Source organism: Candidatus Dormiibacterota bacterium (assembly GCA_035532035.1).
Classification (GTDB): Bacteria; Vulcanimicrobiota; Vulcanimicrobiia; order Vulcanimicrobiales; family Vulcanimicrobiaceae; genus Tyrphobacter.
The window spans coordinates 170,307-226,471 of record DATKRS010000019.1 but is presented as its reverse complement, the minus strand read 5'-3'; the positions used below and the strand labels follow the sequence as shown (position 1 = coordinate 226,471).

Here is a 56,165-nt window from a genome sequence, read left to right as displayed (position 1 = left end):
CCGCGCTCGCAGGAGCGCCGCCGCCGTACCGTGAGGTCGACGCCGAGCTTGCATCCGCGCTCGAAGCTCCGGCGGGATGGACGTGGTACGTGCCGGTCGCGCGCGACGGCGACGTGGTGCGACCGCTTGCACTGCGCTCGTTCGCCGTGAGCCTCGCGGCGCGTGCGAGCGGATACGTCGTCGCCGGCGAGAAGCAAAGCGCTTTTCGTGCGGGCGAGCGCGTGCGGATGCGGCACTTTCTCTGCGGTGGTGCGTGATGCGCGCAACGCGCGTCGTGGAGGCTCTTCCGGCGAATACGCCGTTTATCGGGCCCGAACGGTTGATGCGCGAGAACGGCCTGCGCGAGCTCGTGCGCCTCGGCGCGAACGAAAGCGCGTTTGGACCGTCGCCCCGCGCCGTCGCGGCGATGGCGGAGCAGCTCGATCGGCTCTCGTGGTACGGCGATCCGGACTCGTACGCGCTGCGTGAGGCGCTCGCCGCGCGTCACGGCTGCGCGCTTGAGCAGACGACGGTCGCCTGCGGGATCGACGACCTGATGGGCTTGGCGGTGCGCGCCTTCGTTGAGATCGGCGGTGTCGCGGTCGCGGCGCGCGGGACGTATCCCACCTTCGCGTACCACATCGCAGGATACGGTGCGCGCTTGGAAACGACGCCCTATACGAAGGAAGGCGGCCCCGACCTCAGCGGGCTTGCGGCGCTCGCGCAACGCGTGCGCCCGTCGATCGTCTACCTGGCGAATCCGGACAATCCGAGCGGAGCATTTCTGGAGCGCCGCCTCATCGCGGAGTTCTACGAGGCGCTCCCGGACGAGACGCTGCTGCTGCTGGACGAAGCGTACGCCGACTTCGTGCCGCCCGATCGACTGCTCGAGCCGCGCTTCGAAGACCGTCTCGTACGGCTGCGCACGTTTTCGAAGGCGTACGGCCTCGCCGGCGCGCGCATCGGATACGCGCTTACGACGAGGGCCAACGCAGAGCGATTCGAGCGGATCCGCCTGCAATACGGCGTCAATCGCAACGCGCAGATCGGTGCCCTCGCGGCGCTCGAGGACGAGGCGCACCTGGCGTGGGTGGTGCGCGAGACCGCAGCCGCGCGCCGGGCGTACGAGGCGCTCGCGCACGAGCTCGGCACGACGACGATTCCCTCGCTCGCCAACTTCGTGTGCATCGACATGGGCGACGCGCAGCGAGCGATGCACGTTACGGCGGAGCTCTTACGGCGCGGGGTTTGGATCCGCAAACCAGGCGCATCGCCGCTCGACCGATACGTTCGCGTCAGCGCCGGGACGCCTCCGATGCGTCACGCGTTCGCGCAGGCGCTGCGCGGCGTGCTCGCCGAACGTGGCATGGCCGCACCGTGAGATATGCGTTCTTCTCGGACATTCACTCGAACCTCGAATCGCTCGAGCGAGCCCTCGCGCATCTCGCGCCGGACGACGTCCTCGTCTCGCTTGGCGATGTCGTTGGGTATGGCCCGAATCCGAACGAGTGCGTGGCGATCTTGCGCGCGCGTGCGCGCCATGCCGTCATGGGCAACCACGATCTCGCGGCGATAGAGAACTTCGGCATCGAGTATTTCAACGAAGCCGCGAAAGAGGCGATGATTTGGACGCAGGGCGTGCTCGACGAGCCGAGCCGCGCGTGGCTGAACGGGCTCGGATACGAGCTGCGCTTCCCGGAGTTCCTCCTCGTGCACGGCGCGCCCGTGCGCTATTTCGATTACATCCTGGAGAAGCGCAACGCAGTCGCCGCCTTCGCCGCCACCGACGCGCCGCTCATCTTCGTCGGCCACACGCACGTCGCACAGCACTGGAGCGCGGAGCGCAACGGTTCCGTCGGCCATCGGCATATGCAGCGCGGCGGCGAGCTGCAGCTCGATCCGGCGAAGCGTTACATCATCGACGTAGGGAGCGTGGGCCAACCGCGCGACTTGAATCCTAACCCATGCTTCGTTCTCTACGAACCCGAGAACGGTCGCGTCGAGTGGGTGCGTTACGGCTACCCCATCAGCACCGTGCAGAGAAAGATTCGCGCGGCCAAACTGCCCGCATATCTCGCGGATCGCCTGGACTCCGGACGGTGAGCGTCTCCGGCGTGCCGATCGACGATGGACGCTGTTTTGCCTGCGGTCCGGAGAACCCGTCGGGCTTGCACCTGCAGTTCGAGAATCTCGGCGAGGACGGCGTGCGCGCGCGGACCGCTCTTGCGCCGCAATTTCAAGGCTGGCGCGGCATCGCGCACGGCGGCATCGCGATCTCGCTGCTCGACGAAGCGATGGCCCATGCGGCGGGCTATGCGGGCTACCGCGGCGTCACGGCATCGATGAGCGTGCGCTTTCGCAAGCCGGTTCCGCTGGGCGCGCCGCTCGTCGTCCGCGGGCGCGTGACGTGGAAGCGCGGCAACGTGCTCGGCATCGAAGCCGACGTGCGCGACGCATCGGGTGCGCTGCTCCTGCGCGGCGAAGGGCACTTCGTCTCGCGCGGCTCGGTCGGCGATGCAGTCGATCGCCGAAACCCGGGAGCATAGCGATGGCGAAGATGCGGCAGCAGCGCGAAAAGGCGGCGGAGGCGCAGCGCCCTCATCGCTCTCCGACGCTCGAGAACCGGCGCGCGCGCTTCGAGTACGAGATCCTGGAGTCGCTCGAAGCCGGCATCGCGCTCTCCGGCACGGAGGTGAAAGCGATCCGCGCGGGCGGCGCGTCGATCGGCGAAGCGTACGCGCGCTTTCGCAACGGCGAAGCGTGGCTCGTCGGCATGCACGTCCCGCCGTACAAGCAGGGAAGCTTTTCGAATCTCGATCCGGGTCGCGCGCGCAAGTTGCTCCTGCATCGCGAGCAGATCGCGCTCCTACGCTCGCGCGTGCAAGAGAAGGGCCTCACCGTCGTTCCGCTGCGTCTGTACTTCACGCGCGGCATGGCGAAGGTGCAGCTCGGTCTCGCGCGCGGAAAGAAGCTCTGGGACAAGCGTGCGAGCATCGCAAAACGCGACGTCGAGCGCGAGATCGCCCGGCACGGCAGATAAGCCGTGGTGCTCTCGCTAGTCTTGCGGCACGCGCTATGAGGGGAGCTCATCCGGAACGGGCGATGGAGCAGCACGTGCTGCGCGGCGACGTTCTGCGCACGGGGGAGCGCCTCGTCGTCGCGTGCAGCGGCGGCCCGGATTCCGTCGCGCTCGCCGCCGTGCTCGCGGCGATCGCGCCGCATCTCGAGCTGCAGCTTTCGATCGCACACGTCAACCATGGAGTTCGCACGTCGGCGTGGCAGGACGAGTGCGTCGCGATGCGGGTCGCGGCGAGCCTCGGGCTTGCTTTGGACGTTGCCGCGCCGAAGCCGGAGGGTCACGACGAGGCGATGCTGCGAACGGTGCGGTACGAATCGCTCGTCGAGATCGCACGCCGGCGCGGCGCGAGTGCCGTTGCGACGGCGCACCACGCGGAAGATCAGACCGAGACCGTGCTGCTCGCGCTCTTTCGCGGGAGCGGACCGGACGGGCTCGGCGGCATGACGGCGCGGCGCGAGCTGGTACCGGGCGTCGCGCTGGTTCGCCCGCTGCTGCGAATCGCGGCCGAGGATTTGCGGTACTACTGCCATGTGAGCGGCTTGCCGTACGCGATCGATCCGACGAACGAAGACGCGGCCATGCGCCGCAACGCGGTACGAGAGGCGCTCGCTTCGCTGCGCCCGGCCTTTCCGGGACTCGACGAAGCGGTCGCGCGAGCGGCCGAGCTGGTCGCAAGCGAGCGAGCTGGGACGGATCGGGCAGTGCTGCGCCGGCGCGTCCGCGACCTCTTGCGAGATGAGGCGAGCCTCTCCGACGTGGACTTCGCCCACGTGGAGGCGGCCGCGCGGACGATGGAATTGGGCGGGAGCGGCCGATTCCATATGAAGAAGGGCGTCACCCTACGAATCGAGACGGGGCGGCGGAACGAACCATAAATGAAGATTGGGCAAAGCTATGACGGCACGATCGAGCAGCAGATATACTCGGCAGAGGAGATCGCTGCGGCAATCGGGCGGCTCGCCGTCCGGATTGCCGGCGATTTTACCGGGCAACCACTGCTCTTGCTCGGGGTGTTGAAGGGGGCGCTCTACGTCGTCACCGACCTGGCCCGAGCGATCGCGCTGGTCCCGGACGGCCCGAGCGAGATCATCGTGGATTACATCTGTGTCTCCAGCTACGGCAACGCCACCCGCACGAGCGGCGAGGTGCGACTTCTCAAGGACACCACGGAAACGGTAACCGGTAGGAACGTCGTCATCGTTGAAGACATCGTGGACAACGGTCTTACCTTGGAGTATCTGAGCGCGCTCTTGGCGGAGCGCAAGCCGGCGCGGCTCTCCTCCTGCGTGCTCTTCGACAAGCCGTATCATCGCAGGGTCGACGTCGCGCTCGATTACGTGGGCCTGCGCTGTCCGGACGAGTTCGTCGTAGGTTACGGCTTGGACTATCAGGAACTCTTCCGGAACCTTCCATATCTCGCGCAGCTAAAGCCCTGGGTTTTTCGTTCTGAGTAATTGTAAGTGAGCAAGCATCTTCGTTCGGTCCTCCTCATCATCGCGGTCTTCGTCCTCGTCTTCGTCGTGGTCTCGCACCTCGTCGCGACCCAGGACGATAGCGCGCACCTGGACTACGGTGCCTTCTACCAGCGATTGGAGGGTGGGCAGGTACGGTCGTTCCACGCGGTAGGAACGCAGGCGAGCGGCACGCTCGCAAACGGCACGAAGTACGTCGTTTCGATTCCGAACACGGACAGCGCGTTCGTGCAAGACGTCATGCGCCACGTGAAAAGCGGCGTCGTCAGCTTTGAGCAACCGTCGAATACGGGCATCTTTACGTTGCTCGAGGGTCTTGCACCGATCTTGTTGATGGCCTTGCTCTTCCTCTTCCTGTTCCGCCAAGCGCAAAGCGGCGGGAGCCAAGCGCTGTCGTTTGGACGGTCGCGCGCAAAGATGCTCTCGGAGAACCGGCCCAAGGTTACCTTTGCCGACGTCGCAGGCGTCGACGAGGCGAAGGAAGAGCTGGCGGAGATCGTCGACTTCCTCAAATATCCGAAGAAGTATCAGGCCCTCGGCGCGCGGATTCCGAAGGGCGTGCTCCTCCTCGGGCCGCCCGGATCGGGTAAGACGTTGCTCGCGCGCGCGATCGCCGGCGAGGCGGGCGTGCCGTTTCTTTCGATCTCCGGCTCCGACTTCGTCGAGATGTTCGTCGGCGTCGGCGCCTCGCGCGTTCGCGACCTTTTCGATCAGGCGAAGAAGTCGGCTCCTTGCATCATCTTCATCGACGAGATCGACGCGGTCGGGCGCCAGCGCGGCGCCGGGCTCGGCGGCGGTCACGACGAGCGCGAGCAGACGCTCAACCAGCTGCTCGTCGAGATGGACGGCTTCGACCAGAATACCGGCGTCATCCTGATTGCCGCGACGAACCGCCCGGACGTGCTCGACCCCGCGCTGCTTCGCCCCGGCCGCTTCGACCGCCAAATCGTCGTCGATCGCGCCGACATCAGAGGCCGTCAGAAAATCCTCGAAGTGCATGCGCGCAACAAGCCGCTCGCGAAAGCCGTCGAGCTCGAGACGCTCGCGCGCCGCACGCCCGGTTTCTCCGGCGCCGATCTCGAGAACCTCTTGAACGAAGCGGCGCTGCTCGCGGCGCGCCGCAACAAGAACGTCATCGAGATGAACGATTGCGACGAAGCGATCGATCGCGTCATGATCGGTCCGGAGCGCAGGTCTGTCGTGATGTCGCAGAAAGAGAAGGAGATCACCGCGTACCACGAATCCGGACATGCGCTGATCGGCGGGCTCATCGACAAGTCCGACCCCGTGCACAAGGTGACGATCATTCCTCGTGGTATGGCGCTCGGCATCACGTGGTCGCTCCCCGAAGACGACCGGCACAGCCGCACGAGAGACGAGCTGCTCGCGCAGATCACGATGTCGCTGGGCGGCCGTTTGGCGGAAGAGATTAAGTTCGGCGACGTCACGACGGGCGCGTCGAATGACTTCGAAAAGGCGACGGAACTCGCGCGAGCGATGGTCACGCAGTACGGCATGAGCGAGCTCGGCCCGATTCAGTACGGTCGTGGAAACCGGCAGGTCTTTCTCGGACGCGATTTCGGTGAAGAGCGCAACTACTCGGAGGAGGTCGCCTCGAAGATCGACGGCGAGGTGCGCCGCATCATCGAGAGCTGCTTCGCGCACGGCCGCCAGATCCTCACGGACAATTGGACGAAGGTGGAGCGCATGGTAGAATCGCTGCTCGAATACGAGACGGTCGACGCCGAAGAAGTGCGCGCGATCCTCACCGATGCTCCCTACGATCGGAGCGCGGCGGAGAGCCGCCCGCCGGCGCCGCCCGCTCCGGAGAAGGCGGCCGATGAACCGAAGCGACCCGATCAGCAGCGTCTCAAGCCGAAGATCAGGCCGGAGCCGGCATGAAGGTCGCACGCGCATCCACCTTGGCGCTCCTTGTGAGCGCCCTTCTTGTTGCGCCCGGCATCGCCGAGCCGTCCGTTCAGAGCGGAACGCTGCCGCACGGCGCGACGTACCTGATCGCTCCCGACGCCGCATCCCCGACCGCAGCAATCGACCTTTGGTTCCGCGCGCCGGACGACGGGTACGCTTCGTCCGTTCCGGGGCTGGCGCGCGTCGCCACGACCGCCGCAGCTGCCGCAAAACTCGTGAGCGGCAGATCGCTCGCGGAGAGCGTCGCCCATGAGGGCGGACGCCTCACGATCGAGGTCTTTCCGGACATCATCGGGGTCGGCGTCGTCGTGCCGGCTGAGGCCGCGCGCCGGATGCTTGCCTCTTTGTCTGCAGCGTACTTCGCGCCGTCTATCGACGAAACGGCGTTGCACGCCGCGCAGAGCGACACGACGATCCTCGCGGTGCAGCAGCAGTACGAGCCGGACCTGCTCGCTCACGACCTGCTCTTTGCGCGGCTCTTCACGTCGGGTCCGGCGCACGAGCCGCCGATTCCATTCTCCGCCGTCGACGTGTCGCACGTCACGTTAGACGACGTCACCTCTTTTGTGCATCGTGCGTTTCGCGCGGGCAATGCGTTCGTGAGCCTCGCCGGCGCCGTGGATCCCGCGATGTTGAGTGCCGTGACCGAGGGCAACGGCACGTCTCCGGCAGACGCGCCTATCTATAGCGCACCGGCGCGACCGGTGCCGCAACCCCTTGCGCAGCGGGGGGCGCTACCGGCGATCGGCCTTGCATGGACCGGGCCGCCGATCTCGGACGAGCGCGCCGCGACGGCGCTAGATTTCGTGGCGGATTACCTGTTTCGCCCGGGAACCGGAACGTTCGCGCGTCAGCTCGAGGACGGCAGCGCGCGCGTAGCGCTGAGCGGACAGTTCATCACGCTGCACGATCCCGGCGTCATGCTCGTCACCGTGGACGGCAGCGACGATGCAGGGCTGCAAAGCCGGATCGCAGACGCCGTGAACGCGATGCAGAGGCCGCTGTCCGCGGCGGCATTTGCGGCAGCACGCGAAGCATTTCTCTACCACCTCGGCAGCGATACGCAGACCGCCTCCGCGCAGGCCGACAACCTGGGTTGGTATGCAGCCGAAGGCGCTGCGTCGTATGCGCCCGGAGGCGCAGGGTACACGGGTTTCGCACGTTCGCTCGATCCGGACTACGTCGCAGCAATGGTACGCCGGTATTTGAAGAACCCGGCGATCGTACGCATTACTCCATCCGCTCCGCCGAAAGGCAGCTCGTCGTGAGACGTCTCCTCGTGCTGTTCGCCACGCTTGCCGCCACGTCGCTGCCCGCGCTCGCGACGACTCCGATCTCCGTCACGCACGAGAGCGGCGTCACCGTGGTGACGCAGGCCGACCCAAGTGCCTCGCTCGTCGGCGTCGAGCTCGCGATACCGGCTGGGCTCAATCGCCAGCAGCTGTCGCAGAGCGGGCTCGCGGCACTTACCGCCGAGTCGATCCTGCGTACGCAGGTAAGCGGCGTTCCGCTCGACGAGGCGATCGAGGCGCGCGGAGGATCCGCGCGCTACACCGTCGAGCCAACCGGCGTACGTTTCTACGTCGAAGCGCTTGCGGTCGACGCACCGGCCGTCTTCGACGCGTTCGCGACCGCGCTCTCCGCACCCGATTTCTCCGGGGCAACGGTGACGGCGGCACGCGACGCCTTGATTCGCCGCGTCGAGAGCGAACAGCAGGAGCCTCTCGCCGTTGGGGTCGAGATGCTCGATCTCGCGCAAGCTGGCGGCAACAATACCGGAATGCCGATGTTCGGTACGCCGGGATCGCTCGTGCAGCTCGCTCCTGCGAACGTGAGCGCATTCTATCGCGCGTTCTACCGGCGCGGCGGCGCCTCGATCAGCGCGGCCGGTCGCGTCGACGCTCTAGGCGCGCGGACCATCGCGCGGCTCGTCGCGGTTCTGCCGCAGGGCGCGACGCCGGTTGTGAAGACGCGCGTCCAGGGGCTGACCAGCTCTCATCGCGAGCTCGTCGCGCGCCGCGACGTGAACGCCCCTTGGCTCGTCGTGCAGTATGCGGCCCCGTCGGTAACGAGCACCGATTACGGACCGATGCTCGTGCTCGCGGCGTTCCTCCGCCGCACGCTCGGCGACATCGCCGAGGTCCCAGGGACGATTTCGCCGACGGCGGCATCCGGCGCGGTGGGTGCCCTCTACAACTACGATTCCTCTCAATCCTCGCTCGTGCTCTACGTCGACGGGAGCATCGGCGAGCCGAATCACACCTTCAGCACCGCGCTTTCGGTCGTGAACATCCTGAGTGCGACGAGGCTCGAAGGATCGATCGAGCAGTTCAAGCGCATCGCGGCGGGCGACTTCACCATCGGCGCGTCGACGCTCGAAGCGCGCGCGCGGCTCGGCGGAATCTTTGCGCGCCGGACGGGCTCGGCCGATTATCTCGACGCGACCCTACGTGCGATCTCGGCAACGACGCCTGCGGATCTGCAGCGTGTCGCGCGGCGTTATCTCGGGCGGCCCACGATCGCGCTGGTCCTGCCGCGCTCCGGTTAGACTGCGCCTCGCACTCGTCCACGATTACCTGAACCAGCGCGGCGGCGCTGAGCGCGTCTTCGCGCACATCGCGCGCGCGTGGCCCGATGCGCCGGTGTACACGGCGCTGTACGACGAGCGTGCGTGCGGCGATCTCGTGCCGCGAGCGCGCGTCCGTGTCTCGGCGCTCTCGCGCGTTCCCGGAGCGAATCGGTTCTTTCGCTACATGGCGCCGCTCTATCCGCGCGTTTTCGAGCGATTCGATCTGGGCGCGTTTGACACGATCGTCAGCTCGACCACGGCGTGGGCAAAAGGCGTGATCGTTCCGCCGGGGGCCGTGCACGTCTGCTACGTCAATGCCGTCAGCAGGTTCGCGTTCGCCTACGATGCGTATGTAGGCGCGTTCGGCATGCGGCGGATTGCGCGTCCCGCGATCCAGCGACTCGTTGCATGGGACGAGCGCGCCGCGCTCCGGCCCACGGTGCTAGTTGCAAACTCCCGCAACGTCGCCGGTCGCATACGCGAACACTACGGCCGCGAGGCGCTGGTTCTGCACTGTCCGGTCGATGTCGAGCGCTTCACCCCGGGCCGCGGAAGCGGCGAGTACTTCATGATTGCCTCGCGCCTGCTGCCCTACAAGCGTATCGATCGGGCGATCCGCGCCGCGCAGCTCGCACGCGTGCCACTGCTCGTCGCCGGTTCCGGCCCGGCCGAACGTGCGCTCCGGCAGCTCGCGCGCGGGACGACGACGACGATGCTCGGCTACGTCGACGACGTTGCGCTCAATGCGCTGCTCGGCGAAGCGCGTGCTGCGGTTCTCCCCGGCGACGAAGACTTCGGCTTGGTGCCGCTCGAGGCAGCGGCTGCCGGGCGTCCGACGATTGCATTGCGAGCCGGGGGTGCGCTCGAGACCGTCGTCGAGGGCGAGACCGGCGTGTTTTTCGATGAGCCATCCGCCGAGTCTCTCGCCGCCGTCCTGCGCGAATTCGATGCGTCGCGCTTCGACGCGCAACGTTTGCGCGCGCATGCGGAGCGATTCTCGCCTGAAGGGTTCGTCGCTCGGCTGCGCGAGATTGTGGGGAATGCACGCGCGCGAGCTTAGTCGAGCCTCGACCGGGCCCACACGGGATTGGTGGCTGATCGGAGCGGCCGCAACCTTCGCGATCGTTTACCTTGCGTTGGATCTCAACAGGCTCTATGCGCTGCGGTATGGTGCGGATCTCGGCACGTATCTGCAGACGCTCGTGAACCTACAGCATGGCTCGTCGTGGAACTACGGAGAGTGGCGTCCACACCTGCAGGTGCACGACGCATGGAGCCTCTGGATGCTGGTGCCGTTCGTGTGGCTCTTTCCCTCGGCAGAGATGCTGCTCATGATCCAAGTCGTCGCGATTGCGGCGGCGGCGATCGTGCTCGCTGCGTTCGCGCGCGAGATCGGCGTGAGCCGGCACGTCGCGACGTTGCTCGGCATCGCCTTTCTCTTGACTCCGTCGGCGCAAGGGCTCGTCTACGATAACTTCTCCGAAAACGTCTTCGTCCCGCTGCTTGCGTTTGCGGGTGCGCTCTTCGCCATACGCAGGGCGCTGCTGCCGACGCTCGCCGTCGCGCAGCTTCTGCTCGGCTTGAAGGAGGACGAGATTCTTTTCGTCGCATGGTTCGGTGCTGCGTGCGCGCTCTTTTGGGACCGGCGCATGGGGATCGCGCTCGTCGCGCTTGCAGCGCTGAATGCGGCAGGATTCGCTCTCTATGAAACGCTGCACCACGTGCGCCCACACGATCCGGGGTATGTCCTCGTTCCGCACGATTCGCTCGGCGTCGCGTGGCTGCTGCTCTTCCTCGCCATTCCGTTTGCGTTTGCGCCGCTCGTGGTCGGATGGAAGCGTCTGCTCCTGGGGGCACCGCTCGTCGCGGAGATCCTCTTCATGGCGCCGTGGACGTATGAACCGAGTCGCATCGGATCGCACTATACGGGGCCGCTCCTCGCCGCGAGCGCCCTTGCCGCGGCTTTCGGCGTGGCGCGGCGGCCGCAACTCGGTCGGTGGATGGTGCCGCTCGGGATCGTCGCGACGCTCTTCTTCAACGACACGGTGCTGCACGCGGGACGCTGGCCGTATCTCGTCGACTGGAACGCGTACGCGCGCGCGGTCGCGGTGCGGCAAGACGGCAGCGTCCACGTGATCCCGCGCGACCAGGAGGGCGTCTGGGCGGTTGCCGCCTCCAATCGGAAGGTTCGGCTCGAGCAGCTGCCGCGGCCCGGCGCAGTCTTCTGCCCAGCATACAATACCGACGCGCGTCTGTTTTTTGCCGGGCTCGCGCACCCGCCACCGCGCTTGTGCGGAGGCGTCGTCGTTCCTTTGAACGCGCCGACGCCGAAACCGTACTCTTGAAACGCTTTCGCGTTCGGGGCATGCGGGAGGATCGCGGACGTTTTGCCGCGCTTCACGGCGAGCGCGTCTTCGTCTACTGGCCGCACGGTTTGGGCGACTGGGCGCACGTCGCAGCGATCCTTCCGTTGCTCGAGCCCTCGAACGCATACGCGATCGCACGCTTCGGCGACGACTACGCGTGCCTTCTCGACGGCGATGCGTACGTTCGCGTTCTGCACAGCGGCTCGCGCGCGCTCGGCGACGGCTCCGCGTTAGGAGCCCGTCATCTCGGCCTTCAGCAGCGTCGCCTCAACGGCGCGATGCGGGAGCTCGTCGTTCCGGAGCCGCTCGCGGAGCAGCTTGCAGCCTTCGACCCCACGGTCGTGCTCTGGACCGACTATCCCGAAACCGAAGGGCGAACCGCATTTCCCTTTCACACGAAAGCGCGCAACGCGGCGCGTCTGCTGGTAGCGCGCGAGCGGCTTACCGCGTTCGACTTGACGAAGCCGCTGCCGACGACGGTGGATGCCGGCGTCGATCGAGCCCTGCAGCGCGCCGTGGACGAACGATTGAATGCGTTCGCGCCGCCCGGTACGCGGCGATACGTGCTCTCGATTGCCGGATTCAGCGCGGAGCGCAAGAACTGGGATGCAGCTCAGGCGCGCCGGTTCGTGCATCTGCTGCAACGTGACGATGCGCGGGCCCGAGCGGTCGTCATGGGCGACGCTGCTCTCGGTGACAAACGGCGCTGGCCCGGGCGGGAGATCGTCGCGGGCTACCACGAGCTCTTCGGCGATCTCGATGCGCCCTTCGCGCGTGCGTATCTCGCGCTGCTCGCACGGGCCGATGGCGTCGTGGCCGTTCCAGCAGGTCCGTTTCACGTGGCGATGATTTGCCGCGGCATTCCGATCGTCGGATTGTGGGCGGCGCACCTCCCGGAATGGTACGACGAGCCGAATCCCGATGCGATGCATCTCGTCGGCAGCTACGTCGGCGATCGCCACTTCGACAGGCGCCCAGCAACGACGACGTTACCGCCGGCATGGCACCGGAAGACGATGCTGGATTCGCGCGTGATTCCCGCAGAGGCGGTCGTCGCCGCGCTCAAGCTCTCTTAGCCGCCGGCAAGCTTCGGATAGAAGTAGAGCACTGCGGTGCTCACGGCGTTGAAGAGTCCGTGTGAGATCATTGAAGCGTACGCATTGCGCGAGCGATAGTAGACCCAGCAGAGCACCATGCCGCCGAGCGCGAGCAAGACTCCGCTGACGGGATCGGCGCCGCCGCCGGCGACGTGTGCCGCGCCGAAAAGCGCTCCGCTGACGATCGCGCCGAGCCAGAAGCCGCCGTAACGCATTCCGAGATTGAAGAGGAAGATGCGGAAGATCGTCTCCTCGGCGATCGGCTGCAGCACGACGGCGAATGCAACGAAGAAGGCGACGCTTCCGAGATTGTGCCGGAGGTTCTCGAATATGCGCTCCACCAACTGCGGGTGGACTGCGTGGGTGAACGTGTCGAGGAGGCTGGAACCCACGTCGGCGATGAGGATCATGCACGCCGCGCCGGCGATGGCATAGAGGAGCGCGCTTCCATCGACAGGGCGAAATCCCAGTTGTCGCAGCGAGAGGCGCGTCAGGCGCGGCATCGAGGCGACGATCAGCGCAACGACGAGCGCTTCCGCGAGAAGCTGTGCCACGGAGGATGCAACGAAGACCGACGACGTCGTGGTTGCCGGGTTGCGCGTCGCGGCTTGCAGATCCATACCGTGGTGCGCCGCAATGAGCCAGAGGCCAGCGCCGAAACCTACAACGACGAGCGCGACGAGAAAGACGCCGACGACGAGAAGGATGAAACCGAGCGTCCAGCCCGGTGAGAAGCTACCGTTCGGCCAGCGCGTCGGCCAGTTTGGCGAAGTCTCCGAGATCGAGTCGTTCTCCACGTTGCTCCAATGGGATTCCGGCGTCGGCTACAGCTCGTTCTACCCGCCGCCGGTCCAGCCCGAGCGCCAGGACCAAGCTGTTGACGAGCGTCTTGCGGCGGTACGCGAACGCGGCGCGCACGACCTCCCGGAAACGACGGACGTCGCGCGGCCGTACCGCCGGTTCGCGACGGCGTATCAACTGCACGACGGCCGACTCGATCTTCGGCTGCGGAAAGAACGCGCGTGGCTTCAACGTGAACGCACGACGAACCGTCATCGCGTACTGAACGGCAACCGAGAGACTACCGTACGCTGCGGTGCCCGGTGCTGCCGCGAATCGATCGCCGACGTCGCGCTGCACCATCACGGTCATCGACTGCGGTCCGGCCTCCATCTCGACGAGACGCGTGACGAGCGGCGTCGCGATGTTGTACGGGAGATTGCCGGCGACGTGCCACGCGCCATTCCCCGCGAAGGCCGCGTAATCGAACGCCATGGCGTCGGCGCAGAGAATCACAGCGTCGCCGATATCTTCCCGCTGTTGGAGAATCGCGACGAGGTCGCCATCTATTTCGAGCGCGGTAACGCGTGCGGCGGAGGCGACCAGTGCCGCCGTGAGCGTTCCGGTGCCGGCGCCGATCTCCAACACTGGCACGCTCGGCGCGACGGCAAGCGCCGCGATGCGGTGCGCGGCGGAGAGATCGACGAGAAAGTGCTGCCCTAGGCGCTTCTTCGGGCGCAAGCCGTGCGCTGCGAGCAGCGCACGCGGATGCGTGCGCGCAGAGCCGGTTACTTCAATGTGTAGACGGTGACCTCACGGCGGCCGAAGCGTATCGCGTCTGCGTAGGACGCGAAGCCGAGGTCGACGCGGTCGCCGCGAATTGCGCCGCCGGTATCGCCTGCGAGCGCGAAACCGTAGCCCGGAATGTAGAGCCGCGAGCCGAGCGGGATGACGCGCGGATCGACGGCGACGATACCCGGCCCAGCCGGGCGTCCCGTGGCGGTAATGCCGCTGCAACCATAGCAGTGCGGCGTGTACGCGGTGGCGACCATGCGAACCTTGCTGCTTGCGACGAAACCGAACCGAGCGACGGCCGTGCGGCTGAAATCGCCGTATGCGCCGTACCGCCCGAGCCCGTCGTCGATGACGCGCGGCTGCGGTGCCCTTTCGAGATAACTCGTCACGCGCCGCCGAATGGGACCGCCGTCGCGGCGCGTGAACCGCGTCACGGCGACGCGAACCCCATCGCGACCGCGGGAGACGACGTGCGCGTGTCCGGCGCGATCCGAGAGATCGAGCCGATAGAGCGTTCCGTAGGCGATGCGATGTTCGACGCGGCGCTCCCATCGAACGACGTGAACGACGCGCACGATTCCTTGGCGCGGAAGGGCGGCGTCGAGCCCGGGCGTGACGACGTCGTCGGCGCCGAGTGAGATTTGCTGCTCGTCGAGCAGATCCGCAACCGTTTGCGCGGACGAGACGACATGGCGCGCGCGGTGCGCGAACAGGATGGTGACGGGAACCGCCGAGCGATAGACGACGGTGAGCTCGTCAGAGAGAGGGACCTCGGGCGCGGGATAGACGTAGTCGTCGGGCCGCGGCTCGATGCCGCGCTGCGCGAGCAAGGAGGCCACGGTCGGCGCGGTCGTCGTCACGACGCGCGTGCTGCCGTCGATCTGCAGGGTCACGACGTGCGTGGCCGGCGAAGACGCGAGGGCCGCCACCGGGGAGATGACGAGGCTGCCCGCGCCGAAGCCCAGGGCGACGACGGCTGCGGCAAGCACGAGGCTCGGCCGAAGCCTGTTGCGTCGAATCACGCAGCTGATTCCTTCCAGTCCCAGCCTCCGGGCAAGGTCCCGCACATACCCGGAAAAGGGCAAGACGTTACCGCTGAGGCCGTATCGGTTGGGTGTGGGCAACAGAGGCTCGCGACGGTCGCGACCGGTCGCTGGAGGCTCTAGCGACCCCAAGAATGCGTACACTCCTGGGGAGAGGCCCGATGTCCGGGGCACTATAGCACGGGTTCTCGCTGGAAGGACTATGCCAAAAGTCGCTTATTGGAAGGAAAGTCCTACCTTTGCTGAGATGGGCGGGACCCGCGTGCGGTCGGCGGAAAAGGCGTCGAGATGCGCGTCGGGTTCTTCACGGAGGTCGATCGGCCGGTGGTAAACGGCGTCGTGGCCTCGGTTGAGGGTCTAGCTCGTGGTCTGCGCTCCCGAGGCCATGAAGTCTACTGCTTCGCGCCGCGGATGCCGGGCGGCGACGAGGACTCCGAGGTCTTCTTCCGGATGCCCTCGCTGCCGCTGCCGACGCGTACGCCCTACCGGCTGACCGTGCCGCTCGTGGGACGGCGCAGCGTGCGCAGCGTGATCAAGCGGCTCCATCTCGTGCACGTGCATTCGCCGTTCGTGACGGGATGGATGGGATTACGATACGCGCGTCGCTACGGCATGCCCATCGTGTACACGTATCACACGCAGCTGGAGGCGTACACGCACTACGTACCGTTCGATCCGTCCGCAACGCGTTTTGCGACCGAGACGCTCACGCGCACCTTCGGAAACTCCGTCGACGCAGTCGTCGTTCCAACCGATGCAATGCGCAAACGCCTTCGGTCGCTCGGCGTGACGACCCGTATCGCCGTCGTGCCCAGCGGCATCGACGTCGCACATTTCGCGTCCGGACGGCGCGACGAGGCGCTGCGCGCGTCGCTCGGCGCGGCGGACGGTTGTCTCTTGCTCTTCGTCGGACGCTTGGCAAAGGAGAAGAGCCTCGACGTTCTCTTGCGCGGGCTGGCGATCGCGCGTCGCGACGACGTGCATCTTGCGATCGCCGGCGACGGCCCGGCCGCGGACGAGCTGCGCGAGCTCGCTCGGGAACTCGGCCTAACGGCGCGCGTCCGCTTCATGGGAGAAGTGCAGCGCGAGCGGCTACCGGATCTCTACGCGAGCAGCGATGCGTTCGTTTTCCCCAGCACGAGCGAGACCCAGGGCTTGGTGTTGGCCGAAGCGCTCGCGGCTGGTCTCCCGGTCATCGCGGCCGACGCTCCGCAGAACCGGGACGTCCTCGACTCGGGGGCGGAGCTCGTCCCGCCAACGGCCGCCGCCTTCGCAGCAAGCATCGAACGTGCCGTGCCCGCCACAGAAGAGCGACGAGCGGCGGCGCGCGCTGCCGGCGCCCGCTTCTCGCTAGAGACGCAGATCGAGCGAATATTGGATCTCTACAACAGCCTGTCTCCGCCGCTGCGCTTCCCCAGCACCGCGTAGGCGGCCAAAGAAGCTTGACACGAACATATGTTCGGTATAAGCTTGAAGCGGAGAACGAGATGGAGAGAGTGCGTAAAAGGGCTAGCCGGATCGGTTACGCCGTCGGCGGCGATGGCCGGGGCGTGGTCTACGCTCGGATGGGGGATGGGCACGGGCAGGTGCTCCGGGCGCCCTTCCGCCTCGAGCAACGCGCTGTGAGCGGCCGGGAAGCCGGCTTCGCGGCGCTCTGCGCGATCGTTCCGTCCTTGCGCAAGCACGCATCCGAGCTCGATCTCATTCTCGACGATGCTGAGTTGGTTGCCGATCTGACGCTGCACCGCGAGCTTCCGGTCGATCTCATGCTCCCGTACGTTCGGGCTCGATGCGCGCTCAACGCATTCAAAGCGGTTCGTTTGCGCGCCAGCACCGCGCCGAACGATCTGGCAGCACGCGCCCTTGCAGAGGTCTCGATGCGGATCGCCGCGTAGAGCGGCGCACGCTGCCCTACACGCCCATCGCGCCGAACGACCTTCCCGTCGAAACGACGGCGCTTGCGCGCGCGCTCATCGGATACGTTCTCGCGCATGACACGCCGCAGGGCCTCGTGGCCGGACGCATCGTGGAAACCGAGGCATATCCGCCCGGCGACCTCGCGGCGCACCATTACGGCGGCAGGACGCAGCGCAACGCGTCGCTCTTTCTGCCGGCGCACCACGCGTACGTCTATTATATCTACGGCTCGTCGTTCTGCTTCAACCTCTCGAGTGAGGACGGCGGCGTCGGAGGCGGCGTTCTCGTGCGAGCGCTCGAGCCGCTCCTCGGCGCCGAGCTCATGTGCGCGCGCCGCGGATCCGTCGCCGCTCGCGATCTGTGCCGCGGCCCGGGTCGTTTATGCCGCGCGCTTGGGATCGATCGCCGATTCGACGGGATCGCCCTCTTCGGCGAAGCGCCGCTCTGGCTAGCGTCGCCGGATCGGGCGAGGCGCAGCGTTGGCACGTCACGCCGCATCGGCGTAAGCCGCGCCTCAACGCGCTTGCTCCGGTTCTACGAACGGGGAAATCGTTTCGTCAGCGGGCCGCGTTCGCTCTCGCCCGCTTGAATCGGTACGCGAGGCGTGGTATAGTGTGGTCGCGCTCCCTGCCCACGTCGCCGACAACGCATCACTCGATGCGCATCGTCGTTGCACCGATGCGGGCTACTATCGGAGAATCCTGACACTTTGGAACAACGCAACGATAACAATCGCCCGCAAGGTGGCGGAGGTCGCCGTCACCGCTCGCGCCGGCGTCACTTTGGCGGTCAGCCACAGCAGTTCCGCGAGCCGTTTCCACAACCCGAGATGCCGCCGATGCTCACCTCGGCGCAACTGGAAGAGAAGACGAAGAGCGATCTCGTCGAGGTCGCGAAAGAGTTTAACGTCGAGGTGCTCGCGCCGGCCAAGATCAAGAAGGACGAGCTGATAGCGCAGATCCTTGCCGCGCAAGCGGCGCGATCGGGGATCGAAGCCGCAAGCGGAATCCTCGACGTCCTTTCCGAGGGATACGGCTTTCTGCGGCGCGCGGGCTACGTCGTCGGCAACGAGGATATCTACGTCAGCCAGACGCAGGTCCGTCGTTACGAGCTGCGGCGCGGCGACATGATCGAGGGACAGGCGCGTCGTCCCAAGGAGGGCGAGAAGTACTTCGGGTTGGTGCGCGTCGACATCGTCAACGGCACGGATCCGGAGCAGATGCGCGGGCGCAGGCTTTTCGAAAAAGGGACGCCGATCTACCCGAACGAGCACTACCATCTCGAGGTGCGCTCGACGCAGCTCTCAACGCGCATCATCGATCTCTTCTGTCCGATCGGAAAAGGGCAGCGCGCGCTCATCGTTTCGCCGCCGAAAGCCGGTAAGACGACGCTGCTGAAGAACATCGCGAACTCCATTTCGATCAATCACCCGGAGGCGCACATTATCGCGCTGCTCGTCGACGAGCGTCCGGAAGAAGTCACCGACATGCAGCGCACGATCGACGGCGAGGTCGTGGCCTCGACGTTCGACGAGCACCCCGAGAACCACACGGCCGTCGCCGAGCTGGCGATGGAGCGCGCGAAGCGCCTCGTCGAGATGGGCAAGGACGTCGTGATCCTGCTCGACTCCATCACGCGACTCGCTCGCGCGTACAACCAGGTCGTCGCGTCGTCGGGCCGTACGCTCTCCGGCGGACTCGATACCGCCTCGCTCCACAAACCCAAGCGCTTCTTTGGTGCTGCGCGCAAGATCGAGGAGGGCGGCTCGCTCACCATCATCGCTACCGCGCTCATCGAAACCGGATCGAAGATGGACGACGTCATCTTCGAGGAGTTCAAGGGCACCGGCAACATGGAGCTCAACTTGTCGCGCAAGCTGGCGGAGTCGCGGATCTTCCCGGCAATCGATATCAAGAAGTCGGGAACGCGCCACGAGGAGCTGCTGCTCGTCCCCGACGTGATGCAGAAAATCTGGATGCTGCGGCGCGCAACAGCCGTTCTGGACACCGATTCGACCCAGCTCATCCTCAACAAGATGTCGCAGACGCGCACGAACGACGAGTTCCTTCAGACCGTCACCAAGGAAGCGATGTCGATGTCCCGCGGATCCTCGCGCGACGAGGGTAACGGCAAGTACTAAGCGCCTCTTTCGCGCCGCGTGAAGACCCGACTCAATAAGTTTCTGGCGGAAGCGGGAGTCGCGTCGCGGCGCACCGCCGACGCCATCATTGCGGCGGGCAGAGTTCGCGTCAACGGTCACGTGGAGCGCACTCTCGGCTCTACCGTGACGCAGAGCGACCGCATCGAGGTCGACGGGGCGCCGTTAACGCGGCCCGCGGCCAAGACCTACGTGGTGCTGCACAAGCCGGTCGGCGTCGTCACGACGATGCGCGATCCGGAGCGGCGCCGCACCGTTCGCGACCTTATCCCAGGCGGCATTCCGCGGGTCGTCCCGGTCGGCCGCCTCGATTACGACAGCTCCGGGGTGCTGCTGCTGACCGACGACGGCGAGCTCGCCTATCGGCTGACGCATCCTCGCTTCGGGGTGGAGAAGACGTACCACGTCGAGATCGCGGGACCGATTGCCGACGAGGACCTTCGCACGATGCGCGACGGTTTGGCCCTGCCCGCGCTGCATACGCGTCCCTCCCGCGTGCGGGTGCTGGGGACGTCGCATCGACGCTCCTGCGTTGAACTCACATTGCAGGAGGGGAAGAACCGTCAGATACGTCGTATGCTCGATGCCCTCGGATACCGCGTTCTCTCGCTGCAACGGGTTCGTTTTGGTCCCGTTGCGCTTGGGGAACTCCGTCCGGGCAAAGCGCGTTTCTTGAACGCAAAGGAGCTGAAGCTTCTGCGCCGCATCGTAGCCGCCAAAGAAGGTTAGAAGGTTAGAAGGAATACAGGCTTCATGAACCGCTTTTTCGTTACCATCGCAACCGCCGGCGCCGTAGCCGTGGCGCTCTGTGCGGTTCCGGCCGTGGCAGCTCAATGCCGGGGCAACGTCGTCGCTCCGCACCTCGTGGCCATGGGCACGCACGCGACGCCTACGACCGGAAACGGAACGGTCCGCGTGCAGGTGCAGATCAACCCTAACGGCTCTCACAGGGTCACGCGCGTCATTTCGTCCACCAATCACGGCGACGACCAAGCCGCACGCGAAGTGGCCCAAAGCTCGACCTACCGGCCGGCGACGTGCTCGGGCAGTCCCGTCGTGTGGTTCTACGATCCGCTCTTTCACTTCAGCGGTTCGACGGTTTCGCAGGCCGGCGGCGGGGGAGTCGGCGGCGGTAGCTCCGTCGGTCATGTCGAGGCACTCATTCGCTCGGGCCAGTACGACGCGGCAAAGAGCGCCGCGCAATCGGAGTTGGCCGCTCATCCTAACGACAAGGACCTGCTGCAGCTGCTCGGCGTGGCCGATTACTACGCGCACGATTACGCCGGTGCCGCCGACGCGTTCTCGCGTGCGGGGCAAGTGTCGCGGCTCTATGCGACGGTGGCTGCGCAAGCCTACGCCGATGCGGCCGTTCACATGGCCACCCAGGACCCATCGCGGGCGCTCGGCTTCGCGCAGAAGGCGTATCAGATCGACCACAGCACGAACTCGCGTTTCGCACTCGGGGTCGCCCAGCTCGGCGCCAAGCAGTACGCAGACGCCATCACCACGCTGCAAACCGTGCACGCGACGGTTTTCGGGGATCCGCACGCCGACACGCAGACCCGGTACGGCGTAGACCGGTACCTTCTCGAAGCGTACGCCGACACCGGCGACTTGACCGCGGCGCAGCCGGTCGCCGACGAGATGCATCGTCTCGAGCCGTCCAATACCTCACCGCAGCAAGAGATTGCAGCGCTGTACATTACGCAAGGCAACGCTGCGATGACCGCCAAGAACTACGATCAAGCGATCGCGCTGTACGACAAGGCTGCGGCGGCGGGGACGCCCCAGGTCGCCGATATCGCCTACGACCGTGCCGCGAACGCGCTCGCGAACGAGACGCATCCGGACGCAGCGCGTATCAAGGGGTATGCCGACAAGGCGCTGGCAATCGATGCGAACGACCCAATCGCGAACTTCTTCGAAGGGTTCGCGCTCGCCGAGCAGTACTCCACGTCGCACAATACGACTACCAAACAGCAAGCCATCAGCTACCTGACGAAGGCGGACGCGCTGGCGAAAGCCGCCGGTAACCAGTCGCTTGCGCAGAACGTGGAGCGGCTACTCAGCCAGCTGAACGCCGCCCCGGCGGGCATGCCCTAAAGGATACAAGGACTTTGGTCGCCGCGGGCCAAAGCCGCCACCTAGGGAGCGCCTTATCAGCGGAACCAACTTTCCCAATTCGGAGGGGTCGAAAATACGGTGAACTTGTTCAGTGGTTTCATGCAGGTGATGCAAGCGGGCGGCTGGGACATGTGGGTGCTGCTCGGCATGTCCATTATTCTCGTCGCGATCGTCATCGAGCGCGCGGTCTTCTTGGCGGCGCAGCGGACCGACACGCGTAGCCTGCTGCGAGCGATCGGCCAGAAGGTCGCCGCGAACGATCTGCCGGGCGCCATCAAGGTCGCGCAGAGCCGCCGCGGGATGCTTCCGCGCGTGCTCGAGTTCGGCTTGAAGCGCGGGGACAAGAACCGTGCCGACATCACCGACGCGCTCTCGATCGCGCTCATGGAGCACCTGAACGCGCTCGAGCGCAATCTGCCGATCATCGGCACGATTGCGGTCATCGCGCCGTTCGTCGGTCTCGCCGGAACCGTGCTCGGCATCATCCGCGCCTTCCAAGACATCGCGCTCAAGGGCAACTCGTCGCCTGCCGTCGTTGCGGCCGGTGTGTCGATCGCATTGATCACCACGTTTACGGGCCTTGCAATCGCGATCATCGCCGTCGTGCTGTTCAACTACTTCAAGGCGAAGATCAAGAGCTTCAACGGCGAGTTGATCGTCGCCGCGAACCAGCTCGCGGAGATGCTGCACTTCCACAACACCGGTCAGGCGATCCCGACCGATCTCTACCAGCCCTCGCGGAGGTAGCGTCCGGCCGTGAGCCTTCTCTCTGCGCAAGGCGACTCCGAGGTGATGGCCGAGATCAACATCACCCCGTTCACCGATGTCTTGCTCGTGTTGCTGATCATCTTCATGATTCTGGCCGCGCTCTCGGCCCCTCCCGGTTTCGAAAAGCAGCTCGGGAAGAGCAGCAACGCGCCGACGACGCAGAACCAGCAACACCAGAACATTCAAATCATGGTGAACAGCAAAGGCGTGATCTTCGTCGACGGGCAGAAGGCGAACGCGCAGACGGTCTACTCGGTACTGGCCGCGGATATCCGCAAGCGCGGGAAGAAGCACATCGCGCTCATCGCCGACGCGAAAGCGCCGTACGGCATCATCATCCGCATCCTCGACGCCGCGCGCGCAGCCGGAACCGACGACGTCGGTTTCGTAACGTCATAGGAGGCCCGAGAGAGACCGTATGGCACTTTCGACCGCAAACAGCGACGAAGATGTGATGTCGACGATCAACATCACGCCCTTCACGGACGTGCTGTTGGTCTTGCTCATCATCTTCATCATCCTCGCGGCCGTGACCAAGGAGCCGAAGCTTCCCGACGCCTACAACAGGACGCGCGTCGCGCCGTCACAGGTCGTCGTCATCATCAGCGAGCAAGACGCGAAGAACAACGTGGTCGAAATCGGCTCCGACACGGTGAACATCCGCGACGCACACGCGCAGTTCATCTCGCTCGAGAACTCGGTCGGCCACGGCGTGCGCAGCGTCATCATCAAAGCCGACCCTACGACGACCTACGGCATGCTGCTCCAAATCATGGATGCGGCTCAGAGCGCCGGTCTGAACACCTTCGGTCTGGCAAATCACGTTCAGGGCACCGCACCGGGCGCACCGTAAAAAGAGACGATGGCGAACAAAGACGACAGAAGCCGTTACCTTACTACGGGCGAGCGCATCCGGAACTTCACCGGATGGGCGTTCGCGCTGGCGATCTTTCTCGAGTTGATCGCGCTGCCGTTCTATCACAGCTTGAATCAGGCGCAATCCGGGCCGACGGAGAAGCCGTTCACGATCGCTCGGCAGACGATCAAGCCGCCGCCGACGCCGCCGCCGCCCACCCCGACCCCGCCGCCGACGCCGCAGCCGCGGCAGACGCCGCAGCACGTGGTGCACCCGAATCCTCGTCCGCTGTTGGTGCACCCGCCTCCGGTGCATAGCCAAGGCGCGGGCAGCCAGACGCAGACGCATTACACCCCGCCGCCGAACGCGAGCGTGAACGGGAATCCGCAAGGAACGGCAACCGCGTCGCCCGCGGCGGCGCCTCCGGCCTCTTGTCCGAATCCGAACCGCGAAGCCACGGTTATCTCTAAAGCGACCGCGGACTACCCCCAATCGGCGCAGGAGCTCAATCTGGGTGACGTCACGGTCGAGATCAAGGTGACCGTGGGCGCGAGCGGCACGCTGCAGGACGCGACCGTCTACTCGAGCTCGCACAACATGGCGATCGATCAGGCGGCGCTGCGCGCGGCGCGCGAGTCGACGTACGCTCCGAAGCTCGTCAACTGCGTTCCCGCGGTCGGGATCTACCTCTTCGACGTTACGTTCACGATGAACTAGGAGTGTCGGGCTTGCGCCTAAGTCCGACAGGCTCCTAGAGGGGGGTCGCATCACCGCTCGGCGCGCGCGCTGGGTGCTCGTTGCCGCCTTTGCGCTCTCGATTCTCGTCCATGCGATCGTCGCGTTCGTCGTGCATCCTCCCAAGCCGACGCACGCGAGCGAAATCGGAACGAAGCTGACACAAGTGCAACGGATCGTAGCGATTCGCCCGACGCAGCCGCCACGCACGCCGCCGCCGCACGCGAAGCGACGCGCGATCGCAGTGCCGCACCTCGCGCAAGCACGTCCGCGTAGCCACGCCCCCGTTCCCGCGCCGCCGGCAGCGCCGCCCGCGACGCCGGCCGCGGGCGCACGCGTGCGCCCGACGCCCGCGAGCGGATGCGCGGATCGCAATGCACCCGCGGCGCTGATCGCGACCCCTCCGCCACCGCAGATCCCGCCCTCGGTACGCGCGCAAGACGTATCGGGCGTCGCGGCCGTGCGGGTGCAACTGGATACCGACGGTTCGGTGAGAGCCGCGGCATTGGAGCAGAGCACGAGCAGTCCCTCGTTCGACGCGCTCGCCATCGCGATGGCACGCGACGCGCGCTACGCGCCGGCGCGGCGCAACTGCATCGCCGTGGCCTCGAGCTATCTCTTTCGCGTGCAGTTCTCCGCGTGGTAAGCTGAAGAACGATGGGGATCGCACAAGCGCTTTTTCTCGCGCTCCTGCAAGGCGTGAGCGAGCTGTTTCCGGTCTCGAGCCTCGGCCACATCATTCTCGTTCCCGCACTCCTGCAATGGCGCAACATCCATCGGTCCGATCCGTCGTTTCTCGCCTTCGTGGTCGTGCTGCACTTGGGAACCGCACTCGCCCTCGTGCTCTTCTATCGACGCGAGTGGTGGGGCATCGTTCGTGCGCTCGTCCGCAGCGTCATTCGCGGAAAGCTCTCGAGCGAGCGCAACGAGTCCGTCGGATGGCGGCTCGTCGTCGGAACCATCCCCGTCGGCATCATTGGTCTCGTAGCAGAGGACCCCGTGCGTCGTCTCTTCGGCTCAGCACTCGCCGCTGCCGGATTTCTCGTCGTCAACGGGCTGGTAATGTTCGCCGGCGAGTACTTGCGCCGCCGCCAGCAGCGCTCCGAGACTCGATCTCCGCGCGCGATCGAGCACATGACGTACGCGCAGAGCGCCGCGGTCGGCGTCGCGCAGGCATTCGCGCTGCTCCCGGGCATCTCTCGCTCCGGCGCGTCGATCGTCGGCGGGCTGCTCTGCGATCTCGATCACGAAGAAGCCGCACATTTTTCGTTTTTGCTCGCGACGCCCGTAATCGGGGCCGCCGCGCTGCTCGAGATTCCACGGCTCTTCGCTCCGGGCGCCCATCTCGCCGCGATCGAGGCGCTCGAAGGCGCGATTCTTGCCGGTGTGGCCGCCTATCTCTCGGTCGCGTTTCTCACGCGGTACTTCAAACGTAACGATCTCCGCCCGTTCGGCTGGTATTGCGTCGTTTTCGGTTCCATTTGCTTCGTTCTCGCCCGCATAGGAGGTATCTCATGAAAGCTCTCGCACTCGTGCTCGCCCTCGCGTTCTTCATCCTCGGCATCTTGTACGGGATGGGCATCATCAACGTCTTCACCAAGTCCGGCGCGGCGCACGCGCACCACGTTACCCACTTGGTGGTGCTCTGGGTTCTCGCCCTCCTGTGCCTGATCTGGGCGCGCTTTCAGAACGCGGGCTCGACCCGCTAGCGCGACGCGACGATATACACGTCGCCGGAACCGGTCGAGACGCTTTCTATTGAACGGCGCGACGGGCGCAGCGCGTCCGCGGCATCGCGTGCCGCGCGCTGCGTGGTGGCGACGAGGACGTCGCGATACGAATCGGCGCGAGCGACGAGACGCGCGAGCTCGTGCTCGTGCGACGGCGGATCCGGTCTGAAATGCGGGTTGCCTCGCCACCAAGCCTCCCACATCCAGATGCGCGTGTCGTCACGATTCTTCTCGGCCGACGCGTCGAGGACGAGCGCTTCTGCGCGGCACGCGTCGACGACCGTAGCCGGATCGGCGCAACGAACGGTGTTGTGCAGACCGTTCGTCGCGAGCGGTGGCGTCTGCCGAAGATACTGCCAGGCGAGATCGCCGGGAGCGACGTCCTCCATCGCATCGGGCGTCTGCGCTTTCTGCATCCAGTAGCAGAAGACGCGCCAGAGCCCGAGGATCGCGAGCCCGACGTGCGCGTCGCTGCGCAGCGCGCGCACGTTGTCGCGCCAGACGTCGAGATACCGGCACTGCTCTTGGCTGAAAAGCGTCCCTTCCCATGGGGTAAAGTGGTCGAGGGAGTAGACGCGGCCGGGCAGCATCTCGACGATCGAAGCAATGTCTTCGTCGCGTAGGATCACGGAATCGTTGACGGCGATCCCCTCTCCCACCCGAACCGCCCAGTCGAAGACGTCGCCGCCGTGCACTGCGATGCCGTGTCTCTTGAGATAGCCGAGATGCACGGGTACGCCCATCGATGGATCGACGACGCTGCGAATGCCGCGGCTCTCGAGCACCTCGTAGAGCACCGATCCGCGAATCACGACGCTCCGACGGCTCGTGCGACCGTTACCGCGACGAGCTCGAAGAGCGCACCCGGATCGCAGGCTCCCGCGTCGAGCGCCGCGTACGGCAGAACGACAGGCTCGACTGCGCCGCCGCCGTGCAGCGCCCACGCAGCGTAGGCGGCAGCTACAGGCGGCGCCAGCGCGCGGCCGCTCTCGGCGTTGACGCGCTCCAGCGCCTCGTCTTCGCCGGTGCTGCGCAGCACGATCTCCGCCAGAAGAAGAAGCTGAGCGGGGAAGGGGACGGCGTCCCAGCGCAGCTGGTCGGGGAATCCCGTTCCGTCCCAGTGCTCGGCTTGCGCGCGCACGAGCTCGGCGGTCGCCGGCGGGAGCGCGGCAATCTGCGCGCAGCGGCGCGCGGCGAGGACGGGTGCGTCCCCGCCCTGCGCGTTGCCGATTGCGCCTACCGCGTGGAGCGTCGCCGCAAAGGCGAGCGCGTCGCGCGTCCCTGCGTCCACGCCGGCCGCCTCCGCGAAGGCGACGGCGGCGCCGGCCTTGCGTGCAGCAAAGCCGCGAGGATTTCCGCACGCGGCGTCGCCGAGAGCTCCGTACAGCGCGAGGATCGTCGCGACGAGCTCCCGAGGATCACCGCCGGTGTCCTTGAATAGCGGCATCGAGCTCCGAACCGCTTTATCCTATACGATGCCGAAACCCTCACACTTTTCGCGCGACGGCGCCGTCACGATGGTCGACGTCTCCTCGAAGCGAGCGACGCGTCGCGTCGCGCGCGCCGAGGCCGTCGTGTTCATGGGTGCCGCGGCCTTCCGCGCGCTTCGTGAGGCAACGCTCGCAAAAGGCGACGCGCTGACGACGGCGCAGATTGCCGGTATCGCGGCGGCGAAACGCACGGACGAGCTGATTCCACTCGCGCACGCCCTGCCGCTCGGCAGCATCGACGTGCGTTTCGAGTGGAAGCCGCCCAATCGCTTGCGCATCGAAGCCGAAGCGCGAACGAACGCTCGCACGGGGGTGGAGCTCGAGGCACTCGTCGCCGCCACCGTTGCGGCGCTCACGATTTACGACATGACCAAAGCACTCGACAAGGGCATTGCGATCGAGCGCGTCGCGTTGCTGGAGAAGCGCGGCGGAAAGAGCGGAACGTGGCGCAGACGCTGAACGGGCGCTTCACCGCGGCGTTGATCGTCCTCTCCGACCGCGCGGCCGACGGCACGAGGCCGGATGCGTGCCTTCCCGTGATGCGCGAACGATTGGGAGCCGGCTACGAGATCGTGCGAGAGTTGATCCTTCCCGACGATATGAGCCGGTTGCAGGCCGAGCTCATCGATCTCGCCGACACCTCGTCGGCAGCGCTGGTTCTGACGAGCGGGGGCACCGGCTTGAGTCCGCGCGATAGAACGCCGCAAGCCACGCTTGCAGTAATCGACTACGAGGTTCCCGGTATCGGCGAAGCGATTCGCGCGGCATCTCTCGTGCACGTCCGTACGGCGATGCTCTCGAGAGCCATCGCGGGCGTACGCCACCGTACGCTGATCGTGAACCTTCCCGGCAGTCCGAAGGCGGTCGCCGAGTCGATCGCGGTCATTGCGTCCGTGCTCCCGCACGCGCTCGAGCTGCTCGCCCAATGACGTATGAAGAGGCAGAGCGCTACCTCATCGGGCTGATCGACGAGGCGCAGTCGCGCCATCGGGGGCTCGGTCTCGATCGCATCCGCGCGCTGCTTCGGGCCCTCGGCGATCCCCAAGACGCGTACAAGACGGTTCACGTCGGCGGAACGAGTGGCAAAGGGTCGACGGCGACGATGATTGCCGCCGCTCTCACCGCGTCGGGCTTGCGCAGCGGTCTGCACGTGAAACCGCATCTTCATGCGTTGACGGAGCGCGCCTCGATCGACGGCGTCGCGGTCTCACGAGAGCGCTTCGCGCAACTGCTCGACGAGATGATGCCGGCGCTCGACAAGACGAACGACGAGCACGGACGGCCGACGTACTACGAGACGCTCCTGGCGCTCGCGTTCACCTACTTCGCGCGCGAAGGAGTCGATGTCGCGGTGATCGAGGTGGGAATCGGGGGCCGGCTGGACGGAACCAACGTGCTCCTTCCCGAGGTCTCGGTCATCACGTCGGTCGGGTACGATCATACCGATGTCCTCGGCGACACGATCGAAGCCATCGCCGCCGAAAAGGCCGGCATCGCAAAAGCCGACGTGCCGCTGGTGCTCGGCGTCGAACGGCCGGAGGCACTCAACGTGATCGAAGCGCACGCTGAGGCTATCGGCGCCCCGGTACGACGGGTGGTTGACGTCACGGAGGTCACGCCGTACGGCGGCGACGATCGGCGGTTCATCGTGCGCACGGCGAGCGCGCGATACGAGATCGCGCTGCCGGTCCTTGGGGCGTTTCAACGGCGTAACGCGCGCACGGCGATTGCCGCGCTCGAAGCCTTACCGCCCGGGCTGCGTCCCGCGCCCGAAGCGGTTGAGCGCGGTCTCGGGAGCGTCGTCATTCCGGCGCGCATGGAGATTCTCTCGGGCGAGCCGGCGATCGTCCTCGACATCGCGCACAACGCGGAGAAGGCCCAGCATCTCGCCGAAGCGCTGCGGGAGCACTTTCCCGAGCGTAGATTGCGTGCGCTCGTCGCCATCGGACAGGGCAAGGACGCGCATGCGATCCTCGAAGCGCTGGCGCCGCTCGTGAGCTCCTTCGTCGTGACGTCATTTCGCGCGGCGGGGCGCAAATCGCTCGCTCCGCAACGGCTCGCGCAGCTCGCGCAGCAGTTCGGCGTTCCGGTCGCTGCGATCGATCGGCCGGCGGACGCCTTCGCGCTCGCGCTGGAGCGCTGCGCTGCGGACGACGTGCTCGTCGTCACCGGCTCGACCTTCGTCGTCGCTGCCGTTCGTCAGATCGCGCTCGAGCGCGGCACTGCGGTTCGTGGCTGAACGCCTTCTCGCGTGGGGCGAGCGCACGTACGTCATGGGCATCGTCAACGTTACGCCGGATTCGTTTTCAGGGGACGGCAGCACCGCGCTCGAGGGCGCGGTTGCGACGGCACGGCGGCACGTCGACGAGGGTGCCGATGCGCTCGACGTCGGCGGCGAATCGACGCGCCCGGGACACGTCCCCGTCGATGCAGCGACCGAAACGGCTCGCGTGCTTCCCGTTCTGCGCGCGCTGCGCGAGCGATTCCCGCGCGTCATTCTTTCGATCGACACCTGGAAGCCCGCCGTTGCGAGGGCGGCGGTCGAGGCGGGAGCCGACGTGCTCAACTGCGTGCGGCGCGCGCCGGACGAGCTGCTCGAGATCGCAGCCGAAGCCGGCCTCGGATTCGTTGCAATGCACAACCAAGAGACGGCGCAGTACGAGGGGGACGTCGTGGACGCCGTCGTACGCGTGCTCGAGGAGTGCGGGAGGCGTGGCGTGGAGCGAGGCATTCCTCGCGAGCGCATGATGCTCGATCCCGGCATCGGGTTTGGCAAGACCGCGGAGCAGAATCTGCGCGTTCTGCGACGGCTCGACCGCGTCGTCGCGCTCGGGTTTCCGACTTTGCTGGGCGCGTCGAGAAAGTCGACGCTTGGAAAGCTGACCGGGCGCACGGCGGGCGATCTCGTCGCTGCAACGGCTGCGACGAGCACCCTCGCGGCGGCAGCCGGAATCGACATCGTCCGCGTGCACGACGTCGCACAGACGCGTGACGCCGTGCAGGTGGCGGACGCAATCTATCGCGGATGGAGGCCCGTAGGATGGACGCAATAGCACTGCGCGGCATTCGCGTTCGGGCGCGCCACGGCGCCGACCCCGGCGAGCGCGAGCGCGAGCAAACGTTCGAAATCGACGTCGTCGCGGAGATCGCTCTCGGCGCGGCGGCTGCCTCGGACGACGTCGGCGACACGCTCCACTACGGACGGCTCTATCGCAGCATCGTCGAGGTCGTGCGCGCGCGTTCGCACGCGCTGCTCGAGCGCGTGGCGGCCGACGTTCTCGACGCCGTCTTCGCCGATGCGCGCGTCGCGCGGGCATCGGTAACGATCGCGAAGCCGGAGCTGCTCGACGGAGCGACGCCCTCGATAACGCTGAAGCGCGAGAATCCGCGCTACGTCGGGCAGTGAGCCGGATCGCGTACGTCGGCCTGGGATCGAACGTCGGCGACGCAGCCGGAAACGTGCGGCGCGCGATTCGCGCGCTCGGTGAAGCGGGGCGCGTGCGTCGCGTCTCGTCGCTGCATCGGACGCCGCCGTGGGGACGCAGCGCGCAGGCGTCGTTCGTCAACGCAGCCGTGCAGCTCGAAACGATGCTGGGGCCGCGCGCCTTGCTCCACGCGTTGCAGAGGATCGAGCGGCGCTTGGGCCGGCGCACGAGCTATCGCTGGGGACCGCGTGTCATCGATCTCGATTTGCTGCTGTACGACGACGTGCACGTCGACGAACCCGGGCTGCGCGTCCCGCACCCGCGTCTTCGCGAGCGGCCGTTCGTCATGGTGCCGCTTGCGGAGGTAGGGGCTTTCCCCCGCGGACGCGGAATGCCGAGAGCATGACCGGCTCCGAGGAGATTCCGGCGCGCGTGCGCCGCTTGGCCGAGTTTCTCGTCGCAAACGATCTGCAGTCGGTTCGCATCGAGCGCGAGAACGAGCACTTCGAGGTGCGACGGGCGGTCGCGCAACGTGGGCTCGTGCTGCCGGTGCCCGAGGCGAAGCCGGTGGTCACCGCGCGTGTCGATCAGATTGCAGCGGATCGCGTCGGTATTTTTCACCTTTCGCGTCCCGCCCCGTTCGTCGGTGAAGTGCTCGACGGCGATCGCGAGCTCGGCTATGTCGAACAGCTGGGCATTCGCAACCCGATTCGCAGCCGCGGTGCTGGCCGCATCGCCTCCATTTTGCAAGGCGACGGTGACCTCGTGGATTACGGTCGCCCGCTCTTCGAGCTCGAGCGAGCCTAAAAGGCGATGTTCTCCAAGGTTCTCATCGCCAACCGTGGCGAGATCGCGGTGCGCATCAACCGCGCCTGTCACGATCTCGGCGTGCAAACGGTGGCGATCTACTCGCAAGCCGACAAGGATTCCATGCACGTGCGCGAGGCGGATGAAGCGTATTGCGTCGGCCCGGGGCCCGTGCCTCGCTCGTATCTGGATATCGCGAACATCGTTTCGACGGCACTGGCTTCTGGATGCGAAGCCGTGCACCCGGGATACGGATTTCTCGCGGAGAATGCGCGCTTTGCGGAGATCCTCTCCGACCACGGCCTCGCGTTCGTCGGGCCGAAGCCGTCCGTGATCGCGGCGATGGGAGATAAAGCCACCGCGAAGCGCATCATGAAGGAGGCAGGCGTCGCCACGACGCCGGGCTCGGACATTCTCGAATCCGCGCAGAAGGCGCGCGACGCCGCCAAGCGCATCGGGTACCCGGTGCTGCTCAAAGCCACGGCGGGCGGCGGCGGCAAGGGCATGCGCGTCGTGGAGCGGCCGGAGGACCTCGAGCGCGCGTTTGCCAGCGCTACGGCGGAAGCCGAAGCGAGCTTCAAAGACGGGCGCGTCTACATGGAAAAGCTCCTGATACGCCCGCGGCACGTCGAGGTACAAGTGCTCGCAGACGACTTCGGCACCGTGCTCCACCTCGGCGAGCGCGATTGCTCGCTGCAGAAACCGTCGCATCAAAAGCTCGTTGAGGAGGCTCCTGCGCCGAACCTCCAGCCGAAGCTGCGTTCGGCACTCCACGAGATGGCAGTGCGCGCCTGCCGCAGCGTCGGCTACACGAATGCGGGAACGCTCGAGTTTCTCGTCGCGGGCGACCACGCGTATTTCATGGAGATGAACACGCGCATTCAAGTCGAGCACCCCGTAACGGAGATGGTGTACGGCGTCGACCTCGTCAAGGAGCAGATACGCATCGCCTCCGGCGAGCGTCTCGGGTACGACCAGAAGGACCTGCAGCCTCGTGGGCACGCGATCGAGTGCCGGATCAACGCGGAGGACGCGCGCAACGGTTTCGTGCCGGAAGCTGGCACGCTCTCGCGAGTCGTCTTTCCAGACGGTCCCGGGATCCGCGTCGACACGCACGTGTACGGCGGCTCGGTCGTGCCGCCGTACTACGATTCGCTGCTTGCGAAGATCGTCGCGCACGGCGAGACGCGCGATGCGGCGATCGCGCGAATGGAGAGCGCCCTGCGCGAAACGGAGATCGCCGGCGTCCACACGACCGTGGACGTCTGTTTGGAGATTCTCGCCACGGCCGAGTTTCGCCACGGGCGTTACGACGTCGGCACGCTTCCCAAACTCGCCTCCGGTACCGTTGCGCTCCGAGAGGCTCACGGGTGATATGTCCGCGCGTCGGTTCTGGCGCGAGCAGGCGCTCCAGGCGCTCTACGCCGTGACGATCGGCGCGCGCGACCCGTCCGAGGCGATCGAGGAGATCCTCGGCTCGCGGGCGAGCGCAACGCATCGCACCTTCGTTCGCGAACTCGTGCTCGGAACTCTCGAGTGGACTGCGCAGTCGGACGCGGCAATCGCGCCGCGCTTGGAAGCCTGGACGATCGAACGGCTGCCGGCGGTCGACCGCTGCATCCTGCGCATGGCCGCGTTCGAGCTGCGCGAACGGAGCGACGTTCCGGCCGCGGTCGCGATCAACGAGGCCGTCGAGCTTGCGAAGAAGTTTTCAACGGAGGATTCCGGGCGCTTCGTCAATGGCGTCCTGAGCTCGATCGCGCGGTCGCATGAACGCGCTTGAATCGATCCTCTCGCGGCTGAACGATGCTGCGCTACGCGCCGTCGCCTACGTCGGCCACCTCGGCCGCCGGCGCATCGTGCGCGGGCTGCTCGTCACGCTTCTCTTGATCGTGCTCTTCTGCGCGGGCCTGGTCGCAGGCATCGTCGCGTCGTATTCGCGCAATCTTCCCGACATCAGCCGCATGGCCGATTACCAGCCGGCGCGTTCCACGCGCATTTTCGCGCGCGACGGTACGCTGCTCGCAAGCGTCTACAAAGAGAATCGCGTCTGGGTACCGATCGCGCGCATCCCGCGCATCGTACGCGAAGCGTTCGTGGCGAACGAAGACCACAACTTCTACTATCATCACGGCGTCGACTTCGCCGGCATCATTCGTGCGGCGTTAGCGGACCTCACGCACCAACAGATCGAGCAGGGAGCATCGACGATCACGCAGCAGCTCGCGCGCGGGCTCTTTCTCTCCGACAAGGTTTCGATTTCGCGCAAGATCCAAGAAGCGCTGCTCGCCATGGAGATCGAGCGCTACTACACGAAAAACGAGATCCTGGAGCGGTACCTCAACCTGATCTACCTCGGCGCCGATGCGTACGGCGTCGACGCGGCCTCGCACACGTACTTCGGCAAGAGCGTGGGGAAGCTGACGCTCGGGCAAGCCGCGATGCTCGCAGGGCTTCCCGCGGCGCCGTCCGATTACTCGCCGTTCGTCAGCATCAGGCTCGCGCGCGACCGGCAGCAGCACGTGCTGCTGCGCATGGTGGACAGTGGATACATCACGCAGGCGCAAGCGAGCGCCGCGTATGCAGCGCCGCTGGGCCTCGTGCCTGTGCGTCCGACGGGCCTGCAAGGCTACGCATATCCGTATTTCACGACCTACGCCCTCGCGCAGCTGAACCAAATCTTCGGCGCGAACGTCGTCAAAGAGGCGGGACTCCAGGTAACGACGACGCTCGATCCACGGCTCCAGCAGCTCGCACAAGACGCGGTCGATTGGGGGATTCGTCAAGGCCGTGCCGAGGGGATTGGCGCGCACGAAGGAGCGCTCGTGGCCATCCGGCCGTCAACCGGGGAAATTCTTGCAATGGTGGGCGGCACGCACTTCTCGCTCGACAACCAATTCAATCGCGCGTGGCAGGCGCACAGGCAGCCCGGCTCGTCGTTCAAAGCGTATCTGTACACCGCCGCGATCGACGAAGGCATTACGGCATCGTCGACGATGGACGACACGCCCGTCTCGTATCCCATGGGTGACGGAACGTCCTGGTCGCCGCACGACGACGACAACAGCTACATGGGTGCGATCACGCTGCGGACCGCATTGGCGCTCTCGCGCAACGTCGTCGCCGTAAAGCTCGCGGACCGCATCGGTCTCGACCGCGTAATCCAGTACGCGCACCGCATGGGCGTCACGTCACCGCTGGAGGCGAACTTGTCGCTCGCTCTCGGAAGCTCGGGTATTACGGTGCTCGATCAGGCGACCGGCTACGCGACGCTCGCGAATCAGGGCGTGCACGAGACGCCGACGGCCTTCCGCACGGTACGCGATTCGCTCGGCAACATCGTGCTCGACGATCGCTCGCCACAGGCCAACGAAGCGGTGAGTGCCGGGACCGCCTATATCGTTACGTCCATGCTTGAAGACGTGATCAAACGCGGCACGGGGTACCCCAATGCGGTGATCGGGCGCCCGGCTGCCGGGAAGACGGGCACGACGTCGTCGTTTCGCGACGCGTGGTTCGTCGGTTACACGCCCGATCTCGCCGTGGCGGTCTGGATCGGCAACGACGACTACTCGCGCATGAACGAGTCGTACGGGGGCGATATTCCCGCCCGAATTTGGGCGCGCTTCATGAAGGCGGCGCTCGCGCACGTGCCGCCCCACGATTTCGACTTTCCCGGTGACGAGGTCGTACGCGTGGCATCGTGCGGCGGCGTAACGGACGTCTACCTCATCGGCACGCAGCCGACCCAAAACTGCTCGCGCCCGCTCCCGCCGCCGACGCCGGTGGCAGCGCAAGGCGCGCTTCCGAGCGCGACGCCGTGAGCGCGCAGCAATCCTCGGAGCCGCGCGTCTACTCCGTCAAAGATTTCACCGCGCGCCTTTCGCGCCTGTTTGCCGCGCACAAGACCCTATCGAACATCGCAGTTCAAGGCGAGGTCTCCGACGTGCATCCGTTCGGCAACGGCCATCTTGGTTTTCGCCTGAAGGAGGAGCAAGCGATACTCGAGTGCATCGCGTGGTCGGACAAGCGCCGCGAGCTGCCGGAGCTCAAGAACGGAATGGCGGTGATCGCGAGCGGCAGCATCGGCGTGCGCCAGGATCGCGGCTGCTATCAACTCGTCGTCGAGCATCTCGAGCCGACCGGCCTCGGCGCGCTCTTCCTCCTCTACGAGCGGCTGAAGGAGACGTTTCGTATCGAGGGCATCTTCGCGCAAGAGCGCAAGCGGGCCGTGCCGGAGCTGCCGCGCCGGGTCGCGCTCGTCTCGGCTCGCGGAAAGGCCATGGACGACTTCGTCGGCACGCTCGCCCGCCGCACGCCGTTCGTCGACGTCACCTTCGTCGAGACGCAGGTGCAAGGACTGGGCGCCGAGATCGAGATTGCAGCGGCGATCGATAACGCCTCTCGCCTCGACGTCGACGTCATCGTGCTCACGCGCGGCGGTGGGTCGTACGAAGATCTCTTTCCTTTCAACCTCGAGCCCGTGATTCGTGCGATCGTGCGCGCTCGTCATCCGGTCCTCACGGCCATCGGACACTCCGGTGACCGTCATCTCGCCGACGACGCGGCGGACCGCAGCTTTGGCACGCCGTCGCTCGTTGCCGAGCACATCGCGCAAGGATGGGTGCTCGCGCAGCGGCGCGTGCGCGAGGCCGAGCGCGCATTGAATCGTGCCGTACAGAGCATCGTGCTCCAAGCCGCGCGTCGCGCCGAGGACGTCACGACGCGTTTGCGATATGCCGGCGAGCGAGTCATCGCCGGGCGTCGCCGAGAGCTTTCGGCGCTCGAGATGCAGCTCGACCGCCGCAGTCCACGCGAGATCGTCACGGCCCGGCGCGTGCGGTTACTCACCCTGAGCGGCCGCATCGAGACGAATGCCGTGCGCTTTGTGAACGCAGCGGAGCGCGCTCTCGAGCGCGCCGGAGCGCGCCTCGACCGTCTGGATCCGCTGGCTCCATTGGCCCGTGGATACGCGATCGTCACGCATGGCGGCAAGGCCGTGCGCGACGCATCGCTCTTGCAACCCGGTGAGAAGATAGACGCACGCTTCGAGCACGGAAGTGCGAGCGCTCGCGTAGAACGGGTGGTGCGTGATGAGTGAGCCGCTGCAATCGTTCGAGCAGAAGCTCGCGCGCGTCGAGCAGATCGTCAAGGAGCTCGAAGGAGTCAATACCGATCTCGCCCGGGCGACGCTGCTCTTCAAAGAGGGCAAGACGCTGGTGCGCGAGTGCGACGCGCTGCTCAAGAGCGCCGAATCGCAGATCAAAGACGTTGACCGAGCGCTGGACGACCGCGGCTCGCCGGCCGCGCCCGAAGACCGGGACGAGCTGCCGTTCTAGCGAAACGCGAAGAGCGCGACGGCTACGGTAACGCCGATTGCCGCGACGACGATGCCGCCGAATCCCGCCGCCCATGCCGGCATCGGCGACGCTTGGCGCGTGTCCAGCGCGTGCTTTGTCGCAATGTATCGTGCGGTACCGTAGAGGCCGACGATGATGCCGATCGCGGCCATGCCAGTCCCAAAGAGCGTCGAGGTGTGCGTGTCGGCTAAGTGTACGTGCGCGACGATCGATATTTCCCTGGCGAAGAGCGCGAAGCGCGCGACGACGAACCCGAAAGCGATGAACGCGAGCGCCGTGCGCAGGTATGCGAGGTACGTGCGCTCGTTGGCGAGATCGTCTCGGCTGCGGTTCTCCATCGTGGGGCGCCTTCGCAGGCGGCCGCGGCGCTCCTGTGCGGCTCGATAGCGTCGTTGCGGGGTTCGCCGGCGTGACGCGTTCGCAGGCGCGCGCGCTCATCATGGAGGGGCGCGTCCGCGTCGACGGCGTGATGGCGACGAAAGCTGGGCAGAGCGTGCCGGAAGGCGCGGCGGTCGCCGTCGAGCCGGCGCGGCGCTTCGTCGGCCGCGGCGGCGAGAAGCTCGAAGCCGCGCTCGCTGCATTCGCAATCGACGTGGCCGGCGTCGACGCGCTCGACGTCGGCGCGTCGACGGGCGGCTTCACGGACTGTCTCCTGCAACGCGGGGCGGCGCGCGTCACCGCGCTCGACGTGGGCTACGGCCAGCTCGATTGGAAGCTACGCAACGACCCGCGCGTGCGTGTCATCGAGCGCACGAATTTTCGCCTTCTCGGTGACGACGCGTTTCCGGGCGGCTTCGATCTCGTCACGATCGACGCATCGTTCATCTCGTTGCGGACCATCCTCGCGCGCGCGGTCGCCTATCTGAGGCCGCGGGGCGCGATCGTCGCGCTGGCCAAGCCGCAGTTCGAAGCGGGGCGGGAGCGCGTCAAGCGCGGCGTCGTGCGCGACGCTGCGGTGCATCGTCAGGTGCTCGAGGACGTCGTCGAGGCGGCACGCGGTCTCGAGCTCGTCTGCGATGGCGTCGTTGCCTCGCCCCTGCGCGGGCCGGCCGGGAACCGCGAGTTCTTCCTCGCGCTGCGGCGCGAGGGCGACGCGATCGACGGGGAACGAATCGCCGAGGTCACCGCCGAAGGAGAGGCGACATGACGACGCTCGCGGTCGCGCAGGGTACGGTTGCGCTGTACGTGGACCATCGCCGCGAAGAGGCGCGTGCGATCGCCGCACGGGTGGCGGACGCTTTTCGATCGCGCGGGTACGGCGTCGTGCAGCTGCCCGGGAAATCTACGGACGAATGCCTGATCGTCACGGTCGGCGGCGACGGAACGCTGCTCAGGGCCGCGCGCCTCGCCGTCGAGCGGGACGTGCCGATCATCGGCATCAACACGGGTCACCTCGGCTTCCTCACCGAGTTCGACGAGGACGATGCCCGCATCGACCGTCTTCCGGAGTTTCTCGCGAATGGTTTGCATATCGAGCCCCGCCTCGCGCTCGTTGCCGAGTACTCCGGATCCACCCACTTCGCATTGAACGACGTCGTCGTGCGCAAGGGCGGCGTACCGCGCATCGTTGCATTCTCGTTGCGCCTCGACGACGAAGAGGCAGCGCAGGTGCCGGCCGACGGGGTGTGCATCGCGACGCCGACCGGCTCGACGGCATACTTCCTCTCCGCGGGCGGCTCGATCATCTCGCCGCGCGTCGACGCGTTCGGCATCGTTCCGCTCTTGCCGCACACGCTGTTCTCGCGGCCGATCATCGTCCCGGCCGCGTCGCGAATCGAAATTCGGTGCGACGTCGAGCCCGCGCATGCCCACCTTGAGTGCGACGGCGCTACCGTTGCGGACGTCGAGCCGGGCGAGACCGTCGTCGTGCGCAGACACCCCAAGCCCGTGCTCTTCGCGCGCACGGCGCCGCTGCGTTTCTTCGAGCGATTGGAAGAGAAGTTGCGGTGGGGCGTCTCCATCAAAGACCGCTTGCGCTGACGTGCTGAAACGGCTGAGCATCGAGAACTACGGCCTGATCGAGCGAGCCGTCGTCGCATTTTCGGATGGCGCGACGATGTTTACGGGGGAGACGGGATCGGGAAAGACGATGCTCGTCGGGGCACTCTCGTTCGCGCTCGGCGCGCGCGCGGACGTTGCGATGCTGCGCGCGGGCGCGGCGAAGGCGACGGTCGAGTTGACGTTCGAGCCGGACGCCGCGCTCGCGCGCAGGCTCAACGACGACGGCTTCCCCGTGGACGAGGGTGAGGAGGCGGCGGTTTTCCGCGAGCTGACGGCCGCAGGGAAATCGAGCGTGCGCTTGTGCGGGCGTTCGGCGACGGCGAGCTACGTTCGCGAGCTTGCGCCGGCGATTGCCGAAGTCGTCGGACAGCACGAAGCGCAGCGATTGCTCGCGTCGGCGTATCATCTGGAGATGCTCGATCGATTCGCCGGGGACGAGGCGCTCGCGGAGCGCGCGAAGGCGGCGAAGGCATACGATCGTGCGTCGGAGCTGCAGGCGCAGCTCGACGCGGTGCGCGCACGCGAGGATCGCGCCGTCGCGGACGTCGACGAGGCGCGGATCGCGCTGGACGACATCGAGGCGGCGGCACCGGAGATCGGGGAGGACGAGCGCCTGGAGTCGCGGCGGCACTATTTGGATAACGTCGGGCGCGTTGCCGCGGCGTTGCGCGGTGCGCACGACGCGCTCGCCGGCGACGAGCAGAGCGCGGTGGCCGCCTTCGGCTCCGCGGGGGCGGCGCTCGCTCCCGTGCGCGGGGTGGCGTCGGCGTTGGACGCGCTCGTGGGGCAGCTCGCGGTCCTGCAGAGCGAGGCCAACGATCTCGCCGCGACGGTCGCGCGCGAGCTGGACGCCGCCGAGTACGATCCGGCGGAGCTGGAGCGAACCAACGCGCGACTCGACGTGCTCGACAAGCTCAAGCGCAAGTACGGGGGAACGCTCGCGGCGGTCGCGGAGCGCGCGCGGGAGGCGCAGCGTATCGTCGACGATCACGAACGAAAGGACGAGCGTGCCGCCGAGATGGCGACGGCGCTCGCCGCCGCCGAACGCGAGCTCGAAGCGACGGCGGGGCGTCTCGGCGTGTTGCGGCGCGTGGCGGCGAAGCGGCTTGCGCAAGGCGTGCGGCGGGAGTTCCCGGATCTCGCCCTCGCGTCGGGAACGTTCGACGTCGTCGTCGAGCGGCTCGATACGATCGGGCCCAACGGCGCGGAGCGCGTCGAGTTTGCGTTTTCGGCAAACGCCGGCGAAGGTACGCGGCCGCTCGCCAAGATCGTCTCCGGCGGCGAGCTCTCGCGCGTTCTGCTCGCGCTCGTCGTCGCGCTCGCGCAAGCGCGCGAGCGCACGGCACTGGTCTTCGACGAGATCGATGCGGGGATCGGCGGTGCCACCGCCGTGGCGGTCGGCGCGCGCATCGGGCGATTGGCAAAGAGCGGACAGGTGATCTGCATCACGCACCTGGCACAACTCGCTACGTGGGCGTCGCGGCATTACGTGCTCGAGAAGCACGAGCGCCGCGGAACGACGACGATCGGCGTACGCGAAGTGGCGAGCGCGCAGGAGCGCACGAACGAGATCGCGCGCATGCTCTCGGGCGAGTCGCACGACACTGCGCTCAAGCACGCGCGCGAACTTCTCGCACGAGCGCGATGATCGTCGCAGCGCTTACCGTCGACGCGATCTTCTCGGCGCATCCCGCCGCCGGCATTCCACCCGCCGGATGTACATGGTCGCCGGACGGTACGCGGCTCGTGCATACGCTTCCCTCACCTGGCGCCGTCTCGAACCCGCCTGTTCCGCCGAAAACTTCGGGCCCGATCCGGGCACCGCGAGTTTTTTCGCAACCTGCTAGGGGATTTGGTGGATCTTGAGCAGGTTCGTTCGGCCGGAGCCGACTGGCATGCCGGTGGTGAAGGCAATGAGGTCACCGCTGTGCACGTAGCCTTCGGAGACCATGCGGTGCTCGGTGATGGAGAGCAGTGCGTCGAACGTGTCGTACGGCTCGATCAAGAGCGACTGCGTTCCCCATACGAGCGCGAGCCGGCGCGCGACGTGCTCGTTCGGCGTTAGCGCAACGATGCGAGCGCGTGGCCGAAACGCCGCGATGTGGTGCGCGGTATGCCCCGTCGTCGTCCCCGTGACGACGAACGGCATCTCCAGCTCGTCGCTCGCGCGCGTCGCAGCTTCCGCGATGGAGCGTGCGATCGAGCGTTCGAGCCCCTCGAGGGAGCGCCGGTGCAGCGCGGCGTGCGGGTAACTGCGTTCGACCTCTTCGGCGATCTCGGTCATCGTTCGAACCGCTTCGGTCGGGTACGCACCGATCGCCGTTTCGCCGGAGAGCATGAGCGCGTCGGTGCCGTCGAGAATTGCATTTGCGACGTCCGCGGCCTCGGCGCGTGTCGGGCGCGAGGAGGCGATCATCGACTCCAGCATCTGCGTGGCGGTGATGACGGGCTTGCCGGCGCGATTGCAACGGGCGATCAGGTTTTTTTGGATCATCGGCACGGCCTGCAGCGGCATTTCGATTCCGAGATCGCCGCGCGCTACCATAATGCCGTCGGCCTCCGCGACGATCGCCTCGATATCGTCGAGCGCCTCGTGTTTCTCGATCTTCGCAAGGACGGGAACGTCCTTGTCGCGCTCGCGGATGAAGGCTTTGACCGCGCGCACGTCCTCCACGCTGCGCACGAAGGAGACCGCGACGTAGTCGACGTCGTGCTCGAGCCCGAAGGCGAGATATTCGAGGTCGCGCTGCGTCGGTGCACGCAAGTTGAGCGAACCGTCGGGATAGTTGATGCCCTGCACGGGCCGCAGGTCGCCGCCGAACTCTACGGTCGTGAGGATCTCCGTTGCCGTCTTGTCGACGATGCGCAACGTGATCTGCCCGTCCTGAAGATAAATGCGCTTGCCGATCGTGACGTCCATCGGAAGCTCCGGATAGGAGACCGAGACGTGCTCCGCCGTACCGAGGATGCTCTGCGTCGTTAGCGTGAGCTTCGCTCCGCGCGTCAGTCGAACGGAGGGCACGTCGCCGGCGAGCGGCCCGGTACGGATCTTCGGACCCGGGAGGTCTTGCACGATCGCCACGTACACGCCGAGCTCCGCAGCGATGCGCCGCGCCGTCGCAATCACCGATGCGTGTTCCGGCGGCATGCCGTGCGAGAAGTTCAGGCGAAAGACGTTCACGCCGGACTGCACGAGGGAACGCATGACGTCGGCGTCACGCGACGCAGGGCCGACCGTTGCTATGATCTTGGTGCGTTTTTGCGTCAGACTCTTCATACGTTGCATGTTCTATCAGCGTCCTTCGACAAGCTCAGGATGACACCTTAGGGCTCGCGATATGCCGTAGAATCTTTTGCGAGCGCGCGCGTCGACGTTGTCGGATGCGGATTCTGCGCCGGGTCGAAGCGCGAAGGATGACAAGAAGGGTCTCCCGCGAACGAAGGGTTGGATGTATCGGCGCGATCCGAACGACGAGCGCCGCGACGAGCGACTTGCTGGGAGCACCCTTGCGTCGTTCTTGTTGCATCTGCTTGCGGCCGCGTTTCTCGTTTCGATCGCGGCGGCAAGCTCGCAAGAGAGCGCGAGCGAATCGACCCTCGGCGGACAACTCCTCACGGTTTCGCAACAGCTCCCCGCGGCCGCGCAGGTCACGACGCCACACCCGGCGCCCCCGCGCCCGACCGTGCATCGCGTCGCTCCCGCAAAGCGTGCGGCGATGCATCCGTTTCGTCGGCCGCTGCCGGTGCTGCACGAGCTGACCCACGTCGTTCCGTCAGCCTCCCCGAACCCGACGCCGGTTCCGCCGACGACACCTCAGCCGCTTCCCGCTCCCACGCAAGCCGTCGCGGCCGTCCAGCCGACGGTCGCGCCGACGGCCAAGCCTAAGGCCGAGCCGACGCCGAGGCCGGCTCCGACGGCGCGACCTCAGCCGACTGCGAGGCCGGTATCCACCGTAGCGCCGACGACGAGGCCGGCGCCGACGGCCCGTCCGGTCCCGAGCGTAGCGCCGACGCACGCTCCGACGCAGGCGCCTGCTCCGGTGGTGGCCAGGACGACCGCGCCGCAGCCGACAGCCGCGGCGATGCCGCATCCGGTGCCCTCGCCGGTGTCACATCCAAATCTGCCGCCAAGTAACGCCGCCGGGGTTCCGAGCCCGCATCCGGCGATCGCCGAACACCCCGCATCGGGGCATGCGGCGCCGGGAAGGCCGAGCGCGAGTCTCGGTCGCGCGCACGTCAAGCCTCGCCCGATCGCCGTCGCTCCGACGCCGTCTCCCGCTCCCACGGAGCGGCCGCATCCGGCGCCGACGCGTAACCCGTACTCCGGCCTCAACGCACGCCTCAACGCGCTCTTGCCTCACGGACCGGTCATCCCGCACGAAGGCCACTACGTCGGAACGCTCTCGCTCGCTGGGCGCCTCGTACCCACGCCTCCTCCGAGCGTGCTTGCGCGTACGCGTTACATCTTCGAGGGGCCATTCGGTGGGGGCGACGGCACGCTCAGGATGTGGGTAACGAGCGTCGCGCGTCACGGACCGCTGTTGATCTGCTCCGGTTGGATACTGCACTTCCCCCGGACGATCGCGCAGGGAACGCTTACCGCACCCAACGTTCCGGTTGGCCCGGCCAACGGCATACAGATTGGCGGCATGCACTCGGTGTACAGTGGCCTCGCCGCGGGAATGGCGCCCATCGTCGTCGGGCTCGGCACGGCCGAATGCAGCGAGCGCGCGCTCGTTCCGTTCACGCTACCTGCGTCGCCGTAGGCCGAGCGTCGAGCGAAGTTCGCCGCCGCTGTTCGAAGGAGGGCAGTTGGAACTGCAAGATCCACCGGGCCACGCAGCCCGAGGTGCCCGCGCATAAGGGGCCGCTAGTCGCGCCCTACGGTAGCCGACCGTAACCGGCAGCGCGCACAAGCACCATACGCACGAAAGATCCGAGAAGGGCCGGCCCCCTGGGGTTGCGGCCCTTCGTGCGTTCGTGTATGCTGATAGCCGGTAGGTCAAGAGCGTGGGCACGTCCCGCGCTTCGCTGTTCTAAGAGGGGTCCCGCGCGGCTAGCGCAAGGTGCGACGCCGCTCAAACGGAGACGACGATGAGACAAGAGCTCGAAAGTGCGTTCGAGCGCGCGCTAGACGCGATCGCGCACGATAGCGCATTTGCGCAGCTCGAGGTCCTGCAACACACCGCGAAGCCGAAACACGGATCGATCGCGTTCACGGTGACGATCGACCGCCCAGGAGGTGCCGACCTCGTGCTGTGCGAGCGCGTCGCCGCGCGCATCAATGCCGGCCTCGAGGAACTCGACGCTTCGTACGAGCTGCAAGTGGAATCCGCCGGCCTCGACCGGCCGCTGACCAAACTCGCAGATTACGAGCGATTCAAGGGAATGCGTGCGCGGATCGTCACGTCGCTGCTCGTCGACGGGGCAAAGACGCATCGCGGCATTCTGCGTGGCCTGCAGGGGCAGAACGTACTGCTCGAAACGCGCTCGGGCCGGCTTCCGCTGCCGATCGCGACGATCAAGTCCGCGAATCTCGAGTACGACACACGCGCCGACCTCCAGCGAGAGAAGAAACAACGGAAGGGCACACATGGTAGAAACGGCAACTAGCGAGCGTCTCATCGACGTTCTGCAATCGATTGCGAACGAGCGCAACATCTCGTTCGAGATGCTGCTCGAGGGTCTCGAGGCGGCACTGCTCACGGCGTACAAGCGTCACTACGGCAGCGAAGCGAACGCGATCGTCATCGTCGACCGGCAAACCGGCGAGTATAAGGTCTACCATCGCCGCACCGTCGTCGAAGAGGTCACCGATCCGAAGCTCGAAATCTCGGTGAAGAGCTCCGGCGCGCCGTATCAGGTCGGCGACTTCTATGACGAGGAAGTCAAGCCCAAAGATTTTGGGCGCATCGCCGCGCAGACCGCAAAACAAGTCATCGTCCAGCGCATCCGCGAGGCGGAGCGCGACACGGTCTTCAACAAGTACACGCGCAAGCTGAACGATCTCGTTACCGGAACCGTGCAACGGTACGAGCAGCGAAACATGTACGTGCTCCTCGAAGGACGCGACGAAGCGATCCTCCCGATCAGCGAACAGGTGCCGGGCGAGATCTTCCGCATCGGCGACTTCATTCGCGCGTACGTCGTGGACGTGCGCAAGTCGCCGAAAGGGCCGCAGGTCGTGCTTTCGCGTACCGCCGAGGGGCTCGTGCAGCGGTTGCTCGAGCTCGAAGTTCCCGAGCTCGCGAACGGCATCGTCGAAATCATGGCGCTAGCGCGGGAGCCGGGCGTCCGCTCCAAGGTTGCCGTGCGCAGCCATCGCGCCGAAGTCGACCCGATCGGTGCGTGCCTTGGGCCGAAGTCGAGCCGCATCGCGAACGTCTCCGACAACTTGCGCGGTGAGAAAATCGACATCATTCCGTGGGCGCCGGATTACCCGACCTTCATCATGAACTCGCTCGCGCCGGCGAAGGTTATCGCCGTAGAGCTGTTCGAGGAGGACGGCGTCGCCCTCGTCATCGTGCCGGATTACCAGTTGTCACTTGCGATCGGACGCGACGGTCAGAACGTACGGCTCGCTTCGCGGCTCACGGGTTGGCGCCTCGACATCACGAGCGAGACCGAAGCGGACGCAACGCGCGAGCGGTATCTCGCGGAGCGCGCCGCACCGGCAGCGGACGCCGTTGCGGTACCGTCCGAGGAAGCCGCAGCTGCGGAGCCGTCGGAAGAAGAAGTCGCCGCCGCCGCGGACGCGGATCTCATCCGTAAGCTCGAGGAGTTTCGCCGCGAGCGCCTCGGAAGCGAGTAACGGCGGCCACGTTCCCTTTCGCCAGTGCGCTGGCTGCCGGCGCCGCCTGCCGCAGGCCGGCCTCGTGCGCTTCGTGCACGAGGCGGCAGGCTGGCACGCGGACGCTGCCGGCACGAGGCGCCGGCGGCCAGGCCGGGGCGTCTACCTCTGCTCGCAGGCCTGCGGCGAGCGGGTGGCGAGAAATCGACGCTACCCGGGGCTTGCATCCACGGCTGCAGAATATGGGTCCTGGAGTGGTTCGAATGATGTATGAACGTCCATGATTAGCGCGAACGCGCGCGCGAGCGCGTGCTCATGATATAGACGCGGAGCCGAGCCAGGACGCTGGATGGCCCCGCGCCTTCCAACGACTTGGGGCCTTCGATGTGCACCGCTCATCGAAGTGTGAAACTTGGCTACCGGAAAAGTACGAATCTTCGAGCTCGCCAAAGAGGTCGGGCTCACTTCAAAGGAACTGATCGCGCTCTTCAACGAGCGTTTGGGCGGGGTCTTCGAAGCAAAGAACCAACTGAGCGTCGTCCCGGACCAGATCGCCGATCTGGTCCGCAGCGTGCTGCTCAAACCAAGCGCCGGAAATGGCGGCATGGCGAAGAAAGCCGCGCCGGCGGCGCAGGCTCCGGCTACACCCGCGGCCCCAAAGGCATCTCCGGCCAAGGCGCCGCAAGCCGCGCCCCCCCCGCCGGAGCGTGCGCCCGAGGCGCCAATCCCGCGCCTTCGTCCGGTTCCATCGGGACAGACCTCGATAACCCCGAAGCCACCCGCACCACCGGCTCCGACTCCGGCGCCGCGGCCCGCCCCGCCGCCGCGCCCCGGCGTTGCGCCGCGCCCCGGACAGATGGCGCCGGGTCAAGCCGCACACTCGCCGGTCGTACCGGGCCGCCTCGTCGCCCCCGCAATCCGCCGGCCGGCAGGCAACGGCCCGTTCCGCCCCATCACCGGCCCTCGTCTAGCGCCGGGCACAACCGACATGCCCGCACCTTCCGCTGGAGCGAGCCGTCCCGGCGAGCGTCTGCGCGCGCGCGAAGACAAGATCGCTGCGAAGAAGGATCGCGAGACGGAGCTGCTGCTCGAAAAAGATCGCCAGCGCAAGAAGAAGACTGCGGCGCCGGCTCCCGAGCGGCGACTCGAAACGATTGAGATTCCGGACTTACTCACCGTACAAGAACTGGCGACGTCGATGATCGTTCCCGCCAAAGACGTGATTGCCGAGCTCATCAAGACCGGCACGATGGCGACGATCAATCAGAACATTCCAAGCGGCGTCGCTATTGCGGTTGCCAAGAGGTTCGGTTTCAACGCGGTCGTCAAAGAGGCGGGCGAAGAAGTCACGGTCGAGCAAGAGGAGGACCGGCCGGAGATGATGGCCGTCCGTCCCCCCGTCGTGACCGTGCTCGGTCACGTCGATCATGGTAAAACGTCGCTGCTCGACAAGATTCGTCGAGAGGACGTTGCCGCGGGCGAGGCCGGTGGCATCACGCAGAAGATCGGTGCGTATACCGTCGAGCACAAAGATCGCAAGATCACGTTTATCGATACGCCGGGCCACGAAGCGTTCACGGCGATGCGCGCGCGCGGTGCGCGCGTCACCGACGTTGCCATTCTCGTCGTGGCGGCCGACGACGGCGTCATGCCGCAGACGAAGGAGGCGATCGCTCACGTGCGCGCGGCGAACGTGCCGATCGTGGTCGCCGTCAATAAGATGGACAAACCCGACGCGCAACCCGAACGGGTCAAGCAGCAGCTCTCCGAAGAAGGGCTGCAGCCGGTCGATTGGGGAGGGAACGTCGAGTTCGTGCCCGTCTCCGCGAAGACCGGCGACGGCATCGACAAGCTGCTCGAGACGGTGTTGCTCGAAGCCGACATCCGCGAGCTGCGCGCAAACAAGAATCGTCGTGCGACCGGCGTCGTGATCGAATCGGCGCTCGATCGGGGCCGCGGTGCGGTTGCGACCGTGCTCGTGCAGAACGGCACGCTGCGTGTCGGCGACGTCGTCGTAGCGGGCGGAACCTTCGGCAAGGTTCGTGCTCTCATCGACGACAAGGGCAAACAAGTCAAGAAAGCCGGTCCGTCCATTCCCGTCTCCGTGATGGGTCTTTCCGACGTTCCCGCCGCTGGCGACACGCTGATGGTCGTGAGCGACGAGCGCGTAGCGCGAGAGGCCGCCTTGAAACGGCAATCGCGACGCCGCGACGTGCGTATCGCTGCAACCGGATCGCAGAAGGTTTCGCTCGAGACGTTCATGTCGATGATGCCATCCGAAGGCAACAAGGTGCTCAACCTCATCATCAAGGCCGACGGGCAGGGATCGGTCGAGGCGCTGCGCACGCGCATGGAATCGCTCTCCAACAACGACGTCGAGATCCGCGTCATCCATGGCGGCGTGGGTGCGATTAGCCCGAACGACGTGAACCTCGCGAGCGCCTCGGGCGCCGTGCTCATCGGGTTCAACATTCGCCCCGACGAAACGGCGAAACGGCTCGCGCAGCAAGACGGCGTCGACTTGCGCTTCTATCAGGTCATCTACGAGATCGAGGACGATCTCAAGAAGGCGATGCGCGGCATGCTCGCGCCCGTCGAGCGCGAGATCACGCTCGGACAAGCCGAAGTCCGGCAAGTCTTCAAGGTTAGCAAGGTTGGAACGATCGTCGGATGCTATGTCACGAGCGGCAAGCTGCAACGCAATGCAAAGGCGCGCGTCGTCCGGGACGGCGCGGTGGTCTTTGACGGCGAGATCGAATCGCTGCGGCGCTTCAAGGAAGACGTTCGCGAGGTCGCAGAAGGCTTCGAGTGCGGCGTGCAGCTTGCGCGATTCCAAGACCTCAAGGAGCGCGACGTCATCGAAGCCTACGCCAAGGAGCTCGTGGCGCCGGAGCCGGCACGTGCCTAGCAAGCAACGCATCGCGCGCATCGATCATGAGGTTCAGCGGATTCTCGGAATGCTCGTAACGCAAGAGCTCAAGGATCCGCGGCTCGGCTTCGTCACGGTAACGCGCGCCGAGGTGAGCGACGACTTACACCAGTGCAAGGTCTTCGTCTCGGTGATCGGCGATCGGGAGCAGGCGGAGCGATCGCTCGTCGCGCTACGCCACGCGGCGGGCTTTCTGCGCGGCGAGCTCGGCCATCGCATCGAACTGCGCCACACCCCGGAGCTCGTCTTCATCGAAGACCGCTCCACCGAGCGGGCGATCGAGCTTGCGAAGGATATGCGCGCCGACGCGGAGCGGCGCGTACGCGCGGAGCGCGTCGAGTGATCCAGGAGCGTCCGGAGCTGTCGAGCACCGCTGAAGTCGTCGAGGAGCTGCGTCGCAGAGCCGCGTTCGTGATGGTGAGCCACGTGAAGCCAGACGGCGACACGCTCGGCGCCGGCCTCGCGCTCGGCCTCGCGCTCGAGAAGATCGGGAAGCGCGTTCTCTATTTCCAGCAAGATCCCGTGCCGCGCACGCTGCGCTTTCTTCCGGGCACGCAGCGCGTCTCGCGCGCGCTTCCGGCAGACCTTCCGCCCGATGCTCTCTTCGTCTTTTGCGATATGAGCGATCGTACGCGCGCCGGCGCCTTCTTGCCGCAGGTCGCTCGCGAGAACGTTCTCGACGTCGATCATCACTTGGGAAACACGCTCTTCGGCGCTCTGAACTACGTGCTGCCGACGGAGTGCTCGACGGGAACGTGCGTGATGCACTTGCTGCGCGGACTCGAGGTCGAAATCGACGCGGAGATCGCCACCTGCGTTCTCACGACGATCATGACCGATACCGGCGGCCTCATGCATTCGAACACGTCGCCGGAGGCGCTCGAGCTGGCCGCGCAGCTGATGCGTATCGGCGCGGACAAGGAACGGATAACCCGCGAGATCTTCGGCAACAAACGAATCGCGGCGACGAAGCTGCTCGGCCGTGTCATCAACGCGATGCAGTTCGGGCACGACGGCCGCTACTGCTGGTCGTGCGTCGACGACGCGATGCTCCACGAGTGCGGCGCAGACGGCGAAGACACGGAAGACATGGTCAACGTTTTGCTCGGTCAAGAAGGCGTCGAGGTCGCGGCACTCTTCAAAGCCTACGGCGGCGAGCTACGCGTGAGTTTGCGATCGGTGGGTCGCGTGAACGTGCAGGCAGCGGCGGCGAGCCTCGGCGGCGGCGGGCACTTCCGCGCCGCGGGTTTGGATTTCGCGGGGTCACTGGAGGAGGCGGTTGCGGCCGTGGACGTCGCGCTCGTGCAGCAGGGGCTGTGAGGCGGCCTTCGACCGAGTCAGGGTGACGACGACTGCTCGGATTCGTTAACGTTTTCAAAGCCGCGGGGCCGACCTCGGCTCAGGTCGTCGCGCGGATGCGCCGCATCTACGGCGTCTACGCGAACGATCGCGAGATCGCGGTCGGACATCTCGGTACGCTCGACCCGCAGGCGGCGGGCGTTTTGCCCGTCGCGGTCGGAAAGGCAACGCGGCTCATTGCGTTGCTCAGCGACCAGCGCAAAGCCTACGCCGGCGTGCTCGCACTCGGTCGCGCAACGACGACGCAGGACGCGCTGGGCGAGACCACCGCGCAAGGAGAGATTCCGGAGGATTGGGCTCGCCGCTTGGAGGTGGCAATTCCGTCATTTCTCGGGCGCGTCGAACAGACGCCGCCGATGTTCTCCGCAGTGCACCACGAGGGCCGCCGGCTCTACGAACTCGCCAGGGAAGGGAAGAGCGTAGAGCGCAAACCGCGCAGCGTCACGATCTACTCCATCGCGGTGATCGGGCTCGAGGAGCGAGCGGCACGCCTGCGCGTGACGTGCGGCGAGGGAACGTACGTGCGAACGCTCTTTGCCGATCTCGGCGCCGCGATCGGCGTTCCCGCGCACATGGGCGCGCTCGTGCGCGAAGCGTCGGGCCCCTTCGTGCTCTCGGAGTCGCTGCTGCTCGACGAGATCACGGCAAACCCGTCGGCAGCGCTGATGCCGCCGGAGAACGTCATTCCGTTTCCGACGATCGTGCTCGATTTGCGCGAGATCGTCGATTTCCGAGCCGGACGGGTCGTGCCGCTACCGGAAGGAGCGCCGGCGAAACATGTCTTCGTGCGCGATGCGTCGCGCACGCTCGTCGGCGTAGGCGAGACGCACGGTGCTCTGCTCGCGCCGCGAAAGGTCTTCGTGTGAGACTCCATCGGGAGCTCTCTCGTGAGATCGAGCGCCCACTCGCGCTTGCGATCGGATTCTTCGACGGACTACATCTCGGCCATCGCGAGCTCATGCGCGAGACGCTGCGTGCACGCAAGCCGGGGTGGCGTTCGGGCGTGCTGACGTTTTCGAACCATCCGGCGGCGTTCTTACGACCGGGCACGCAGCCGTTGCTGCTCACGACGGTGCAGGAGCGCATCGACCGTTTCGCCGAGGCGGGTATCGAGGAGTGCTTCTTCGTGCCCTTCGACGAGCGCATCGCATCCATGACACCGCAGGGTTTTCTCGACATGCTCGTGACGCAGCTCGGCGTCCGCGCCGTCGCCGTCGGCGAGACGTTTCGCTTCGGGCGAAAGCGCGCCGGAGACGTCGCGTTCATGCGCAGCTACTTGGCGTCGCACCGGGTCGCGGTGACGGCGGTGCCGAGCATCAACCTCGACGGCGAGCGCGTCTCGTCGACGCGCATTCGGGCGCTCGTCTACGACGGGGACCTCGAGCGCGCGGAGGCGATGTTGGGATACGGCTACGAGCTGCGCGGCATCGTCGAGGTCGGCGCGGGGCGCGGCCATGGCCTGGGGTTTCCGACGGCGAATATTCACCCGCCGGAGAAACTGCTGCCCCGGGACGGCGTCTACTCCGGGGTGGCACGGTACGACGGAAGGGATTACGCGACATTGGTTTCCATTGGCACGAATCCGCAGTTCGGCGAGAACGTGCGCAGCATCGAAGCGTGGCTGCGCGATTTTCGCAAGAGCATCTACGGGCGCGAGCTCGCCCTTCGGGAGCTGCGCTTCGTGCGCGAGCAGGCGATCTTCGCGAGTATCGACGAACTCGTCGCACAGATGCAGCGGGACCTCGAAGCCGTCGCATATCCGGGGTTTTCATGAGTACGCGACTTGCCCTGGTCGCCGTGCTGTTGCTCGCTGCGTGCGGCACTTCGTCGCACGCGACGGGCATCCGACCCGGCGACGTCGCACCGTCCTGGACCGATCCGCTGTCCACGGGAGGCAGACTCGCGTTTTCGTCGTTGCGCGGCAAGCCGGTCTATCTCAACTTCTTCGCGACCTGGTGCCCGCCGTGCAACGACGAGGCACCGTGGATCGAAGATTTGCAGCGGCGCTACGGTACGCGCGGCCTGCACGTCGTCGGCATCGACATGGCGGAGAGCGCACCGCTCGCGCAGCGCTTCCGCGCGAAGTATCATTTGACGTATCCCGTCGTCGTCGACGGCGGAACGCTCGAGCAGCTCTACAATATCAACGGCTTGCCGGTGCACGTCTTCATAAAGCGCGACGGAACCATCTACCGCAGCGTCGTCGGCGAGATGTCGAAGGCGGAGATCCAAGCCGCAGTTAGGGTAATTCTCTAGCTCCGCCTTGACATACCATGTACGAAGGCGTCACGGCTTTCCTACGAGCAGACCGAATCCCGCGCCGACGTAGTTGAAGCGTAGGGTGGGGTCGCCGGTCAGAGCGTGTCCGTACTCCACGTCGAGCTCGAGGCGGTCGCCAAGGAGCCGCTGGATTCCGACGTCCATGAAGGCGCGGTTCCCGGCGTCTGGTGCGAGGCGCGAAACGTCGACGTACTCGACGTAGGCCTGCGTCGCGACGTCGATCTGCTGCAGGACGAGAAGCGACGGCGTGAAGGTTCCGTATTTTGCATGAACGCCCGCCGCGCTCGAGCCGCCGGTTGCGGCGAAGGAGAGCGTCGAACCGATCGACGTCGCCGGCGTCAGGTTGTACGAGACGTCGGCATTTGCCGTGTAGGTCGCGTTTCCGGCGGTTAGTGTACGCGCACCGTTGGGCGTCGAGTAGAGACCGTCGAAGCCGACCTCCCAGCGCGACGCCGGCTGGAGCTCGTACTTGAAGCCGATTCCCGTATCGGTGAATCCCGCAGTACCGCCCACGGCGCTGCGTTGGAGTACGTCGTTCGGACCGAAGAGATCGAGTTCGAACCGCGGTGTGACGCCGTAACGTATGAAGCCTTGCGCGATCTGGATTTGCGCCGTGCGGCTCCTGCTCGGACCGATCTGCGTGTTCTGATATCCGAGCTCGACGACGACGGTGCCGCGCTCCGCCGCGCAAGGACTGTAGCCGACAGTCGGCCGATTGAGCTCGGCGAGCAGGCCGGCGCAGGGATCCGGCGTCGGCGTCTGTGCAGGAGTCGCAGCGGTTGCGAGAATCGACGAGAGCGCGACGACCGCGATCATCGCACGTCACGCAGCTCGATAGAGAATGCGTCTTGGAAGCCGCCGCTGCGCAAATTACATGCGGAAGCCACGGGTCTTAGGGAACGCTCGTAGGGGGCGGCGGAACGAGGGCGTCGATGGCGCGACCGAGGCTGAGGAGTTGCGCTCGCTGAACCTGTAGGTTCGTCGCTACCGATGTCCTTGCGCCCACAGCTTGCGACTCGAGGGCGGCGACTTTCTGAGGATCGACGCCGATGGCTGCAGGATCGACCGCACGTAAATAGGCAATCGCATCATTAACATAGGTGTTTGCGGTTCCGAAGTTTCGATCGTCCAGCGCGACGGCCGCGCGATATACGGCATTGCTCGCTCGCAGCAATCGACCGATGGATTGAAAAATGGCGAGTTGCCGTTGCGCGCTCTGTAAGTGTGCTTGGACGGCCGTGACGCGTTGTGCGCTTTGCCCCCGCGACAGCGAACCGCCGACGAAATACGCCACAATCCCCGCCGCGATCAATACCAGGGTCGTTATGATCCACGCTCGGTTCTTCGACTGGTTGCTCATTCCACGAGTCAATTCGGCAAGCTCACCGGCGGTTCCCACAGAGAGGATCTTGCGCGACATCGTTTGGGCTCGCGACCCGACTCGGGCCTAGCAGGCTGCGAAAAAACCGGTCCAAATGCGGGCGTGACGCTCGTGTGGAACGGCGGAGCTACTTTGGCAGCCCACCGCGGATCGGGATTCATGGCGCTCTTCACGAGGACGCTCTCCCTGCACGATCCTCTTGTGACGACGATCCGCGGCTCCTCGATCGACCAGCTCAGCTTCGGAGCGATTCTGGCCCACGCGCAGCAGACGCCGGGCGCGGTCTCGCAAGGTGGTCCTGGGCCGATAATCAACGGCGTCCCTACGGACGCCGTAACGCTGATACCTACAAGCTTGGTAAGGGGCACGGGATTGACGCTTGAAGTTGTCGACATCTCGAGGGTCACGAAACTCCCGCTACGCGTACTTGGCTACGAAGTCGGCAAGCTCGTGCGCACGATCGATGTTTTGAACGTTAGCGTATTGCCCTAAGGGCTGCGAGCACGAACGCGTACGGCCCCTCGGGCGCGACCTACGGCTTGCGCAACCTCTGGTTCGCGTTATTCATGATGTAAATCTCATCGGCATGCCGCATGCCCAAAAAACTCTGGTCGTAAATGACCGCAACGTATTGGCCGCGGTGAATGTCCCTCATCTGATACGTCGTTTTTCCGTTTGCGGAAAAGATGCGATCGAAGTGGGGTACGATCTCGAAGCTGAGCACTTGACCCGAGCGTGGATTGCGCACTTTGATATTGGTCGTCGAGACGTGGGTCATCTCGCCATAGAATGTCGAGGCTGCCATCGCGACCTGAGGTGCGAGGCAAAGCACGATTGCCGCGAGCACGATCGCGCACCGGCGCAACTGCATGAGATTCATGATATGGATACTTCCTTACGAGCGACGTGACAAAATAGTCACGGTGACGAAACGGTGAAGCTCCAGCCGTCGGAGATGGGCACGCCGTCGGCGCTAACGCCCACGATGCGTACGGTATGTCTTCCAACGAGAAGCGGGAAGGCCGGCGTAAACTCAAAGCCGAGCGCGGTAACTTTGGAAATCTGCGTAACGCTTTCACCGTCGAGCGAGATGCGCAGGCTGCCTGGTCGAACGCGCTCGCGAAAGGCCGCGTTGACGAGAGGGTATGGTCGATTCGTGCTTCCCCAGGGGCTCGGACGGTGAATCAATGAATGCCCGGCGTCCGCGGATGCGGGGCCAGGATGCGGATGTGAGGTTCCCGGGCGGTATGGCGGAACGGATGCCCCGATCGTTGCCGAGCAGAGGATGAACACCGCGATCGCCGCGATGGTCGAACGCATAAATAAAGGCATGCTTTTCGTCCGAGCGTTCATGAGCGAGGCTTGCTCTTCAGTCCGATGCGGGTGAAGAAGTGTTGCGACATCTATGGCACCCAAACGTGTGCCGGTCTTGTGGTTGCTGCCGCCGCGTTCGAGTAGGTCGAATACGGAGTCCAGACGCGTGAGGCGGAAAAGCCGGGCAATAAGCGGCCGTACGCCGACAAGCCGAACGCGTGAGCCCGGGTAAAGTCTGCGCATCGCATTATGCAAACGCACGAAGCAACCGAGAGCGCTAGCATCCATGAAGCGGACGTCGCTGAGATCCACGGTGACGTATTTGCGGAGCGCAGCGGGCTCCAATCGCGCGAGCAACGCGTCCTTACTGAAGCAGTCGAGGTCGCCGTGCAAGACAAGCGGGTCTTCTTGGAGTGGAGAGGAGGACGCTGGGGTGCGCATATGGGACGCTTTCTCCGACGACGTGGTCGCCAGCATTTTTGATGGTAAGGCCAACCAGCCTCGAAAGGCTGTCCGCTTACGTACCAGAAGCCCGGGCTCATCACTCGGGCTTCTGGGCGCGTTGCGTTTACGCTAGCATATTGTACACGCGACAGGGGAGTCGGGCGCTGTTCGCTTTCGAACAGGGAAACCGTATCAGGCGTAGTAAAAAATCGGCGGAGAAGGGAGCGTTCAGAAGGAGGCGATATGTACCGTGGAGACCACGGCCCCGGGGGGGGGCGACTGACGGTCGATCTGCTCAGGCAAAACGCACTATTGCGCGGCTTAACTGGGCCCGACGCGGAGGCTGCGGCGGAGGCCGGCCAGATCATCGATCTGCGAACCCGACAAGAGATCTACGATGCGGATGCTGAGATACGCGAGGCATTGTTCCCGATCCATGCGGTGCTTTCCGTGGTCGCACAACTGCGGAACGGTCAGATGATCGAAGTAGGGACGATCGGGCGCGAGGGGGTCTCCGGCATTCCTCTTTTGCTCGGTTCTACGACATCTGCGAACCAGTGTTATTGTCAGGTTCCAGGACTGGCGATCTCGTTACCCGCAGCGTTCTTCACCCATTTGCAGGAAAGGAATCTCGCCTTTCGCAGATTGCTCGATCAGTATTTGCAGGCATACATTAACCTTCTCGGGCAACTCGCTGCGTGCAATCGCCTGCATAGCGTATACGAGCGATGTGCGCGTTGGCTCCTCCTGACGCACGATAGGGTGAAGGCCGACGTTCTTCCCTTGACGCACGAGTTTTTGGGAATGATGCTCGGGACGCGACGTTCAGGCGTTACCATTGCAGCGGCGACGCTGAAGGCCGCCGGATTCATCGAGTATAGCCAAGGGCTGATCACGATTGTGAACAGGCCCGGCCTTGAGGATGCGTCCTGCGAATGCTATGCAGTCGCTAGAGGACAGTTCGGCGATTTGCTGCGATAACGCTTTGCGCTGATTCGATTCAAGCCGATATGAGTACGTATTCATCGGGCCGTTCGATGCGATGAAAGAGTCAATGTATGAACCGATTTCTCAGCCGCAGCGTTGCTGCCATAACGGCTGTTGCTGAGGTACGGTTAGGCGGCCTTGACGACGAGGGCGCCCTCATGGAGGTCGACGTTTGCGGCGCCGCCTTCCTTGATCTCGCCG

The 56,165-nt window shown here is 65.9% G+C and carries 63 protein-coding genes and 1 pseudogene (2 of these 64 cut by a window edge); 52 read left to right on the top strand and 12 right to left on the bottom strand.

Translation table 11 applies throughout. The features are described from left to right. The 13 genes from VMV82_06790 to VMV82_06730 all read left to right on the top strand — a co-directional run. Positions 1–257: the 3' portion of a molybdopterin molybdotransferase MoeA gene (locus VMV82_06790; GenBank protein HUY41258.1), read on the top strand. Its footprint begins 961 nt before the window's first position; 257 of the gene's 1,218 nt are visible here — the last part of the coding sequence; its start codon lies off the left edge, out of view; its stop codon occupies positions 255–257. Beyond that, on the top strand, positions 257–1,360 hold the full coding sequence (locus VMV82_06785; GenBank protein ID HUY41257.1) for an aminotransferase class I/II-fold pyridoxal phosphate-dependent enzyme: 1,104 nt from the start codon (positions 257–259) through the stop codon (positions 1,358–1,360). The genes VMV82_06790 and VMV82_06785 overlap by 1 nt, the downstream gene beginning before the upstream one ends. After that, entirely contained in the window at positions 1,357–2,082 is a 726-nt protein-coding gene (locus VMV82_06780) for a metallophosphoesterase family protein (GenBank protein HUY41256.1), read from the top strand. Before VMV82_06785 ends, VMV82_06780 begins: the two co-directional genes overlap by 4 nt. Further along, positions 2,079–2,525 (top strand): PaaI family thioesterase, encoded by a 447-nt coding sequence (locus tag VMV82_06775; GenBank protein ID HUY41255.1) that lies wholly within the window; start codon positions 2,079–2,081, stop codon positions 2,523–2,525. Before VMV82_06780 ends, VMV82_06775 begins: the two co-directional genes overlap by 4 nt. A gap of 11 nt (positions 2,526–2,536) precedes the next feature. Then, positions 2,537–3,019, top strand: coding sequence for an SsrA-binding protein SmpB (smpB, locus tag VMV82_06770; GenBank protein ID HUY41254.1), 483 nt, complete (start codon positions 2,537–2,539; stop codon positions 3,017–3,019). Between the two features lie 62 nt (positions 3,020–3,081). Continuing rightward, positions 3,082–3,933, top strand: coding sequence for a tRNA lysidine(34) synthetase TilS (tilS, locus tag VMV82_06765; protein HUY41253.1), 852 nt, complete (start codon positions 3,082–3,084; stop codon positions 3,931–3,933). Further along, on the top strand, positions 3,934–4,512 hold the full coding sequence (gene hpt / locus VMV82_06760; protein HUY41252.1) for a hypoxanthine phosphoribosyltransferase: 579 nt from the start codon (positions 3,934–3,936) through the stop codon (positions 4,510–4,512). 6 nt (positions 4,513–4,518) lie between these two features. Continuing rightward, positions 4,519–6,432, top strand: a complete 1,914-nt coding sequence (gene ftsH, locus VMV82_06755) for an ATP-dependent zinc metalloprotease FtsH (protein ID HUY41251.1) — start codon at positions 4,519–4,521, stop codon at positions 6,430–6,432. Further along, positions 6,429–7,727 (top strand): insulinase family protein, encoded by a 1,299-nt coding sequence (locus VMV82_06750; protein HUY41250.1) that lies wholly within the window; start codon positions 6,429–6,431, stop codon positions 7,725–7,727. Before ftsH ends, VMV82_06750 begins: the two co-directional genes overlap by 4 nt. Continuing rightward, entirely contained in the window at positions 7,724–9,007 is a 1,284-nt protein-coding gene (locus VMV82_06745) for an insulinase family protein (GenBank protein ID HUY41249.1), read from the top strand. The genes VMV82_06750 and VMV82_06745 overlap by 4 nt, the downstream gene beginning before the upstream one ends. Next, positions 8,946–10,088 carry a glycosyltransferase gene (locus VMV82_06740; protein ID HUY41248.1) on the top strand — a complete coding sequence of 381 codons (1,143 nt, stop codon included), beginning with the start codon at positions 8,946–8,948 and terminating at the stop codon, positions 10,086–10,088. Before VMV82_06745 ends, VMV82_06740 begins: the two co-directional genes overlap by 62 nt. Positions 10,089–10,164: 76 nt before the next feature. After that, on the top strand, positions 10,165–11,373 hold the full coding sequence (locus VMV82_06735) for a DUF2079 domain-containing protein (protein ID HUY41247.1): 1,209 nt from the start codon (positions 10,165–10,167) through the stop codon (positions 11,371–11,373). Next, positions 11,370–12,470 (top strand): hypothetical protein, encoded by a 1,101-nt coding sequence (locus VMV82_06730; GenBank protein ID HUY41246.1) that lies wholly within the window; start codon positions 11,370–11,372, stop codon positions 12,468–12,470. The genes VMV82_06735 and VMV82_06730 overlap by 4 nt, the downstream gene beginning before the upstream one ends. Here VMV82_06730 and VMV82_06725 read toward each other — a convergent pair. From VMV82_06725 to VMV82_06715, 3 genes are read right to left on the bottom strand one after another with little or no spacing between them, the layout of a single operon-like run. Beyond that, positions 12,467–13,288 carry a type II CAAX endopeptidase family protein gene (locus VMV82_06725; GenBank protein HUY41245.1) on the bottom strand — a complete coding sequence of 274 codons (822 nt, stop codon included), beginning with the start codon at positions 13,286–13,288 and terminating at the stop codon, positions 12,467–12,469. The two genes, VMV82_06730 and VMV82_06725, sit on opposite strands and share 4 nt — an antisense overlap. Further along, on the bottom strand, positions 13,227–14,012 hold the full coding sequence (gene rsmA / locus VMV82_06720) for a 16S rRNA (adenine(1518)-N(6)/adenine(1519)-N(6))-dimethyltransferase RsmA (protein HUY41244.1): 786 nt from the start codon (positions 14,010–14,012) through the stop codon (positions 13,227–13,229). The genes VMV82_06725 and rsmA overlap by 62 nt, the downstream gene beginning before the upstream one ends. 47 nt (positions 14,013–14,059) lie before the next feature. Continuing rightward, on the bottom strand, positions 14,060–15,088 hold the full coding sequence (locus tag VMV82_06715) for a ubiquitin-like domain-containing protein (GenBank protein ID HUY41243.1): 1,029 nt from the start codon (positions 15,086–15,088) through the stop codon (positions 14,060–14,062). 309 nt (positions 15,089–15,397) lie between these two features. Between VMV82_06715 and VMV82_06710 the strand changes: the two genes are divergently transcribed. The 13 genes and pseudogenes from VMV82_06710 (at position 15,398) to VMV82_06650 (ending at position 25,376) form a co-directional block, all read left to right on the top strand. Next, positions 15,398–16,537 (top strand): glycosyltransferase, encoded by a 1,140-nt coding sequence (locus tag VMV82_06710; GenBank protein ID HUY41242.1) that lies wholly within the window; start codon positions 15,398–15,400, stop codon positions 16,535–16,537. Between the two features lie 122 nt (positions 16,538–16,659). Further along, positions 16,660–17,004, top strand: a complete 345-nt coding sequence (locus VMV82_06705) for a hypothetical protein (protein ID HUY41241.1) — start codon at positions 16,660–16,662, stop codon at positions 17,002–17,004. After that, the gene (locus VMV82_06700) at positions 16,899–17,615 is read left to right on the top strand and encodes a DNA-3-methyladenine glycosylase (GenBank protein ID HUY41240.1); all 717 of its coding nucleotides are present in this window, start codon (positions 16,899–16,901) and stop codon (positions 17,613–17,615) included. Before VMV82_06705 ends, VMV82_06700 begins: the two co-directional genes overlap by 106 nt. A gap of 264 nt (positions 17,616–17,879) precedes the next feature. After that, positions 17,880–19,166: pseudogene (rho, locus tag VMV82_06695) on the top strand (transcription termination factor Rho). An 18-nt stretch (positions 19,167–19,184) separates the two neighbouring features. Then, positions 19,185–19,913: a pseudouridine synthase gene (locus tag VMV82_06690; protein ID HUY41239.1), complete on the top strand. Its 729-nt coding sequence runs from the start codon at positions 19,185–19,187 to the stop codon at positions 19,911–19,913. Positions 19,914–19,937: 24 nt separating this feature from the next. Next, complete coding sequence (locus tag VMV82_06685; GenBank protein ID HUY41238.1) at positions 19,938–21,287, top strand: hypothetical protein; 1,350 nt, start codon at positions 19,938–19,940, stop codon at positions 21,285–21,287. Positions 21,288–21,386: 99 nt separating this feature from the next. Then, on the top strand, positions 21,387–22,055 hold the full coding sequence (locus tag VMV82_06680) for a MotA/TolQ/ExbB proton channel family protein (GenBank protein ID HUY41237.1): 669 nt from the start codon (positions 21,387–21,389) through the stop codon (positions 22,053–22,055). 9 nt (positions 22,056–22,064) lie between these two features. Further along, complete coding sequence (locus VMV82_06675; GenBank protein HUY41236.1) at positions 22,065–22,475, top strand: biopolymer transporter ExbD; 411 nt, start codon at positions 22,065–22,067, stop codon at positions 22,473–22,475. 19 nt (positions 22,476–22,494) lie between these two features. Beyond that, a complete protein-coding gene (locus tag VMV82_06670; protein ID HUY41235.1) occupies positions 22,495–22,929 on the top strand; it encodes a biopolymer transporter ExbD in 435 nt (144 codons plus the stop codon). A 9-nt stretch (positions 22,930–22,938) separates the two neighbouring features. Continuing rightward, the gene (locus VMV82_06665; GenBank protein HUY41234.1) at positions 22,939–23,649 is read left to right on the top strand and encodes an energy transducer TonB; all 711 of its coding nucleotides are present in this window, start codon (positions 22,939–22,941) and stop codon (positions 23,647–23,649) included. A gap of 73 nt (positions 23,650–23,722) precedes the next feature. Beyond that, on the top strand, positions 23,723–24,313 hold the full coding sequence (locus tag VMV82_06660) for a TonB family protein (protein HUY41233.1): 591 nt from the start codon (positions 23,723–23,725) through the stop codon (positions 24,311–24,313). A gap of 11 nt (positions 24,314–24,324) precedes the next feature. Next, positions 24,325–25,185, top strand: a complete 861-nt coding sequence (locus VMV82_06655; protein HUY41232.1) for an undecaprenyl-diphosphate phosphatase — start codon at positions 24,325–24,327, stop codon at positions 25,183–25,185. Continuing rightward, entirely contained in the window at positions 25,182–25,376 is a 195-nt protein-coding gene (locus VMV82_06650; GenBank protein ID HUY41231.1) for a hypothetical protein, read from the top strand. The genes VMV82_06655 and VMV82_06650 overlap by 4 nt, the downstream gene beginning before the upstream one ends. On the opposite strand, the gene VMV82_06645 is transcribed toward VMV82_06650, so the two are convergent. Together VMV82_06645 and VMV82_06640 are read right to left on the bottom strand one after the other, a co-directional pair. Next, positions 25,373–26,209, bottom strand: a complete 837-nt coding sequence (locus tag VMV82_06645; protein ID HUY41230.1) for a hypothetical protein — start codon at positions 26,207–26,209, stop codon at positions 25,373–25,375. The two genes, VMV82_06650 and VMV82_06645, sit on opposite strands and share 4 nt — an antisense overlap. Beyond that, positions 26,206–26,844, bottom strand: a complete 639-nt coding sequence (locus tag VMV82_06640) for a hypothetical protein (protein HUY41229.1) — start codon at positions 26,842–26,844, stop codon at positions 26,206–26,208. The genes VMV82_06645 and VMV82_06640 overlap by 4 nt, the downstream gene beginning before the upstream one ends. Before the next feature lie 28 nt (positions 26,845–26,872). On the opposite strand from VMV82_06640, the gene moaC reads away from it, so the two are divergent. From moaC to xseB, 12 genes are read left to right on the top strand one after another with little or no spacing between them, the layout of a single operon-like run. After that, positions 26,873–27,346 (top strand): cyclic pyranopterin monophosphate synthase MoaC, encoded by a 474-nt coding sequence (moaC, locus tag VMV82_06635; protein ID HUY41228.1) that lies wholly within the window; start codon positions 26,873–26,875, stop codon positions 27,344–27,346. Beyond that, positions 27,331–27,816 carry a MogA/MoaB family molybdenum cofactor biosynthesis protein gene (locus VMV82_06630; GenBank protein ID HUY41227.1) on the top strand — a complete coding sequence of 162 codons (486 nt, stop codon included), beginning with the start codon at positions 27,331–27,333 and terminating at the stop codon, positions 27,814–27,816. Before moaC ends, VMV82_06630 begins: the two co-directional genes overlap by 16 nt. Then, a complete protein-coding gene (locus VMV82_06625; protein ID HUY41226.1) occupies positions 27,813–29,126 on the top strand; it encodes a folylpolyglutamate synthase/dihydrofolate synthase family protein in 1,314 nt (437 codons plus the stop codon). Before VMV82_06630 ends, VMV82_06625 begins: the two co-directional genes overlap by 4 nt. After that, a complete protein-coding gene (folP, locus tag VMV82_06620; protein ID HUY41225.1) occupies positions 29,119–29,940 on the top strand; it encodes a dihydropteroate synthase in 822 nt (273 codons plus the stop codon). Before VMV82_06625 ends, folP begins: the two co-directional genes overlap by 8 nt. Further along, on the top strand, positions 29,928–30,293 hold the full coding sequence (gene folB, locus VMV82_06615) for a dihydroneopterin aldolase (protein ID HUY41224.1): 366 nt from the start codon (positions 29,928–29,930) through the stop codon (positions 30,291–30,293). The genes folP and folB overlap by 13 nt, the downstream gene beginning before the upstream one ends. Further along, entirely contained in the window at positions 30,290–30,718 is a 429-nt protein-coding gene (gene folK / locus VMV82_06610) for a 2-amino-4-hydroxy-6-hydroxymethyldihydropteridine diphosphokinase (GenBank protein ID HUY41223.1), read from the top strand. The genes folB and folK overlap by 4 nt, the downstream gene beginning before the upstream one ends. Then, positions 30,715–31,119, top strand: coding sequence for a hypothetical protein (locus tag VMV82_06605; protein ID HUY41222.1), 405 nt, complete (start codon positions 30,715–30,717; stop codon positions 31,117–31,119). Before folK ends, VMV82_06605 begins: the two co-directional genes overlap by 4 nt. Positions 31,120–31,125: 6 nt before the next feature. Continuing rightward, the gene (accC, locus tag VMV82_06600) at positions 31,126–32,493 is read left to right on the top strand and encodes an acetyl-CoA carboxylase biotin carboxylase subunit (protein ID HUY41221.1); all 1,368 of its coding nucleotides are present in this window, start codon (positions 31,126–31,128) and stop codon (positions 32,491–32,493) included. 1 nt (position 32,494) lies between these two features. Continuing rightward, positions 32,495–32,902 (top strand): transcription antitermination factor NusB, encoded by a 408-nt coding sequence (gene nusB, locus VMV82_06595; GenBank protein ID HUY41220.1) that lies wholly within the window; start codon positions 32,495–32,497, stop codon positions 32,900–32,902. After that, complete coding sequence (locus VMV82_06590; protein HUY41219.1) at positions 32,889–34,943, top strand: PBP1A family penicillin-binding protein; 2,055 nt, start codon at positions 32,889–32,891, stop codon at positions 34,941–34,943. Before nusB ends, VMV82_06590 begins: the two co-directional genes overlap by 14 nt. Continuing rightward, positions 34,940–36,220: an exodeoxyribonuclease VII large subunit gene (gene xseA / locus VMV82_06585; GenBank protein HUY41218.1), complete on the top strand. Its 1,281-nt coding sequence runs from the start codon at positions 34,940–34,942 to the stop codon at positions 36,218–36,220. The genes VMV82_06590 and xseA overlap by 4 nt, the downstream gene beginning before the upstream one ends. Continuing rightward, positions 36,213–36,458 carry an exodeoxyribonuclease VII small subunit gene (xseB, locus tag VMV82_06580; protein ID HUY41217.1) on the top strand — a complete coding sequence of 82 codons (246 nt, stop codon included), beginning with the start codon at positions 36,213–36,215 and terminating at the stop codon, positions 36,456–36,458. The genes xseA and xseB overlap by 8 nt, the downstream gene beginning before the upstream one ends. Here the strand turns inward: xseB and VMV82_06575 are convergent. Next, complete coding sequence (locus tag VMV82_06575; GenBank protein HUY41216.1) at positions 36,455–36,817, bottom strand: DUF202 domain-containing protein; 363 nt, start codon at positions 36,815–36,817, stop codon at positions 36,455–36,457. The two genes, xseB and VMV82_06575, sit on opposite strands and share 4 nt — an antisense overlap. A 35-nt stretch (positions 36,818–36,852) precedes the next feature. On the opposite strand from VMV82_06575, the gene VMV82_06570 reads away from it, so the two are divergent. From VMV82_06570 to recN, 3 genes are read left to right on the top strand one after another with little or no spacing between them, the layout of a single operon-like run. Continuing rightward, entirely contained in the window at positions 36,853–37,626 is a 774-nt protein-coding gene (locus tag VMV82_06570; GenBank protein ID HUY41215.1) for a TlyA family RNA methyltransferase, read from the top strand. Beyond that, on the top strand, positions 37,623–38,459 hold the full coding sequence (locus VMV82_06565; GenBank protein ID HUY41214.1) for an NAD(+)/NADH kinase: 837 nt from the start codon (positions 37,623–37,625) through the stop codon (positions 38,457–38,459). The genes VMV82_06570 and VMV82_06565 overlap by 4 nt, the downstream gene beginning before the upstream one ends. A gap of 1 nt (position 38,460) precedes the next feature. Continuing rightward, positions 38,461–40,128 carry a DNA repair protein RecN gene (recN, locus tag VMV82_06560; protein ID HUY41213.1) on the top strand — a complete coding sequence of 556 codons (1,668 nt, stop codon included), beginning with the start codon at positions 38,461–38,463 and terminating at the stop codon, positions 40,126–40,128. Between the two features lie 195 nt (positions 40,129–40,323). Here recN and pyk read toward each other — a convergent pair whose 3' ends face one another. Next, positions 40,324–41,757, bottom strand: coding sequence for a pyruvate kinase (pyk, locus tag VMV82_06555; protein ID HUY41212.1), 1,434 nt, complete (start codon positions 41,755–41,757; stop codon positions 40,324–40,326). Positions 41,758–41,929: 172 nt separating this feature from the next. On the opposite strand from pyk, the gene VMV82_06550 reads away from it, so the two are divergent. The 9 genes from VMV82_06550 (at position 41,930) to VMV82_06510 (ending at position 51,814) form a co-directional block, all read left to right on the top strand. Then, on the top strand, positions 41,930–43,246 hold the full coding sequence (locus VMV82_06550; protein ID HUY41211.1) for a hypothetical protein: 1,317 nt from the start codon (positions 41,930–41,932) through the stop codon (positions 43,244–43,246). 328 nt (positions 43,247–43,574) lie between these two features. Continuing rightward, positions 43,575–44,093 (top strand): hypothetical protein, encoded by a 519-nt coding sequence (locus VMV82_06545; GenBank protein ID HUY41210.1) that lies wholly within the window; start codon positions 43,575–43,577, stop codon positions 44,091–44,093. Continuing rightward, the gene (gene nusA, locus VMV82_06540) at positions 44,074–45,291 is read left to right on the top strand and encodes a transcription termination factor NusA (protein ID HUY41209.1); all 1,218 of its coding nucleotides are present in this window, start codon (positions 44,074–44,076) and stop codon (positions 45,289–45,291) included. The genes VMV82_06545 and nusA overlap by 20 nt, the downstream gene beginning before the upstream one ends. 391 nt (positions 45,292–45,682) lie before the next feature. Beyond that, positions 45,683–48,178, top strand: a complete 2,496-nt coding sequence (gene infB / locus VMV82_06535) for a translation initiation factor IF-2 (GenBank protein ID HUY41208.1) — start codon at positions 45,683–45,685, stop codon at positions 48,176–48,178. Continuing rightward, the gene (rbfA, locus tag VMV82_06530; protein ID HUY41207.1) at positions 48,171–48,542 is read left to right on the top strand and encodes a 30S ribosome-binding factor RbfA; all 372 of its coding nucleotides are present in this window, start codon (positions 48,171–48,173) and stop codon (positions 48,540–48,542) included. The genes infB and rbfA overlap by 8 nt, the downstream gene beginning before the upstream one ends. After that, on the top strand, positions 48,539–49,519 hold the full coding sequence (locus VMV82_06525) for a DHH family phosphoesterase (GenBank protein ID HUY41206.1): 981 nt from the start codon (positions 48,539–48,541) through the stop codon (positions 49,517–49,519). Before rbfA ends, VMV82_06525 begins: the two co-directional genes overlap by 4 nt. A gap of 95 nt (positions 49,520–49,614) precedes the next feature. Continuing rightward, entirely contained in the window at positions 49,615–50,424 is an 810-nt protein-coding gene (gene truB, locus VMV82_06520) for a tRNA pseudouridine(55) synthase TruB (GenBank protein HUY41205.1), read from the top strand. Continuing rightward, on the top strand, positions 50,421–51,332 hold the full coding sequence (gene ribF, locus VMV82_06515) for a riboflavin biosynthesis protein RibF (protein ID HUY41204.1): 912 nt from the start codon (positions 50,421–50,423) through the stop codon (positions 51,330–51,332). The genes truB and ribF overlap by 4 nt, the downstream gene beginning before the upstream one ends. Then, positions 51,329–51,814, top strand: a complete 486-nt coding sequence (locus VMV82_06510; GenBank protein HUY41203.1) for a TlpA disulfide reductase family protein — start codon at positions 51,329–51,331, stop codon at positions 51,812–51,814. The genes ribF and VMV82_06510 overlap by 4 nt, the downstream gene beginning before the upstream one ends. A 30-nt stretch (positions 51,815–51,844) precedes the next feature. Here VMV82_06510 and VMV82_06505 read toward each other — a convergent pair whose 3' ends face one another. Both VMV82_06505 and VMV82_06500 read right to left on the bottom strand, forming a co-directional pair. Next, a complete protein-coding gene (locus VMV82_06505; protein HUY41202.1) occupies positions 51,845–52,654 on the bottom strand; it encodes a hypothetical protein in 810 nt (269 codons plus the stop codon). A 76-nt stretch (positions 52,655–52,730) separates the two neighbouring features. Then, positions 52,731–53,198 carry a hypothetical protein gene (locus VMV82_06500; protein ID HUY41201.1) on the bottom strand — a complete coding sequence of 156 codons (468 nt, stop codon included), beginning with the start codon at positions 53,196–53,198 and terminating at the stop codon, positions 52,731–52,733. Between the two features lie 153 nt (positions 53,199–53,351). On the opposite strand from VMV82_06500, the gene VMV82_06495 reads away from it, so the two are divergent. Further along, entirely contained in the window at positions 53,352–53,711 is a 360-nt protein-coding gene (locus tag VMV82_06495) for a hypothetical protein (protein HUY41200.1), read from the top strand. 40 nt (positions 53,712–53,751) lie between these two features. Here VMV82_06495 and VMV82_06490 read toward each other — a convergent pair whose 3' ends face one another. After that, positions 53,752–54,099: a hypothetical protein gene (locus VMV82_06490; GenBank protein ID HUY41199.1), complete on the bottom strand. Its 348-nt coding sequence runs from the start codon at positions 54,097–54,099 to the stop codon at positions 53,752–53,754. 38 nt (positions 54,100–54,137) lie between these two features. Then, positions 54,138–54,539 (bottom strand): hypothetical protein, encoded by a 402-nt coding sequence (locus VMV82_06485; protein ID HUY41198.1) that lies wholly within the window; start codon positions 54,537–54,539, stop codon positions 54,138–54,140. 681 nt (positions 54,540–55,220) lie between these two features. Here VMV82_06485 and VMV82_06480 point away from each other — a divergent pair. Then, positions 55,221–55,958, top strand: coding sequence for a Crp/Fnr family transcriptional regulator (locus VMV82_06480; protein HUY41197.1), 738 nt, complete (start codon positions 55,221–55,223; stop codon positions 55,956–55,958). Between the two features lie 134 nt (positions 55,959–56,092). Here VMV82_06480 and VMV82_06475 read toward each other — a convergent pair whose 3' ends face one another. Next, on the bottom strand, positions 56,093–56,165 hold the end of the coding sequence (locus VMV82_06475; GenBank protein HUY41196.1) for an ATP-dependent Clp protease ATP-binding subunit. The gene runs 1,862 nt beyond the window's last position; 73 of the gene's 1,935 nt are visible here — the last part of the coding sequence; the start codon falls outside the window, past its right edge; its stop codon occupies positions 56,093–56,095.

What these genes read in the sequence shown, in the direction of transcription:
- VMV82_06480 (HUY41197.1), top strand. Translation starts at nt 55,221, where the DNA reads ATGTACCGTGGAGACCACGGCCCCGGGGGGGGGCGACTGACGGTCGAT.
- VMV82_06625 (HUY41226.1), top strand. Translation starts at nt 27,813, where the DNA reads ATGACGTATGAAGAGGCAGAGCGCTACCTCATCGGGCTGATCGACGAG.
- VMV82_06710 (HUY41242.1), top strand. Translation starts at nt 15,398, where the DNA reads ATGCGCGTCGGGTTCTTCACGGAGGTCGATCGGCCGGTGGTAAACGGC.
- VMV82_06685 (HUY41238.1), top strand. Translation starts at nt 19,938, where the DNA reads ATGAACCGCTTTTTCGTTACCATCGCAACCGCCGGCGCCGTAGCCGTG.
- nusA (HUY41209.1), top strand. Translation starts at nt 44,074, where the DNA reads ATGGTAGAAACGGCAACTAGCGAGCGTCTCATCGACGTTCTGCAATCG.
- VMV82_06640 (HUY41229.1), bottom strand. Translation starts at nt 26,844, where the DNA reads ATGCCGCTATTCAAGGACACCGGCGGTGATCCTCGGGAGCTCGTCGCG.
- VMV82_06605 (HUY41222.1), top strand. Translation starts at nt 30,715, where the DNA reads ATGACCGGCTCCGAGGAGATTCCGGCGCGCGTGCGCCGCTTGGCCGAG.
- VMV82_06550 (HUY41211.1), top strand. Translation starts at nt 41,930, where the DNA reads ATGTATCGGCGCGATCCGAACGACGAGCGCCGCGACGAGCGACTTGCT.
- VMV82_06655 (HUY41232.1), top strand. Translation starts at nt 24,325, where the DNA reads ATGGGGATCGCACAAGCGCTTTTTCTCGCGCTCCTGCAAGGCGTGAGC.
- accC (HUY41221.1), top strand. Translation starts at nt 31,126, where the DNA reads ATGTTCTCCAAGGTTCTCATCGCCAACCGTGGCGAGATCGCGGTGCGC.
- VMV82_06565 (HUY41214.1), top strand. Translation starts at nt 37,623, where the DNA reads ATGACGACGCTCGCGGTCGCGCAGGGTACGGTTGCGCTGTACGTGGAC.
- hpt (HUY41252.1), top strand. Translation starts at nt 3,934, where the DNA reads ATGAAGATTGGGCAAAGCTATGACGGCACGATCGAGCAGCAGATATAC.
- VMV82_06750 (HUY41250.1), top strand. Translation starts at nt 6,429, where the DNA reads ATGAAGGTCGCACGCGCATCCACCTTGGCGCTCCTTGTGAGCGCCCTT.
- truB (HUY41205.1), top strand. Translation starts at nt 49,615, where the DNA reads ATGCGCCGCATCTACGGCGTCTACGCGAACGATCGCGAGATCGCGGTC.
- VMV82_06505 (HUY41202.1), bottom strand. Translation starts at nt 52,654, where the DNA reads ATGATCGCGGTCGTCGCGCTCTCGTCGATTCTCGCAACCGCTGCGACT.
- VMV82_06490 (HUY41199.1), bottom strand. Translation starts at nt 54,099, where the DNA reads ATGAATCTCATGCAGTTGCGCCGGTGCGCGATCGTGCTCGCGGCAATC.
- VMV82_06510 (HUY41203.1), top strand. Translation starts at nt 51,329, where the DNA reads ATGAGTACGCGACTTGCCCTGGTCGCCGTGCTGTTGCTCGCTGCGTGC.
- nusB (HUY41220.1), top strand. Translation starts at nt 32,495, where the DNA reads ATGTCCGCGCGTCGGTTCTGGCGCGAGCAGGCGCTCCAGGCGCTCTAC.
- VMV82_06575 (HUY41216.1), bottom strand. Translation starts at nt 36,817, where the DNA reads ATGGAGAACCGCAGCCGAGACGATCTCGCCAACGAGCGCACGTACCTC.
- VMV82_06590 (HUY41219.1), top strand. Translation starts at nt 32,889, where the DNA reads ATGAACGCGCTTGAATCGATCCTCTCGCGGCTGAACGATGCTGCGCTA.
- VMV82_06545 (HUY41210.1), top strand. Translation starts at nt 43,575, where the DNA reads ATGAGACAAGAGCTCGAAAGTGCGTTCGAGCGCGCGCTAGACGCGATC.
- VMV82_06670 (HUY41235.1), top strand. Translation starts at nt 22,495, where the DNA reads ATGGCACTTTCGACCGCAAACAGCGACGAAGATGTGATGTCGACGATC.
- smpB (HUY41254.1), top strand. Translation starts at nt 2,537, where the DNA reads ATGCGGCAGCAGCGCGAAAAGGCGGCGGAGGCGCAGCGCCCTCATCGC.
- VMV82_06500 (HUY41201.1), bottom strand. Translation starts at nt 53,198, where the DNA reads ATGAGCAACCAGTCGAAGAACCGAGCGTGGATCATAACGACCCTGGTA.
- xseB (HUY41217.1), top strand. Translation starts at nt 36,213, where the DNA reads ATGAGTGAGCCGCTGCAATCGTTCGAGCAGAAGCTCGCGCGCGTCGAG.
- VMV82_06650 (HUY41231.1), top strand. Translation starts at nt 25,182, where the DNA reads ATGAAAGCTCTCGCACTCGTGCTCGCCCTCGCGTTCTTCATCCTCGGC.
- pyk (HUY41212.1), bottom strand. Translation starts at nt 41,757, where the DNA reads ATGAAGAGTCTGACGCAAAAACGCACCAAGATCATAGCAACGGTCGGC.
- VMV82_06700 (HUY41240.1), top strand. Translation starts at nt 16,899, where the DNA reads ATGCGCGCTCAACGCATTCAAAGCGGTTCGTTTGCGCGCCAGCACCGC.
- VMV82_06665 (HUY41234.1), top strand. Translation starts at nt 22,939, where the DNA reads ATGGCGAACAAAGACGACAGAAGCCGTTACCTTACTACGGGCGAGCGC.
- VMV82_06485 (HUY41198.1), bottom strand. Translation starts at nt 54,539, where the DNA reads ATGCGTTCGACCATCGCGGCGATCGCGGTGTTCATCCTCTGCTCGGCA.
- moaC (HUY41228.1), top strand. Translation starts at nt 26,873, where the DNA reads ATGCCGAAACCCTCACACTTTTCGCGCGACGGCGCCGTCACGATGGTC.
- VMV82_06785 (HUY41257.1), top strand. Translation starts at nt 257, where the DNA reads ATGCGCGCAACGCGCGTCGTGGAGGCTCTTCCGGCGAATACGCCGTTT.
- folB (HUY41224.1), top strand. Translation starts at nt 29,928, where the DNA reads ATGGACGCAATAGCACTGCGCGGCATTCGCGTTCGGGCGCGCCACGGC.
- tilS (HUY41253.1), top strand. Translation starts at nt 3,082, where the DNA reads ATGGAGCAGCACGTGCTGCGCGGCGACGTTCTGCGCACGGGGGAGCGC.